Raw genomic sequence first — 55794 nt, 5'->3', positions numbered from 1 at the left:
GATCGTGGTGATCACCTTCTTGCCGCGGACCGCTCCGGTGATGCCGAGGTCACGCATGAGGCGTTCGACGGTGCAGCGGGCCACCGTGACCTTCTGGCGGTTCAGGTGCCGCCAGATCTTCCGGGCGCCGTAGACGCGGTAGTTGGCCTCGTACGCCTGAGTGATCAGGGTCTTCAGCTCGGCGTCGCGGACGGTGCGGGCCGCGGGTGCGGCCTGGCGTTTGTGGTGGGCGTAGTAGGTGGACGGTGCGATCTTGCAGTCGTGGTCGGTCAGGACCCGGCAGATCGGCTCGACGCCGCCGAAGCGGTCCTTGTGCTCGTCGATGAACGCTACGAGCGTGTGTGTGGCCGGTCGAGCTCGGCCGCGAAGAAAGACGCCGCAGCCTTCAGGATCTCGTTGGCCCGCTTCAGCTCGGCATTCTCCTTCTTCAGCGCCTTCATCGCCGCGGACTCCTCCGTGGTCGTCCCCGGACGCTGACCGGAGTCGATCTCGTCCCGCCTGACCCAGTTGCGCAGCGTCTCGGCGGAACCGATGCCGAGCTTTTGAGCCACCGCCCGCAACGCGGCCGACTCGTTCGGATAGTCGCCACGGACTTCGGCGACCATCCGGACCGCTCGTTTGCGCAGCTCAGCGGGGTAGGAGGAGGGACGTGCCATGACTCGATCCTTTCATGGAATCGAGTCTCCACCGAACCCGGAACGGTTCAAGGTGCCGCCATGCGCATCCGCTGGTCAACACGTACACCACAGCAGTGAACACGGCCCGCTCATCGCACGGGGCCGTGCCTCCGCCTTGCGGACGCGAGGCGAACGACGGAAGCAACGGAGCGACCAGCGCCCAGAGTTCGTCAGGAACCAATCGCTGCGACAGACCGATACCCATGGCAAGGCATCATGCCGCATCCGCACGCCACATGAGACAAGCTCTAAACCTGGAGCGGTTCACTTGAGGGCGGCTCGGGGATAGGGGGCCTCCTCAACCGCCGCTGGCTGCGATGTGGCTGCGCCGCGGCCAGTGTCACCTCCGGCTCTGTGGCCGTTGGGTGGGCATGGCCAGTGCTGTCTCCAGCGCGCTGCGGGTGCTCAGGGTATGCGGGTGCTCGTCGCCCAGGATGCGGACGCGGTCATCGAGGGTTCGGCGCAGCAGGTCTATCGCTTCGGCCTGCTCACCTGCACTGGTCAAAGCGAGAGCGAGGTTGTGGCGACTGGCAAGGGTGTCCGGGTGCTCGGGGCTCAGGATGCGGGTGCGGTCCGCCAGGGTCTGCCGGTGAATGCGTGCTGCTTGTGTGTGCTCGCCCATCCCGTCCAGCGCGAGACCGAGGCTGTCCCGGCTGGCCAGCGTGTGCGGATGCTCGTCTCCCAGAATGCGGGCGTGGTCGTTGAGCGCCTGCCGCAGCAGCGGTATCGCTTCCGTCTGCGCACCCGCCCTGGTCAGGGCGCTGGCGAGGTTGTGGCGGCTGAGCAGGGTGAGGTGGTGCTCGGGGCCCAAGACACGGATACGGTCCGCCAGGGTCTGCCGGTGAATGCGTGCTGCTTGTGTGTGCTCGCCCATCCCGTCCAGCGCGAGACCGAGGCTGTCCCGGCTGGCCAGGGTATCGGGGTGCTCGGGGCCCAGGACACGGGTACGGTCGTTGAGGGTCTGGCGCAGCAGACCCACCGCCTCGGCATGCTCACCCGTCCCGTCCAAAGCGCAGGCGAGGTCGTTGCGGCTGGTCAGGGTATCAGGGTGCTCGGGGCCCAGGATGCGGGCGCGGTCCTCCAGGGTCTGCCGGAGCAGGCGTATTGCCTCGGCCGGCTCTCCCATTCCGAACAAGGCATTGCCCAGGTCGTTGCGGCTGGTCAAGGTATCGGGGTGCTCGGGGCCCAGCATGCGGGTCTCGACCTCGAGGACCCGTTCGTGCAGCAGGTGCGCCGCACCGAAAGCGCCAGCCTTCTGCAGCACCTGCGCCAGGGTGTTGAGAGTGGTGCGGTGGTGCGTAGCGGAGTGCGGGTCCGCGTAGTGGGGCAGCAGCGGCAGATGGGGGGCGAGGAGCACGGCTGCAGGCCAACCAGCGCGCCCGCGCTGGTTGGCCTCGTGCACAGCCGTGGTCAGCCGCTCGGCAAGAGCCCGGTGCCACACGGCGAGATCGGAGGTCTCGGCCGTGAGGGCGACAGCGTTGATCTCTCGGATCAGGGGATGCAGCACCACCTGCGCCCCCTCACCGCTGCCCGACGCCGGGCCGGTGCTGCCGGGAGCGTGGGGCAGGCCGAGGAGACCGTAGCGGTGCAGGCCGGCGAACGCGGACTCCAGGGCCACCGCGGTGACGTCGTGTCCGGTGACGACGGACAGCAGGTCCGGGGTGATCAGGGACAGCGGGACGGGGGCCCCAGCCAGCAGGGCCAGCAGTCGCAACAAGGGGCGGGCCAAAGCGGTGCCCTCCCCGGCGAGCTGGTCCAAGGACACCTCCCAGGTGTGCCGCACCACGGCGCGGGCTACCTGCGGATGGGAGGCATTCGGGTGCACCGCTCCCAACAAGAACCGCAGTTCCTGTTCCAGGGCCTGGCGGTAGGCGGCAAAGGTGCGGTAGCGGCTGGTGGGGCCGGCCAGATAGGTGCCGGCCGCGTGCAAAGCCAGTGGCAGCCCGCCCAGTCGCGCCGCCAGCTCCCGGGCCTGCTCGGCGGTTCCGGCCCCGGGAGCAGCGTCCAGCAGGACCTGCCCCGCAGGTCGCACCGGCAGCGGCTCCAGTGGCAGCAGCCGTGCGCACGGACCCCAGGTCTGCTCGCTGCCATCCCGGCTGGTCACCACCAGCAAGCCCCGGCCGTGAGGACGGATCCAGCCGCGATAGTCGGCCACCGGCTCCCCTGCCGGGCCGATCTCGTGCGGCTCGTCGGCGTTGTCCACCACCAGCAGCCACCGCCGCACCCGGCCCAACTGTCGCCAGACCACATCCGGAAGGCTCGCCTGCCCCGCTCGCGCGGCCTCCAGCTCTGCCTCTGGCAGGCCGCAGGCCAGCGCCGCCTGCACCATCTGCTGCGCTAGCTCGGCACCGTCACGCCAGCGCACCCAGAACACTCGCCAGCCCGCCGCCTCGGCCTGCATGGCCAGTTGCGCGGCCACCGTTGTCTTGCCCATCCCGCCGACCGCGCACAGCACCGCGAACCGCCCTTGTGGCCGCCGAAGCATGTCTGCCAGCACGGCGAGTTCTCCCTCACGCCCCCGCACGTCCTGAACATGCGGGGGGCGTAACGAAGCCTGCTGGCCTTGGGCCAGTCGGCTCACCGGTGCCAGCCGCGCCGGGGGCCTTGGTGCGGCATCCAGATGCCGGCTCCACAGCAACAGCCCGATGCTGACCACCACCAGCACGGCGAACACCGGCCAGATCACCCACGCCTGCGCCGCCCAGCCAGGCACCGCGTCACTGGCGTAGTTGGTCACCGGCCCCAGCACAGCCGCCACCAACGCGGCCCCGCCCGTTACCGCCGACCCGGCCCACGCACCCCGTCTACGCCCCATGGTCTGCCACCCCCGTCCACCGTCACCAGGATGCTCCCGCCTTGCACGTCCGTGGAAGGGTGCGGGTGGTCACGACACGGGCGGCGGTGTTGCTCCGGTTCAGCGTCCGGATTGCCGATCCTGCTGCGGGGATTCGGCCGCCCTCGGTGTGCAGGGCGCAGTGCCAGGCGCCCCTCGTGCAGCCGCGCACCAGTAGACGATCACGCCGGATGTTGCGCATCGGAGTTGTCCGTCCGGGCCAGTTACCGTGCTCAGTCACATCCGCTTGTGACTGAGCGCCCTTACCTGGCACCGCTCGTCAACTACGGCACTCAGCTTTGAAACCGGCCCCGGTCAGGGTGGGACGCATCGAGCGGCGCCGCTGGTCGGCGCGGAGTTCGAAGTCGCCGTAGCTGTTGTCGACCGGGTTGACCGTGACGCCCGGGGCGACGATGGCGTCGAGGACGTGGAAGGCGACGGCCATTTCGATCAGGGTAAGGTCGGCCTTCTCCGCCAGGACGGCGAGGTGCTGGGCATCGTCGACGCGGCCGACCACGGCTGGACGGCACCGGCCACCTGGCTCCCGCTCGCAGCGGGCGCGGTGCTGCTGGCCTTGTTCGTCCGGGTGGAGCGGCGGGCCGCGCAGCCGATCGTGCCGCTGCGGCTGTTCGCGAGCCGCGAGCGGTCTGGCGCCTACGTCACCCGGATGCTCTACATGGGCGCGATGATCGGGTTCTTCTTCTTCACCGCGCAGTTCGTGCAGAGGGTCTACGGCTGGACGCCGCTGCAGGCCGGTATGGCCTTCCTGCCGATGACACTGGTCAACTTCGTCTTCGCGGTCCGCGTACCCCGGCTGCTGGAGGGGTTCGGCAGGCCCCGGGTATTCGCAGCGAGGGTCGTACTGACGACCGTGGGCATGGCCTGGCTGAGCCGCCTGGACCTGCACACCCCCTACCTGACCGGAGTGGCCCTGCCGATGGTGGTCATCGGCGCCGGCCAGGGCCTGGCGCTGGCCCCGATGACCTCCAGCCGCGTCGACGGCCCGCTCCGGTACTGCGCTGACGGGCTCCGCCGTCCTGCTCGGCCTGGCCGTCGTCGCCGTCCTCCCCCTGATCGTGCCCGCTCAGGCGTCCCGCAAGTAAAGGACTACGTGATGCAGACCCTCACCCTCAACAACGGCGTCGAGATGCCCGCCCTCGGCCTCGGTGTCTTCCAGACCCCGCCCGACGAGACGATCGCCGCAGTCACGGCCGCGCTGGAGCTGGGCTACCGGCACATCGACACCGCCGCCTACGGCAACGAACGCGAGGTCGGCCAGGCCCTGCGCGACTCCGGCATCCCGCGCGATGAGATCTTCGTCGAGACCAAGATCTGGATCAGCGACTACGGCTTTGAGGAGACCCTGCACGGCTTCGACAAGAGCGCCGCAAAGCTCGGCGTCGACCAGATCGACCTGCTGATCCTGCACCACGCGCTGCCGTCCGAATTCGACAAGACCCTTGATGCCTACCGCGCCCTGGAGAAGCTCCTGGCCGACGGCAAGGTCCGCGCGATCGGCGTCAGCAACTTCATGGTCGACTACCTGACCGTGCTGCTCGATGCGACGTCCGTCGTGCCAGCGGTCAACCAGTCGGGGGACCATCCCCACGGGTGCGGGGAGCAGGATCCGGCCCGCGGCGGCAGCCTTGTCGGTCAGGGTCCATCCCCGCGGGTGCGGGGAGCAGCGCGAGACCGGCGACGCCGGCGGCCTGCTGGAGGGTCCATCCCCGCGGGTGCGGGGAGCAGACTCGATGACCTGCCGTTTTACCGTTGTGTCGGCATGGTTTTGTCAAGGTTCATTGATTCCGGCAAATCGCACCAAAGTGGTTTTGCTGAGTGGTGTAACCGTTCATTGTGGCGTCCGGGTCTGCAACGGTGGCTGGGAAACGGCGGATTCCTCTAATCTTGCCTGCTGTTGCGCGGTGAGCCGGTATGAATCGTGCATGGATCGCGGGGGGATGGCCCGCTCTGGTCTGTTGCGTCGGCTGCGTGAGCCGGCCCGGTCAGTGTGGGCGAAGCATGATCGTGACAGCGACGGGTGGCTGCCGTTGTGGCGGCACATGGAGGACTCGGCCGCTGTGGCGGGCCTGTTGTGGGATCAGTGGCTGCCTGCGGGTGTGCGAGGTCTGATCGGCCGCTCGGTGCCCGGTGGGGATGCCGGTGCCCGGGCCTTGGCGGTGTGGCTGGCTGCCGTGCATGACATCGGCAAGGCGACGCCGGCGTTCGCCTGCCAGGTGCCCTCTTTGGCTGAGGTGATGCGTCAGCGGGGGCTGGCGATGCGCTCGGCTGAGGCGATGGGGCGGGATCGTCGGCTTGCCCCGCACGGGCTGGCGGGGCAGGTGCTGCTGGGGGAGTGGCTGGAGGAGCGCTATGGCTGGGCGCCGTCGCGGACGGGGCAGTTCACGGTCGCGGTCGGCGGTCATCACGGGGTGCCGCCTGAGCACGGGCAGATCAAGGCCCTCTATGAGCACGAGGAGCTGCTGCGGACACGGGGTGCGTCTGCTCGTGTCTGGCGTGAGGTGCAGACCGAGCTCCTGGACGCGTGCGCCGGGCACTTCGGTGCTGCCGGGCGGCTGCAGGCGTGGGGATCGGTGCGGCTGCCGCAGCCGGTGCAGGTGCTGCTGACGGCGCTGGTCATCGTCTCTGACTGGATTGCCAGCAATCCGGCGTTGTTCCCGTACTTTCCCGACGCAGCCGGATGCGACGGTGAGGAGCGGATCGCGCGGGCCTGGCGTGGGCTGGACCTGCCGCCTGCGTGGCTTGCGCGGGATGAGGGTCTTGGGGCGCAGGAGTTGCTGGCCGCGCGGTTCGGGCTGCCGGCGGGGGTGAAGGCGCGGCCGGTGCAGGAGGCTGCGGTGGCGCTGGCCCGGGAGATGCAGGCGCCCGGGCTGATCATCGTGGAGGCGCCGATGGGGGAGGGGAAGACGGAGGCCGCGCTCGCTGTGGCCGAGGTGTTCGCGGCGTGCTCGGGTGCGGGCGGCGTGTTCTTCGCTCTGCCGACGATGGCGACCGGCAATGCCATGTTTCCCCGTCTGCTGGCCTGGCTGGAGCGGTTGCCGGGGGTGGCGGGCAGTCGCCGGTCGGTGCATCTGGCGCATTCCAAGGCTGCGCTGAACGAGGAGTTCGCGGGCCTGATGGCCAGGGCGGGGGACGTCACCGCTGTCGGCGTCGACGAGGCGGGGTTCTTGTCGGGCAGGCAGCCGGATGTAGTGCGGCGTGCGGAAGCGGAGCTTGTCGCGCACACCTGGCTGCGGGGCCGTAAGAAGGCCATGCTGGCGTCGTTTGTGGCCGGGACCATCGACCAGCTGCTTTTCGCGGGGCTGAAGAGCAGGCACCTGGCTCTGCGTCATCTCGCGGTCGCGGGCAAGGTCGTCGTCATCGACGAGGCCCATGCCTACGACACCTACATGAGCGTGTATCTGGACCGGGTGCTGTCGTGGCTGGGTGCCTACCGGGTTCCGGTGATCGTGCTGTCTGCGACGTTGCCCGCCGGCCGCCGGCGTGAGCTGCTGGCCGCCTACGGCGCGGCCGGCAGTGCGCAGCCGCCGGGGGAGCAGGCGGCGGAAGTGCCGCAAGTGGCCTATCCGCTGATCACGGCTGTCGTTCCCGGCGGGGTGCCGGTGGAGCGGCGCCCCGGAGCCTCAGGCCGGGCGACGGATGTGCAGGTGGAGCCGCTCGGTGACGATCTGGGTCTGCTCGCCGACCGGCTGGAGGAAGAGACCCGTGGGGGCGGCTGCGTGCTGGTCGTACGCAATACCGTCGCCCGGGTGCTTGAGACCGCGCGGGTGCTGCGGGCGAGGTTCGGTGACGATGCGGTGACGGTGGCGCATTCGCGGTTCGTCGATCTGGACCGCGCGGCGAAGGACCGTGATCTGCTGATGCGGTTCGGGCCGCCGGACAGGGCGGTCGGCAGGCCGGTCGGCCGGCACATCGTGGTGGCCAGCCAGGTCGCCGAGCAGTCGCTGGATGTGGATTTCGACCTGCTCGTGAGTGATTTGTGCCCGGTGGACCTGCTGCTGCAGCGCATCGGCCGCTTGCACCGCCACCAGCGTGGTGCCCTGCAGAGTGCGCGGCCGGAACGGCTGCGCGTGGCCCGGTGTCTGCTCACGGGCGCCGAGTGGGGGGCGGGCCTGGCGGACGTGCCCGTGCCGGTGCGTGGCTCGGTGGCGGTGTACGGGCGGTACCTGCTGCTGCGGTCGGCCGCCGCGCTGCTTCCCCACCTCGCCCAGGACGGGCCGCCGGTGCGGCTGCCGGGTGACATCAGTGTCCTGGTGCAGCAGGCATACGGGCAGGATCCGCTCGGCCCGCCGTCCTGGGCCGGGGCGCTTGCCAAGGCGCGCGAGCGGTTCGACGCCCACCGGGAGGATCAGGCCGAGCGGGCCTCTGCTTTCCGTCTCGGGGAGGTCGGCAAGCCCGGCAGGGCGCTGTTCGGCTGGGTGGCGGCCGGGGTGGGGGATGCCGACGACAGCCGCGCTGGGGCGGCCCAGGTCCGTGACAGCCGTGAAAGCGTGGAAGTCGTCGTGGTGCAGCGCCGCAGGGACGGGACTCTGGCCACGCTGCCGTGGCTGGAGCCCGACAGCAAGGGCCGCCCGCGGGCGGGCCTGAGCCTGCCGCAGGACCAGGCGCCCGTGTCGTTCGCGGCCCGTGCGGCGGCGAGTTGCGGGCTGCGCCTGCCCGCGCAGCTGTCTTCTCCCGTCGTTGCGGACGAGGCGATCGCGCAGCTGGAGCAGTTGTATCTGCCGGCGTGGCAGGGCAAGGAGTGTCCCTGGCTCGCCGGCCAGCTGATTCTGGCGCTGGACGAGGACTGTCAGTGCTCTCTGGCAGGCTTCTCACTTCGCTACAGCCCCCTGGACGGCCTGGAGGTCACCCGTGACGACCGAGACTGACTTACGTGCACCCCAGGCGCCGGGGGTGACGTCGTTCGATCTGACCGACCGGCCCTGGATCGGCGTCCTTGGCACCGACGGCGTACAGCGCGAGCTGTCGCTGCGCCAGGTCTTTGCCCGGGCGGGCAGGCTGCGGCGCATGGTCGGGGACCTGCCGACCCAGGAGTTCGCCCTGATGCGGCTGCTGCTGGCCATCGTGCACGACGCCCTGGATGGCCCGGGGGACATCGACGACTGGGCCGATCTGCACGACGACCCGGACTGTTTCGCGCCCGTGCAGGACTACCTCGATGCCCATCGTGAGCGTTTCGACCTCCTCCACCCGCAGGCCCCGTTCTTCCAGACGGCGGGGCTGCGTACGGCGAAGGACGAGGTCTTCGGGCTGAACCGGATCGTGGCCGATGTGCCCAACGGTGAGGCGTTCTTCACGGCCCGCCGGCCGGACGGGCTGCGGCTGACGTTCGCCGAAGCCGCCCGCTGGGTCGTTCACGCGCATGCCTACGACACCTCCGGCATCAAGTCCGGCGCGGTCGGAGACGACCGGGTCAAGGGCGGCAAGGTGTATCCGCTGGGCACAAGCTGGGCCGGCGGGCTGGGAGGCGTCTTCGCCGAGGGCGACACGCTGCGCGAGACGCTGCTGCTGAACCTGATCCCGGCCGACACCGGCATGCTGGACATCGACCCCGGCGACCGGCCCGCCTGGCGGCGCGAACCGCCGGGCCCCGGCGGCAGCGAGCGCACCCCCACCGGGCCGCGGGATCTGTACACGTGGCAGTCCCGCCGCCTGCGCCTGCACCATGACGGCAACAGCGTCCACGGTGTCGTCCTCGGCTACGGTGACCCTCTGCCCTGGCGGAACATGTTCCACCGGGAGCCGATGACGGCCTGGCGGCGCAGCGAGGCCCAGGAGAAGAAGCTCCGCCTGCCGCAGGTCTACCTGCCCAGGGACCACGATCCGGCCCGAGCCGCCTGGCGGGGCATCGCTGCCCTGGTCGCGGACCGCGCCGAGAGCGGGCAGAGGGCGCAGGCGGCGCCGCATCTGCGGCCGGCTGTCCTGGAGTGGATCGCCCGTCTGGTCACCGAAGGGCACCTCCAGCGCGGCTACCTTGTGCGGGCCAGGGTCATCGGCGCGGCGTACGGGACGCAGCAGTCCGTGATCGACGAGATCGTCGACGACCACCTGCTGATGCCGGTCGTGCTGCTGCACCGCCAGGACCGAACCTACGGCCGGCAGGCCGTCGACGCCGCGGAGGACGCCGAGCTCGCCGTACGCGCCCTGGGTGACCTGGCCGCCGACCTGGCCACTGCGGCCGGCAGCGCCCCGGACGGCCCCAAGGACAGCGCCCGCCGTGCCGGCTTCGACGCTCTCGAGCAGCCCTACCGCACCTGGCTCGCCGAACTCGCCACCACACAGGACCCGTTCGCGCAGCGCAGCAGCTGGCAGCTCCAGGCACGGCAGGTGATCGGCCGGCTCGGCGACCGCCTCATCGAGACGGCCGGTGACGGCGCGTGGCAGGGCCGCACCGTCACCGGCAAAAACGGCACCGTGTGGCTCAGTGCCGGGCTGGCCGACACCTGGTTCCGCCGGCGCCTGGCCAAAGTGCTGCCGGGCCCCGACCACGGCAGCGGGCCCGACGGGCAGCGCGAGGCCGAGGCATGAGCGGCGGTCCGCACCGACCGGACCGCCGCGAACCCCCTTATGCAGGGCACCCGACACGGAGTACTCATGACCACCCTCAGCACGCCCGGGTCAGCGAAACAGTCGAGCAACGGCGTCACCGAACGGGTCGCCCGTCTTGCCGCCGCCCGCGTCTCCTCCTGGCAGGACGGCTACCTGCGCGACCAGCCGGCAGCCGTCGCCGCGCTCGCCCGGCTTCGACGCGGCGCGGGCCGCGACGCCGCCGCCCTCCCCGACCTGTGGGGCCTGGTCGACACCAGCCCGCTGCACACACCCGACCAAGGCACCCGCCCCCTCAGCGAGCAGCAGCTGGTGCGCGCGGAGAACGCCCTCTACACCGCCCTGACGCTGTGGGCGCTGCACCAGCAGTCCCGCGGCACGCGCATGCACCGCCCCCACAGCGCCGCACTGCCCGGCGGCCTCGGCTCCGCGATCCGCCGGCTGATGCCCGCCGGAGAGATCGACGACGCGGTCCGCAAACGCCTCGTGCGGGCCGGTACCGCGCCCGCCCTCACGACGCTCGCGCAGCGGCTGCGTGACATCGTCACCCTTCTGCGGGGCGCGGACATCTCCCTCGACTACGGGCTCCTCGCCGGGCAGCTGTACGCCTGGCAGTGGCCCGACGGCCCCGCCACCGTCCGCCGGGCATGGGGCCGCTCCTTTCACACCCTTCCCCGCACCGCCCCCGACCCGGACGGCTCCGGCAGCAACCCGCCCCTCGCCAAGGACGACAAGGACGCCTCGTGAACCGCTACTTCCTCGACGTGCACGCCCTGCAGACCGTCCCGCCCAGCAACATCAACAGGGACGACACCGGCGCCCCGAAGACCGCCGTCTACGGCGGCGTCCCCCGCGCCCGGGTCTCCAGCCAGGCATGGAAGCGGGCGATCCGCACCTACTTCCGCGACGAGCACCTCCTCGACCCGGCCGAGCTCGGCGTGCGCACCAAGAAGATCGTCGAACTCCTCGCCTCACGGATTACGGCGCTCGACCCCTCGCTGGGCGAGGAGGAAGCGCTGCGCCGGGCCGATGAGACCATCCGCGCCACCGGGCTCAAGACCGAGGTGCCCAAGCGCAAGGCCGACCAGGCCAAGGACGGCACACCTGCGCCGGCACCGGAAGCGAAGTACCTGGTCTTCCTCTCCGCCCGCCAGCTCGACGCCCTCGCCGCCCTCGCCGGCGAAGGCGCAGCCGACATCACCGGCTTCTTCAAGGACAAGAAGAACAAGGAACGTGCCCGCGGGGCAGCCGACACCCGGCACTCCGTCGACATCGCCCTGTTCGGGCGGATGGTCGCCGACATCGCCGACATCAACGTCGACGCCGCCGTCCAGGTCGCCCACGCTCTCAGCGTCCACCGCGCCGACACCGAATCCGACTACTACACCGCCGTCGACGACGAGAACCGCGACGAAGAGACCGGCGCCGGCATGATCGGCACGGTCGACTTCAACTCGGCCACCCTCTACCGCTACGCGGCCCTCGGGATCCACCAGCTCGCCGACAACCTCGGCCAGGGCCTGCGCGACGACGAGCCCCGCACCCAGCCCGTACGCCGCGCCGTCGAGGCGTTCGTGCACAGCTTCGTCGCGTCCCTGCCCACCGGCAAGATCAACACGTTCGGGCACCACACCCTGCCCGACGCGGTCCTCGTGACCCTCCGCTCCACCCGGCCCGTCAGCTACGTGGCGGCCTTCGAAGACCCCGTCCGCGCCGACGAAGGCGGCCACCTGCGCGCCGCCTGCGACCGGCTCACCGCCTATGTCCCCGACCTCGAACGCGCTTACGGCAGCCAGGGCGATCCCAGCTGGATCCTGCGCGTCGGCCCCCACACCCACGAACTTGCCGCCCTGGGAACCGAGACGGACAACCTCACCGCGCTCGTCGCAGCCGTCGGACAGGCCGTCGAAGAGCGGCTGGAGAAGCCGGAATGAGCCGCACCAGCGTCCTCGTCCTGCTCCTGGCGGGCCCCCTGCAGTCCTGGGGGGCCTCCTCCCGCTTCACCCGGCGCACCACCGAGTCCGCCCCGACCAAGAGCGCCGTCATCGGATTGCTCGCCGCCGCAGCCGGCATCGAACGCGACGACGACACCCGCCTTGCACCGCTCACCGTGCTGCGGTTCGGCGTCCGCATCGACCAGCCCGGCACCCGCATCCGCGACTTCCACACCGCCCACCACACAGACACCGGCAAAGCCATGCCCCTGTCGGAACGCTACTACCTCGCCGACGCCGTATTCGTCGCCGCCGTCGAAGGCGAACACGGCCTCCTCAGCAGCCTCCACCAGGCCGTGCGCGCCCCCGTCTACCCGCCCTTCCTCGGCCGCCGCTCCTGCCCGCCCGCCCGCCCCGTGGACCTCGCGCTCCATCAAGACGCCCGGCTCGAAGAAGTCCTGGCCCACGAGCCGTGGCAGGCCGCAGGCTGGTACCGGCGCCGCACACACAGCCGGCCGCCCGAGGCGCTGACCGTGCTGCGCGAAACCGGCCCCGACGAAAACCCTGCCGCCGCGGACACACTGCGCGACCAGCCCGTCAGCTTCGCCGCCGCGCACCGCCGCCACGCCCTGCGCCCCGTCCTCACCACATCCGTGCCCCGGCCGCCCGCCCCCGGCCACCGCACCGTCCGCCACGATCCGTTCGACACGCTGGCCGCCTACCCGGAGGACGAGAACACCTGATGTTCCTCACCCGTTTCCGCCTCAACACGGCCCGGCCCGGCACCCGCCGCCTGCTGTCCACCCCCCAGGCCCTGCACGCGGCCGTCATGGCCTCCTTCCCCCACATCCTGCCCGGCGACCGCCCGGCCCCCGACGCCCCCCGCGTGCTGTGGCGCCTGGACCACCATGCCCGCGCCGAAGTGATGCTGTACATCGTCAGCCCCGACCGACCCGACCTCACCCACCTTGTCGAACAGGCCGGCTGGCCCGCCGCCGCCACCCCCGACGACCCGGGCTGGCAGACCCGCCCCTACGGCCCCTTCTTGGAACAGCTCGCCGCAGGATCACGCTGGTCCTTCCGCCTCACCGCCAACCCCGTCCAAACCATCCGCCGCAAGGAAGGCGAACCCCGAAAACTCACCGCCCACCTCACCCCCGTCCACCAGATGGGCTGGCTCCTGGACACCGACCGCCAGCAACGCGCCGGCTTCCGCATCCTCGAAAAACCCACCACGCAGCGACTCCTGCCCTCCGGCACCACCCACCAGGGCCGCACCCACCACGGCGACCGCTACCAGCTCACTGTGAGCGACACACGCTCCCTGGCCTTCGACAGATCCCCTACCCCGGCGGCCCGGAACCGCACGGGCAAGGTCACCCTCGTCACGGCCACCTTCGACGGGCGCCTCGAAGTCACCGACCCCGATGCCCTGCGCCGCACCCTCACGCAGGGCATCGGCCGGGCCCGGGCCTACGGCTGCGGCCTGCTCACCCTCACTCCCCTCGACCCCGACCGCCCCCCAGTCTCATGACCGACGTCTCCCAGCGCGCGGCCCTCACCCCCAGACACCTCACCCGCACCGGCGAACGCCTCTCCTTCCTCTACCTCGAACGGTGCACCGTCCACCGCGACGCCAACGCCATCACCGCCACCGACGCTGAGGGCACCACCCACATTCCCTCCGCCACCATCGGCACCCTCCTGTTGGGCCCCGGCACCCGCATCACCCATCAGGCCATGAGTGTCCTCGGCGAAACCGGCGCCGCAGTCGCCTGGGTCGGCGAACACGCCGTGCGCTACTACGCTTCCGGCCGCGCCCTCACCCGCTCATCCGCCCTCATGGAAGCCCAGGCCCTGCAATGGGCCAACCCCCGCACCAGGCTCACCGTCGCCCGTCAGATGTACCGCCTGCGCTTCCCCGATGAAGACCCCGCCGGCCTCACCCGCCGCGAACTCCTCGGCCGCGAAGGCAAACGCGTCAAGGACTGCTACCGCACCCACGCCGCCCGCACCGGCATCACCTGGAAAGGCCGCCGCTACACCCCCGGCGACTTCACCAGCGGCGACACCGTCAACCAGGCCATCACCGCCGCCGCACAGTGCATGTACGGCATCGCCCACGCCGTAGTCACCTCACTCGGCTGCAGCCCCGCACTTGGCTTCGTCCACTCCGGCCACGAACTCTCCTTCGTCCTCGACATCGCCGACCTCTACAAAACAGACATCGGCATCCCCACCGCCTTCGACACCGCCGCACACAGCGACGAAGACATCGGCTCCCGCACCCGCCGCGCCCTACGCGACCGCATCAACGAAACCTCCCTCCTCGACCGGTGTGTCAACGACATCAAACGCCTTCTGCTCCCCGACAACACCACCCCAACCGCCACAGCAGACGACCGTGACCTGGTTACCCTTCAAAGCGACCACGGCCACCACCTTGCCTCCGGCATCAACCACGACGGCCCCGACCACGACTACCCGGACCACCTCTGGTGACCGTCATCGTCCTTACCAACTGCCCGCCCGGACTGCGCGGCTTCCTCACCCGCTGGATGCTCGAAATCTCAGCTGGCGTCTTCATCGGCAACCCCTCCGCCCGCATCCGCGACCTCCTCTGGGACGAGGTACGCACCTACGCAGGCCAAGGCCGCGCCCTTCTCGCTCACACCACCAACAACGAACAAGGCTTCACTTTCCGCACTCACGACCACGCATGGCACCCCACCGACCACGAAGGCGCCACCCTCATTCACCGGCCCGCCCCGCAAGCACCAGGCCCCGCTTCAGCACCCACACCAGCCGCCGACGACCCGCAGCAGCCTCCAACTGGCTGGAGCAGAACCTCCAAACGTCGGCGCTTCCGCAAAAACTGACCAAGAAGCCCGAAATGCCGCACTCGCGCAAATTGAAGGAACTGGCAAGAAACCTGGGCCGACCGCAGTGAAACCGCAGGTCAGTCAGACTGCTCCCCGCACCCGCGGGGATGGACCCTGGGTTCGCTGTTCAGGGTCCAGGGGGGCGCTCTGCTCCCCGCACCCGCGGGGATGGACCCGCGTTCCGGGCCGGCGACGCAGAGCCGGACGTCTGCTCCCCGCACCCGCGGGGATGGACCCTCCCACGAGGTGGCCGTCCTGGACTCGGGCGCCTGCTCCCCGCACCCGCGGGGATGGACCCACGAAGGCCCCCGCGGAGCAACGCCCGCGGGGCTGCTCCCCGCACCCGCGGGGATGGACCCGGCAAGCACGGCGACGAGTCGCAGGAGGCACACTGCTCCCCGCACCCGCGGGGATGGACCCTCAGCCCCGGTGCACTTCACGTAGCCGGAGCCCTGCTCCCCGCACCCGCGGGGATGGACCCCTCGGCGGGGCGACGACGTCGACGCAGACCGGCTGCTCCCCGCACCCGCGGGGATGGACCCGCGGCGACCTGGTGCAGTTCGCGGCTGCCGTCCTGCTCCCCGCACCCGCGGGGATGGACCCAGGACCGGCCCGAACGGGCGGTTGCTGCTGCACTGCTCCCCGCACCCGCGGGGATGGACCCGACGACGGGCTGGCGGAGGCATGAAGAGTTTCCTGCTCCCCGCACCCGCGGGGATGGACCCGGGTACGGGATCCCGGAGGGCGGCGGTGCCGGCCTGCTCCCCGCACCCGCGGGGATGGACCCGGAAGGGAGCGTGTTGAAGACGGAAATGACTACTGCTCCCCGCACCCGCGGGGATGGACCCCACAAGGGGGACCAGTGACCAGCCGCAGCAAACTGCTCCCCGCACCCGCGGGGATGGACCCGTCGACGAAATCACCGTCTACGCCGACCAGCTCTGCTCCCCGCACCCGCGGGGATGGACCCGCCCGGCACATGATCATCTGCACGGACGGGTCCTGCTCCCCGCACCCGCGGGGATGGACCCCCCTGCGGCTACTGGCAGCCGCGGATGTGTGACTGCTCCCCGCACCCGCGGGGATGGACCCACCACCGCCCCGCCGACGGCCAGCCCTCCCCACTGCTCCCCGCACCCGCGGGGATGGACCCCAGTCACCGATTTCCTTCACGGGAGGGACCCTCTGCTCCCCGCACCCGCGGGGATGGACCCGGGACCTTGCAGTCCTCGCCGTTCGGGGAGAGCTGCTCCCCGCACCCGCGGGGATGGACCCCGGGCGCGGCCGTCACGTTCATCGACGACTACCTGCTCCCCGTACCCGCGGGGATGGACCCAGGCCAGAGAGTGCCCTACAGGACGCCCCAGACTGCTCCCCGCACCCGCGGGGATGGACCCGAAATCCGCGGCCTACGGGAGTTCTGGGAATGCTGCTCCCCGCACCCGCGGGGATGGACCCGCGGTGTACGACTGCCACGGCTGGATCAAGTACTGCTCCCCGCACCCGCGGGGATGGACCCGGCGGTAGCGGGCGGGGGAGCGGCCGTGGGTCCTGCTCCCCGTACCCGCGGGGATGGACCCGGCCGCGAGCGCGACGAACGTCCCCGGGACCGCTGCTCCCCGCACCCGCGGGGATGGACCCTGCGCACCTACGTCCACCTCTTGGCCGACATCCTGCTCCCCGCACCCGCGGGGATGGACCCTCGGCGGTGACGGGGCCGCGGGTGCCGGCGGTCTGCTCCCCGCACCCGCGGGGATGGACCTCACCTTCGACAGACCCGGCTTCACAAGCCAGGCTGCTCCCCGCACCCGCGGGGATGGACCCCCGACCTCGACGAGTACGACGCATACGGCGAACTGCTCCCCGCACCCGCGGGGATGGACCCCTCGCGCGGATCGAGAACGTCGGCGGCGAGCTCTGCTCCCCGCACCCGCGGGGATGGACCCACGACGTTGTGCCCGACGATCGCGGCGCCGCCCTGCTCCCCGCACCCGCGGGGATGGACCCGGTCGGAGCCGTCGCTGCGCTACGACGACTTCCTGCTCCCCGCACCCGCGGGGATGGACCCTGGACGGCATCCTCACGGCGCCGACCGCGGAGCTGCTCCCCGCACCCGCGGGGATGGACCCCCACACAGAGGGAGCAGCATGGAACACCGGCCCTGCTCCCCGCACCCGCGGGGATGGACCCCGCACCGCCAAAGCGGAGGCAGGCGTCGAGTGCTGCTCCCCGCACCCGCGGGGATGGACCCCGCTCCACCTATGGCGGAGTGCTGTGGGTGGACTGCTCCCCGCGCCTGCGGGGATGGGCCCGGCTGGCGTGTCGCGAGGGCATACCGCAACTGCTGCTCGCGCCCGTGGGGATCTGGGTGTTGTTCTCTGGTGGTGATGGGTTAAGTGGGGTCTGTCGTCGTCTGCGGGGCGGTGATCAGGGTTATGTTTGCCGGTATGTGTGCCAGGTTCTTGTGGCGAGTGGCATGGGTTTGGGCCAGTCGTCGTGGCTCTGTTCGGCGATGGAGTCCCGTACGCGCTGCTGGGTCCGGACGAGGGCGTCGAGTCCTGCCCGTGGGCCGCACGCGCCAATTGCCGGGCGACGTGACCGCGGTCTGATCACGTTTCGCCCCGTGCCGGCTGTGTCATTCGCCGGGGCGTGGTTTGCGGTGTCTGCCTCGTCCGGCCTGGAGCGGCTGGGGCTGTGCTGCCGGGGCGGCTTCCGGTTCTTCGGGGCGGGGGTGCAGGATGCGTTGGGCTTCGGCGTAGTTGGCGGCGAATCCGTGCGGCTCCCAGGTGTGGCCGTTCCACCGTTGGATGGCGCGGGGGGCGTCGGGGTGGAGGTGCGCGCCTTGAGGGCCGGCGCTGGCCCGGGAGGCGAGTGGCACGGCGCGAAGGCGTCCGATCTTCGCGTCGCGGCGCTTCGCCCAGTGCGACAGCGGTTCGTCGTCCATCGAGATTCCCAGTGTTGCGGTGACCGATCTGGCGTGGACAGCGTAGTGGCCCGGTTGATCGTGCCGTGCCGGATCACGCAAGGTGCTGCCGCCAGCGCAGTGCCGGGTGGCCGTCGATCCAGTAGGTGTGGATCTCGCGTGTGATGTGCAGCCGCATCGTGGTGATGTCGGGGCGTCCGGCGTCCTGCCAGGCGGTCAGGGTCTGCTCGATGGTGTCCCACAGGGCGAGTGGGCCGCCCTGGCGGACGGTCCAGGTGTCCTTGTCCTGGGTGAACGCGGCGAACGATTCCCGGTCCGGGTCGAACAGGTACAGCAGCCGGTTGCCCTCCTGCGGGGTGGCGCGGGTGAAGCGCGCACCGGGTGCGGCGAGCTGTGCGAGGAAGGCCGGCATCCAGTCTTCCAGCAGGAGCGGCGACAGTGCGGTCCTGCGCTCGCTGTCGGCGTAGGCGGTGCGGGCGGCCAGGTCGCCGGTGATCGGCTTCTCGGCCTGGGAGCGTGCCTGCATGAAGGAGCTGGGGCCGAGGATCCGGCCCTCGGCGGTGCCGCCGTGGGCGACCGTGACTTTCGCGAGCCCGGTGCCGTAGTGCCAGGTGCCGCCGACGGTGGCGAGGATGATGCCGCCCGGCTTGGTCTGGCGCAGCCAGGTGTAGGGGATGCGGCGGACGGCGCAGGTGGCGATGACGCGGTCGTACGGTGCACGGCGGGGGTGGCCGAGGAGCCCGTCTCCGGTGAGGGTCCATGTGGAGAAGCCAGCTGTCTCCAGCGCGGCGTCCGCACGTGCCGCGACGTCCGGGTCCACTTCGATCGTGGTCACGTTGTCCTCGCCGAGGCGGTGGCACATCAGTGCGGTGGAGTAGCCGGTTCCGGTACCGATCTCCAGCACGTGCTGCCCGTCCTGCACCGCCAGCTTCTCGATCATGTCGACGACGGTGACGGGGGTCGTGGACGAGGAGGTCGGAGAGCCGTGCACCGGGCTGCTGGCCCGGTCGGCGGTGAGGTGCCCGTCGAGCTGGGTGGCCAGGGACTCCTCGCGGTAGGCGATCTGCACCCACTCGGCCGGGTCGGTGCCGGTGGCCGTGGCGGGACGCCACTGCCCGCCCTTCGTGGGCAGGAACACCCCGGGGTGCAGGAACAGTTCCCGGGGCACCGCCTCCACCGCGGCTCGCCACTGGTCGCTGACGAGGACGCCGAGCTGCGTCAGACGGCCGGCCAGGGCCCGTCGCTGGGGGGCGGTGTCCATCATGGGGCATCTCCGTGCGTCAGCAGTTGTGCGAAGGCGGCGGACATCGAAAGACCGGTGGCCTCTTCCAGCCACCCCCACTGCCCGTTCGGGTTCAGCTCCAGCCACCACAATCTGTCCGTCTTGTCGACCGCCAGGTCGAAGCTGCCCGAGACCAGTCCGAAGTGGTCCAGGATCGCCAGGAGCCCCCTCTCCACATGGCGGGGCAGGTCCACCACGCTGTAGGACAGTGCCAAGTAGTCCCTGCGCCAGTCCAGCATCCCGGACTCGATCCGCACCGCGAAGACTCGTCGGCCGACCACGAGTACGCGCATGTCGGCCACTTTGTCCACGACCGCTTGGAACAGGTGCGGTACGACCCGCACGCTTTCGTCGATCTCGGCTGCTGTCACCAGATCCGCCCACCCCGTCACAGGAACCCCGTCCCGCCGGTAGGGCGTCCACCGGAGCGTCTTGAAGATCACCCGATCGTGGGCCGCGATGAAATGCCTGGCCTCGGCCGGGTCGTTCGTCACCAGCGTCGGCGGGACGGCCATCCCGAGTCGCTGGACGACGGCGAGCTGGGCAGGCTTGTAGTCCGCAGCAGCGTTGCGCAGCGGGTGGTTGACCCACAGCGGCTCGTGCAGGGCATAGAGGATGCCGCCGAGTCCGTAGCGGACCTGCGCCGCCGCGAAGCGAGCGTCGTCCGCAAGGGCGATGACGGTTGCTCCTTCGGGAGTTGACGGGTTGGGGGTGATCACGGGGAGTCTCCTTCAACCGGGGTCGGGAGGGGCGGGTGTGGGCGGGGCGGCAGGGAGGTGGCCCGCCCCGCCGTGCTTGGCGGGCGCTGTTGGCCGGTGGGTGGTGGGCCGAGCGGGCGTGCCGGGCCGGCTGCTGGTGCGGTGGTGCCGGGGTGGATAAGCGGTCGACGGATCAGGGGTGTTGCCGCAGCATGCGGTCAGGTCCTGCGGCGAGGAGCGAAGTGATCACCCAGGGTGTGCGGGTCGAGAAGCGGTGTGAGGCGTGCGGGGGTGTGCTGGTGTGTGACGTGGGCCAGTTCATCGACCGCGGGCGCTTGTGGTGGGGGACGGAAGGGGCCTGCCGGTCCTGTGCCGGGGGATGGTGCGAACAGGGCAGCGGGGAGGAGACTCCGCGGGAGATCCGGCAGGCGCTGCTGGCCGAACACGGTTGGGCGCGTCTGCGGCTGACGGAGCCCGGGGTGGGCGGCGTGGCCGTGCTGCGTGCGCTTCGCCAGGTGCAGGGCCTGTCACTGGCGCAGGCGAGGGTGCGTGCGGACGAGCTGAAGACGTCCGGGCTGGTGGGAACGCTGGTGGAGATGGAGTTCGTTGCCGCCCGGCTTCGGCAGCACTCGGTGGGCGTAGCGATTGAGACGTCGCCCCGCTGACTGCCAGGAGCGCGGCTGCCGGATCCCCGACGAGTGTCGGCTGCGTGGGGCGGGCTCCTTCGGATCACTGGTGGGGGTGGACCTGCGTGAGATCGGCGTCCCTCCGCAGCGCGGCAGGACCTCGGCGATCCGCCAGCTCGTCCTCCAGGCCCCAGCCCCCGTCATCGCGAGGGCGCTCGGCTGTCACGACAAGACCGCCACCCGCCTGGTCACCGAGGCCGGTGGGACCTGGAGCCGATACGCCCCAGGCGTCCACCAGCGATGAAGCGCGGCTACTTACGCTGGGGCCACCGAGCCCCGTTTGTCCTCAACGTGGACGACGTAAAGCTCGGTGCCGTCCCTGTGACGCCTGGAACGTCCGAACAGCCCGACAGCGATCTGCGACTGATCCTGAGGCTCATCGGGGCTGGCATAGGTAAGGACGTCGTTGTGATGCCCGGTGACGTGCCATCCCTCCACGTCCTTGAGGTCGATCACCCCAGAGTCTGCTGCCGAAGATCCGGGATGCGCCGGGCCGAGCCCCGGGGAGGCGGTCCATGTCCTCCGCGAACAGCCCTCTGCGTGGGGCGGGCGCATCCAGTGGGGCAGTGCGGTCATGGCTTCGCCGTAGCGGTGCGTTGGGTCCGGAAGGCGGCGCGCGGCGGGGCTGTCCTACTCGGCCGGCAGACGGAGCATCGGTTCGAAGGCCGCGTCCTCCTCGCCCTCGACCGAAGGGAGGAAGCCGTCCGGGACGGTGCGGGCGGCCGTGGTGAGGAGGCGGGCCAGGACCTCGGGCTCGGTGGCCGGGGGGAGGCGGAGGGCGGCGAGGAGGCGGTCGCGGACCTCGGGGTGGTCCGGGTTGTCCTTGAGGTAGTCGGCGTTGAGTGCGGGGGGACGGAAGCCGGCCAGGGCGTCGTGCCAGGAGGGGAGGACGATGGCCAGGGTCAGGGCCTCGGCGAGGGACTCCGCGATGAGGGAAGCCTGGCCCTCGGAGTCGGTGTAGAGGACGGGGCGGACGCGGTCGGAGCCGGCCGGGCCGCAGAGGTAGTGGGTGCCTCCCGCGTTGCAGCCGGCCACGGGCTCCACCGGGAGACCGGCTGGCAGGGCGATCGACTCGATGGGGTCGGTCCGCGTGAGGTCGAACTCACCGTCGCAGGCGAGGTACGCCTCGACCTCGGGGTCGGCGGCGATCCGGCGGAGCAGGGCCTCGTCGGAGAGGGCGGCCGGGTTGAGGCCGCGGGCGGTTTCGGGGGTCAGGGGGTGGCCAGCGAGGACGTGGCGGACGGTGTCGAGGGGGACGGGCCGCCCGTAGTCCTCCTCGAAGTGCGCCTGGACGGCCTCGGGGGAGCGGTCGGTGAGGAGGCGGAAGAGGTGCCCGGAGCCGTCCGGGTCCGGGCTGCCCGAGGGGAACTCGATGCCCGAGCCGGTGCGCCAGGCGCTGCTGCCGGTCTCCCACCACAGGCAGGCGGTGACCCGCGGGGCGCCGAGGCCCTCGTCGACGAAGGCCGGATCGTCCAGGAGCGGGCGCAGCGCGGCGGGCACCTCGTCGATGACACCGGGCCAGACCTGTTCGTCGTCCGTGGCGTACGGGCTCATCTCCGACTCGTGGTCGAAGCCGCGGACGAGCACACCGGCCGGGGTGAAGAGGACGGAGAAGTCGTCACCCGAGCCGTTGTCCATCAGGGCCGCCTCCGTCCCAGGCCCCCAGGTGGTGGAGAAGGAGTAGCGGGAGAACCGCGGGTCGCGGCAGATCGCCTGGTCCAGCACGGCCAGCGCGCGCAGGTGCGCGCGGAGTTCGGCGGGGTCGGGGAGGAGGGCGGCGGTCGTGTGCACGGTGTCCATGGGCTCATGTAAGCAGCCGGCACTGACATCCGGGGCGGTGGTTCGGTCACACCCGCTCTCTCACTCAGGGAACGAAAAGCCCAGCTCACGCAGGCGGGGCAAGCACACTGCGAGGCATTGCTCCACGGACGCGGCATCGGTTCGCACAAGGACGTCCTCGCGCAACGGCGCTCCACTGGCGACGAAGGTCCAAGGCTTGCCCCTCTCTGCCATCCGCTCAGCGTCGGCCTTGAACAGCACCGTTACGCCTTGTTCAGCCAGTGCTTCCATAATCGCGACGACGTCCACCGGCCCTCTCCCCTCCCGAAGCGCTTCGAACGCGCCATCGGAGGAACATACTCACTCCGGGCCGGACCCTGGACACCGTCCGCATGACCCAAAGTGACCGATCGGGGCGCTCTGAGCTGGAATACGCGACACCTCAACATGCGAGCTCACCAGTCCTGAGGCCGGATTCCCGCGCGGCTGCCGTCCGCCTCGCCCGCCGGGCCCTCGCCGAGTACCCCGGCTGCGAGGCCCGTGCGCGGTGCCGCGTCGTCAGGGTCTGGGACGACACCGACGCCGTCTTCACCGGCTGGTGGGAGGACATAGACCTGGACGGGGAACCGGGATGACCCTGCGCACCTGGCGGCCCGACGGGCCCGGCTCGTTCCTCGCCCCGCAGGGCGTGACCGCCGTCCGCGACAGCACCGGCCGCCTCTGGCGTCGAGGCACGACCCGCTGGACCACGAACGGTTCGCGCTGGATCCGGTGGCGGGTCCTCGTCGCGGAACACGGCCCGCTCACCGAGGAACGCCGGCAGCCGGGGGCGTGAGAACAGCGAGAGGCCCCGCCCATCCGCCACGGGGGGAGCGGATGAGCGGGGCCGGCTGTGGGGGGCTGGTCAGGCAGACCAGGCGCGCACGATCAGTGTGCCCATGGAACCGGGCTCGGGAGCAGGCAGGAGCTGCGCGTCGATGTTGACGAAGCCGTGCCGCTTGAGGATGTCGGCCCACTGCGTCGCGGTGTACTGCCAGCGGTACACCGTGAGCTCCGCCTCGCGGCCCTCCAGCCACTTGCCGCCCATCTGCTGCGCCCCGTACTGGCCGGTGATCGGCTCGCGGTGGGAGAAGGCGAAGATGCCGCCGGGCGTGAGGCGCTTGGCGACCAGCGGGAAGAGGTCTTCGGGGTCGGTGAACCAGACGGCGCCCCACGTCGAGTAGACGGCGTCCCACTGGCGCAGGTCGTCTTCCAGGAAGGCGCATGCCTCGGCGTGCACGAACGTCAGTCCGGGGACGTCGGCCCAGAAGTCGCGGGCCCGCGCCACTTGCAGGGGGGAGAAGTCCACGCCGGTGATCTTGACGCCCTGGCGGGCGAGATAGGCCGCGTTCTCCCCCTCGGCCGGCCCGAGGTCGAGGGCCGTGGCAGGCGTGCCGAGCAGTTCCGCGCCGGGCCCGTGGCCGGGCACGCCGGTCCAGTCGAAGCGCTCCGCGGCCGGGCGGGGCTGGGGGCCTTCACCCCGGTGGGGCCGGTATTTGTCCCAGTACTCGACTGTGGTCAGGGGGGCGGCGCTGGACATGCGGTCCTCCGGTGGACGGGGATGGTTCCAGGGCCGCCAAGCTACTCCCGTCCCGCCTGTGCCGTACGTGAAAGCTGAAAACTGACATATATGGGCACAAAAGGTGCCCGGGGCCGTAAGGTGCGCGGCCCCGGGCAGGGTTGGCCTCAGCAGGCCGGCGGCGTCAGTGGCAGCTGGCGCCGGGGTGGCACGGCCCGCACTTCGCGAAGTCCGCCTCCCACAGCGGCCAGTCCACCGGGAAGCCGTTGTCGGCGATGATGTGCGCGGTGCGCTCGACGGAGCCGTCGTTCTTGAACGCGATCTCCGGGATGTGCTCCAGGAACTTCCCGCCGAAGTTCGCGGCGCAGAACTCCCGGTAGTTGCGGGTGTCCAGGATGAACACGTGGACGGCGATGTCCACGATCCGCCCGCAGCACATCTCCAGGCCCTGGCCCCACTTCTCCATGGCCGTGATCAGGTAGGACACGGCCGCCGAGAACAGGCGCTCCGCGTAGACCCGGTCGAAGGGGTAGTCCCGCATCAGCAGGGTGATCTCGCGGTCCCACACGTCCTGGTCGACGTAGTCCCGCGGGTCACGAGTGACCGTGTACTCCTCACGGTCCTTCGTGATGTTCGGTGTCGGTGTTGCCATGGTGCCCTCCGATTCTGTCGGAACGCTGTGGCGTACCTGCCGGCCGCCGGGTGGCGGCCGGACCGTCCCGCACCGGCCCGGTGCGGGAGTCGTACCCTGCGCCGCACCGTCAGGGCAGGCAGCGCGACGCAGGAGTCCGGGGGTGGGGCGCGGCAGACGAGTCCGGGATCTCCACCAGGGTGAGCAGCGAGCGGGGCCGTTCTGCAGGGCACTCGCCCGGGTGACGGGTGCCGTTGGGATGCCGGAGCAGGGTGCCGTCAGGCTACGGTTTTCCCCTCAGACGGGCGGGAGGCGAGTCGGGTGGCGGATCAGGGCGAGCCGTTCGCGCGGGACGGCCGGCCGGTGTGCGGCGTGTGCCCGTCCCTACGGCTTCCGGGCGGCATGTTCGACGTCGCCGAACGCCCCTCCCGCGACTGCCCTTTCGACCCGGCGACCGGCAACCGGTTCACCGCGCAGGGCGTGCCGGTGTGTGTGCATCCCGAGCGGGTCGGACTGCCGGCCGCCCGGTACGCCACCGACCGTCTTCCGCTGCCGTGGCAGACCCCGCCGCCCGTCGAGGCCGGCGAGGTTCCCGCGTGGGTGCGTACGGCGCTGGAGGCGGCACCGCCGGAGATGTGCGACGACGTGATCCAGCAGGCAACGGAGATTCTGCTCGCCTCGGATCCCGGCACGGACATCACGGCCGTGCTGCGCGCCGCGCTCAGCTAGGCCGCGACCGCAGCGAAGTCGATGCTGTGCTCCCGGCCGGAGCGCCCCAAGCCGATCATCTGGTACAGCCCGGCAAGGACGCCGCGGCGGCGGGTGACCTCGTTGTGGTCCAGCCAGTACCGCGCGGGCGGCTCGCCCCACGCCGCGCGGTAGCAGTCGTGGGTGTACCCGCCGATGCGGTAGTCCGTGTGCTCCTGGTCGGTCTGGTGGATGATGTGCGCCCCGACGCGTGCCGCGATCCGTGTGAGGAGCTGCGCCTGGGCGAGCATCGCGTGGGTCATCTCGTCCACGGGGACGGCGATGGCGATCTCCGCGGCCTGGTCGTCGTTCGTGGCCTCGTACACCGCGGCCTTGAGGGCGAGGGCCCGCAGGCCCTCCTCGAACAGCGGCTCCGCGTCCACCTCCAGGTTCCACTGCGCGACGATCGGGAATCCGGTGAAGCACTGCCAGTCCTCGGAGTACTCCAGGCTGGCCGCCCTAAAGGCGGAAAACTCCGGGTCGCTCTTGATGCTGTCCAGGACGCGCGTCGCGGCGCGGGCGACATCGTCCACGGCGGGCAGTTCGACAACAGACATGAGGCTTCCTCTTCTCGAAGGGGGATGGTGGCCTTGGTGCCTGTCCGACGGCCGGGGCTCGGTGGCACACCCGGCCGCCGGACAGGGGCTCAGTGCCGCGCCTCGGAGGCGCGGTGTCCCAGGGGGGAGTTGCGGACTGCGCCGTGCGCACAATCCAGGAGGGTGAGCAGCGCCCGGGACAGTGAGGCAAGGTCATGCAGGTGATCCGGGTGCCGGACCGTGCGGATGCTGAGGCAGAGGGCTTCGCCGGTGCGCCGGACCACCAGGCCGGCGGTCCGCCGGGTCTCCGGGCTCATCACGGCCGCCTGGCCTTCCAGGGCGGTCAGGAGCAGCTTCAGGTGGCCGCGCAGGAGTCCGGCGAGGTGGGCGTGCTGCTCCTGGCTGCCGAGGTCCGGGCGGCCCACCCGTGACTCGCCCAGCATGGTCCGGTAGGTGCGGCGGATCAGGGCCGTGTCCAACGGAACGGGGCAGCCCCTGTGCGACAGGGGTGCTGGGGCTGGGCTGGGTGCGGCCATGTCTCTCTCGCGGCGAGGAACGGGCAGGGAAAGGGCGGGCGCCGGCCGTGTACCGGGGAAGCCATGCGGGCACGGCCCGCGCCCGGGTCACTCGATCGTGCTGAGCACGGAGCCGAGGAGCGCTTCATGGGGCGCGGGGCCGGGCTGGAACTGGTCCAGGAGCTGGCGCAGCGCAGTAGGGGGGACGAGCCGGTCACCGCGGCAGGGCCGCAGCCAGTACGGCCCGGGCGGCTCCGTCGCCGACATGGGCGGCAGGGCGACGTGGTGCGGCCGGCCGAGGCACAGGGCATGGCGGTGGGGCGCCCATTGTTCGCTGGTGCCGGGAGGTACCAGCCAGATCAGCCAGGAACGGTGGGGGTCTTCGATGACCGGCCCGCACGCGTCGGCCGGTTCGTCTCCGGTGTGCTGGATGCCGTCCATGACCGTGACGGCGGCGTGGGCCTGCGGACCGCTCGCGGTGACGACGATGTCGAAGAAGCTTCCGCCGAGCGGGAGCTGGAGCACGTGCTGCTGCTGGAGCGCCATGAGGCTGCGTACGCGGGCGGCGAGGTCGCCCATGTCGCAGGCCACCTGCTGCGGTTGGATGGTCGCACTGGTGGCCGTGAAGCCGACGGGGGCCGGGGGCAGCAGGTCCCTGTCCCGGATCAGCTGGCGGCGGGGTAAGCGCCCGGTGAGGCTCACGACCGGTCTCCCTCGTCAAACGGGCGAACGACCGCCGTGACCCTCTTGCCGATCACGTTCCCGTCGTCGTCCAGTTTCGGTTTCCACGACAGGTGGGCGCCGTAGTGTTGCACCCACCACAGGCCGCTTTGCTGCGGGGCTGCGGCGATGGCCGTGCCGAAGGCGGGGAAGGCAGGATCGGCGTCGTCGACCTCGATGTGAAGCTCGTCCGTGTCCGGGAGAACCGTCAGCCGCAGTTCGACACAGCCGTCGTGGAACGGTGTGCCGTGGCGGGCGGCGTTGTCGACGAGTTTGCCGCTGATCTGTCCGGCGGCGTCGATGTCGCCGCTCCAGCAGACCGCTGTGAGGCGGGGGCGGACTCGGAGTCTGGCGTTGGGGCCGGAGGCCTCGTTGGCCAGCAGCTTGGAGGTCCAGCGGAAGCGGAAGGGCTCTGGGTCTGCCATCAGGGACAGCAGGGCGATTGTGGAGCTGACCGGGTGCGGCTGCAGGGCGGGTTGGGATGCAGTGGTGGATTCCTCAGGTAACGACGCTGCGGCAGTCTGCCCTGGGGCGGCGTCCTGCTGGGTTGAGGGCGGGTTCACGCGGACTTCCTGCTTTCTGTTCTGGAGGATGCGCTCTGTGCGAACTGGGCGAGAGGCACTGTCCGGCTCGTGTCTGGGACGAGGGTCTTGGCGGTCTGCGTACCAGGGCGGGAGGAACGGATCCGAAAGCGTTGGCGCGGTGAGGACGCAATCCTGCTGATCACGAGTTCGGTTGCGCCGAGCATGCTGGCCTGCGCCGAGTCTGCTGCTCTTTGCGTCAGTGCGGGCGCTGTCGCCCGGCGAATCACGCAGCTGATTTGGGGTCCGGCCCCACGTCTCCGCAGTGCTCGGCACGTCGGTGCCGGCGGTCTGGCATGCCTGGTCACGAGGTCATCCTTTGTAGGGGGGCGTCCGGGCCCTGTGTGGTGACCTCCCAGGACCAGGATTTCTCCGTGCTGCCCGAGGTAGGGGCACAGAGCGGCACGGCGGCTTGATGTATAGCCAACCGCTGGAGAGTGGAGCGGACCACGGCAGCCGTGCGGCATCCTTGATGCACCTTTGATGCATGGGGTGCACCGCACGAATAGAGCCCTGGTCAAGCGGGGAGGAAGCCGACGTGGATCTCGCTGAGCGGCGTAAAATGCTGGGCTACAGTCAGGAGACGTTCGCGCAAGCCCTCGGCGTGGACCGCACGACGGTCGGCCGGTGGGAGCGGGGCGAGACCCAGCCCACGCCTGAACTGCGCCCGAAGATCGCGGGCTTGCTGAACCTCAGTCTCGCCGAACTCGACGTACTGCTGGCCCCCTTACAAGTAGACACTCAGGAGCCCGCGGCGTCGCCCACCGCCGCTTCCGATGGTTCCGGGGGAATCGATATGATCCGACGCGAGTTCCTGCGCCTGCTGGCGGTGACCGGTGCACTCACGGCCCTCGCCCCAGACACCGAGGAAGTGGCGGACGCAGCCGACCGGGCGTCAGTCGAAGACTTCCACCTGATGAACTGCCACCTGTGGCAGGTCTACCAACTCGCACGGGCCAAACGCTCCGTGACCGCAGTCGTGCAGGACCAGCTGACCGCTCTGAACGAGACCCTCCGGTCAAGTCCCTCGCGGCACGCGGACGGCTTGTGCAAAGCGGCCGGCGACCTGTTCCAGCTCGCCGGAGAGCTGGCGTTCGACGAGAACCGGTACCTCGACGCTGCGGCGGCCTACACGCTGGCCGCATCCGCGAGCACACAGGCGCATGACTTCGACCTGTGGGCCTGCGCCCTGGTCCGGCACGCCTACGTCGACATGTACGCACACCGCTATCAGGAAGCAACCGAGACCCTGGACGTCGCCCAGCGCGTCGCCGCACGCGGGGACGGCGCACTGTCGACTCGGTACTGGGTGGCCTCGGTGCAAGCCGAGGCGTACGCCAACCTCCGGAACCTGGACGCCTGCGAACGCGCCATGGACGAGGCGCAGAAAGTGACGCAGCTATCGGGCCCGGTCCACAACGCCGGCTGGCTGCGCTTCGACGGTTCGCGGCTGACCGAGGAGCGCGGCGCGCGCTACGTCCAACTTGGCCGGCTCGACCTTGCCGAAGCCGCCCTGAAGAGCGCACTCGACTCGACCGCACTGCGACGAGGCATGTCGTTCCGCCGCCGTGGTGCCGTGCTGGCCGACCTCGCGATGGTCGGTGCCAAGCGCGGGGACGCCGAACAAGTCGTGCACTACGGCAAGGAAGCACTGCGGGCGGCGAAGGCATCAGGCTCGGGGTACGTCGCCCGTAGACTCCAGACGCTGCGCGCGGATCTTGCCGTAATGGGCCAGGACCGGCACGTGGCGGAGTTGAACGCCGAGATCGCTGTTCTGTGCGCGACCTGACGGAAGGATTGGCATGACCGCCGATGGCGCCCGACTGTTCCGTGAAGCGTGGATCGCCGGGGTGAGGAAGTACTACCCCGGTGAGCCCAAGCCGAGCTACATCACCCCCTGGGAGGACACCCCGGACTGGGAGCGGGAAGCGGCCGGCGCCGTGTACAGGCAGGTCCGCCAGTTCATCGAAGAGAGCGCCCGCAACGCCTCCCGGCTCACACGCGAGCAGCGTGGCCGCTTCGTCGCAACCTGCTGGATCGGGCAGATGTACAAGCACTTCGGTGACCCCAAGCCCGGGTACGTCGCCGACTGGCCGGAACTCCCGCAGTGGCAGCAGGAGACGGACGCCGACATCTTCGATGCCATTGCCGACTCCCTGGCTTGACCGGAACACAGATACGCCCTCCTCCAATGCACGGCAGCGGGCTGTATGCGAGTCTGGGGTCACTACTGAGCCCAGTGGCTGACCGTGGTGGATGCGCTGTGCAGGCCGGTGACCGAGTAGACCGGCGCCCACGCCTGCCCGGCCCACCCCGGGTCGGCAGGGCGGCAGGACGTCGAAGCCGAAGTCACCCTCGCCGCCGATGGTTGGTGCGCAGGGTGAGGGTGAGGTGCTGCCGGCCGAGGCGGATCTCCGCGACACGGTCGCCGTCGGCGAGGTGGGAGCCATATCTCCACCGCCACACCGGCCCTGCTGCTCCCGCACCCGCGGGGATGGACCCGTGTAGTTGTCGGGGGGGCTTCGTCATGCCCTGCTGCTCCCCGCACCCGCGGGGATGGACCCACGTTGACCATCGGGTTCGCCTCGACCCGGAACTGCTCCCCGCATCCGTGGGGATGGATCCACCCCTTCGGCTCGAAGGGTCCAGAGCACCGTCTGCTCCCCGCACCCGCTGGGTATCTGCATTGCGGGCGAAAGTGGGCTGCCTTCGCCGTACGTCTTCCCGTCAGTGGTTTCCATACATTGCGAGGCTCGCTTTGCTACGTTTGTCGGACTCGATGAACCTTGACAAAAAGTGGCCTGAAGGGCAGTAAACCTGCAGGTCACTGAGGCTGCTCCCCGCACGCGCGGGGATGGACCCTGCATGGCCCCTCCCTCCGGGGGTCGGGACCGCTGCTCCCCGCACGCGCGGGGATGGACCCGGGGCGGAGCTACATCTCCCGGTGCTCCGTCCCTGCTCCCCGCACGCGCGGGGATGGACCCCCGCGGCCGCCGGTCGCCGTTCGCCCCGAGAACTGCTCCCCGCACGCGCGGGGATGGACCCGCCAGCAGTGAGATCGGAAACGGGGGAAGCCACTGCTCCCCGCACGCGCGGGGATGGACCCGAACTGCCGCGCAGCAGCACGGGCGGGGTCGCCTGCTCCCCGCACGCGCGGGGATGGACCCGCCGAGCCGAGTTGCGTCTGGACGTCGGCGACCTGCTCCCCGCACGCGCGGGGATGGACCCGAGATCGAAGCGCTCCCCCCGGGCCTGAACCTCTGCTCCCCGCACGCGCGGGGATGGACCCAAGACGGAACTCAAGATGGCGCTGGACGCCATCTGCTCCCCGCACGCGCGGGGATGGACCCCCCTGGTTGTGCAGGCGGTCGCCCTGCGCGAGCTGCTCCCCGCACGCGCGGGGATGGACCCTGGACGATGCGTCTCCCCCTGAACCTCCCACGCTGCTCCCCGCACGCGCGGGGATGGACCCCCGCGCGGGACGAAGGCGCGGCTGCACCAGAACTGCTCCCCGCACGCGCGGGGATGGACCCTGGCGCCGCCACGTTCTGCCTGATTCGGACATCTGCTCCCCGCACGCGCGGGGATGGACCCTGGGCAAGATCGTGTATTTCGCCCTGGGTACGCTGCTCCCCGCACGCGCGGGGATGGACCCTGCTCAGCGTTGACTTCATTGAGGCGTGGGGGCTGCTCCCCGCACGCGCGGGGATGGACCCTGGACGGGGACCTGGAGCATCCAGGAGAAGGACTGCTCCCCGCACGCGCGGGGATGGACCCACGGGCGGTGAATATCAGGTGCTGCTGGACGGCTGCTCCCCGCACGCGCGGGGATGGACCCAGGCGTGATCTTCGTCAGGTACAGGTGAGGGTCTGCTCCCCGCACGCGCAAGGATGGACCCGGGCCTCCTGCGCGATGCCGGTCAGGTCGAGCCTGCTCCCCGCACGCGCGGGGATGGACCCGCCCGCAAACGCGCGTTGTCCCGTCGTTCCCTCTGCTCCCCGCACGCGCGGGGATGGACCCCGCTCATTCACTCGAACGTGTGTTTTATTGCGCTGCTCCCCGCACGCGCGGGGATGGACCCTCCGCGCTGACGTGGCCGGCGGCCGAGGTGCACTGCTCCCCGCACGCGCGGGGATGGACCCGCGCCGCGTGCTCCAGGTCGGGGGAGGGGTTCCTGCTCCCCGCACGCGCGGGGATGGACCCCTGTGGGGTGCAGCTCTGCCCCCGTCCCCGAACTGCTCCCCGCACGCGCGGGGATGGACCCCTCCCGCCCCAGCCCAGGCGCGGGGCGAACCGCTGCTCCCCGCACGCGCGGGGATGGACCCGAGCTTTTCCAGGACAGCATCATCAGCCTGGACTGCTCCCCGCACGCGCGGGGATGGACCCGCGGATTCACGTCCGCCCACTGGCCGGCCGCACTGCTCCCCGCACGCGCGGGGATGGACCCCTCCAGCCGGTACCGACGTCCCGACGTCGTTGCTGCTCCCCGCACGCGCGGGGATGGACCCTTCCGGGCCATCACGGACCGGCTCGACAAGGACTGCTCCCCGCACGCGCGGGGATGGACCCGCGGGGACGTCGGAGCGGCGGCGTAGCGCTCCCTGCTCCCCGCACGCGCGGGGATGGACCCCCCGGTCAGACGCCCCGGAGGGCGTTTCGGCTCTGCTCCCCGCACGCGCGGGGATGGACCCGCTCGACGGCGTTGCGCAGCACGCGGACGGTGCTGCTCCCCGCACGCGCGGGGATGGACCTGTTCCGGACCCGGACGACGACCCGGCGCCGCCCTGCTCCCCGCACGCGCGGGGATGGACCCGCCGCCGAGGGCGTACCGGCCGCGGGACTCGTCTGCTCCCCGCACGCGCGGGGATGGACCCTCATTCTTCGGGGCGTGGACCTCGTACACCCCGCTGCTCCCCGCACGCGCGGGGATGGACCCTCCCCGAGCGCGGCCTGGACCGCGGAGCCCGACTGCTCCCCGCACGCGCGGGGATGGACCCCGGTCCAACGCCGACGCCGGCGCCGTGATGTTCTGCTCCCCGCACGCGCGGGGATGGACCTCGACCTGCCGCGCACCTCCCAGGACCAGGCCACTGCTCCCCGCACGCGCGGGGATGGACCCAACTGGGTGCGCGGCAAGGCGCACCCAAGGCCCTGCTCCCCGCACGCGCGGGGATGGACCCGGGTCTCACAGGATGTGCGGAGCGACCTGTCGCTGCTCCCTGCACGCGCGGGGACGGACCCGCCACCCCCACCGGCCGCCACCCCTGCCCGCTGCTCCCCGCTCGGGCGGGGATGGGCCCCAGTGAGCCTCCGCCGACTTGAAGTCGCAGGTCAAAGGGCTGATGTGACCGGTTCTCGGCGTGCTCATGCCGGTCACGGGCGACTGTCTGAGCGGTAGATCGTCGGTCTGGTTTCGGCGGAGGCGGCTGCGGGTCGATCAGCTCGTTTCAGTACGGTTCCTCCATGGAGGAACAGCGTCATCAGGATGGGGTCGGTGTCCAGCTGGGCGGCGGGCAGGCTGACGTGCCCGACGCCATCATGGTCGAGCGGACCGAGCCGGAGATGGCCGTGTTTGCGTGTGCTGCCTGTGGCGCTGTGCTGACGGAGCCGCTGAAACGTCTGCCAGCGGTGCCTGAGGCTCCCGACTACGCCTGGTGGGAGGCGGAGGAGATGGGACCATCGCCGGCCACAGTGCCGTCCGGCTGCTACGCAATCGAGACGCAACCGTACGGCCCGCCTCTGGTCATTGCCGAGGCACCCGGTCCGGTGATGCCGCGGCACGGAACTCACTACAACATCGACGGGCAGCCACTGGTCTCGCAGGGGCCACGAGGCAATATCGTCATGAACCCGGATGACTGCCGCGGGTTGACGACGCGGCACGCCTCCGCCGCATGCTGCGGCGCGACTCCCGACGGGGGACTGAACCAGGTCTGCGCCTGCGGGACACTGGTCGCGACCCTCTGCTCTGACTGCTGCCTACCGTATGAGCTGCACCTCTCACCCGACCACGTGCGGGCCGTGTCATCCCCCGATCCGACTCAAGCCTGACTGAGTCCGCGCGCCGCGAATTAGAGGTCGTTTTCTCCCGTTGTTTCATCCCGGAATCTGGTGTTTGGTCTTTGGTGTCGGGTCGCGCCACCCGCCCCTGGCCTGCTGTTTCACCCTTCCGGGGCAGGGTGAGGGGTCCACCGCGTCTGGTCGGCGGCGAGAGAGGCACTGTCGGGGATGGTGCCGGTGAAGTGCCGCTCGCCGGGCTCGTCGTCTTCCGCGTGGGTGTCGGTCCATTCCCGGGCGGTGTTCTCGGCGCCGAGGGCGTGCAGGAGGGCGGCGAGGGCGTCGGTTTCGGCGCAGCCGAGGCGGGGGGCGACGTCGGCGGTGACGGTGCCGGTGAATGCGCGGGTGAACGCGCCGGCGACGTCGCCGGGGATGCGGACGCTGCCGGTCGTCCCCCGGAGGGCCGCGCTACCCGGCGCGGCGCCCGGGTCGGGGGTGCGGGCGTGGGTGAACGCGGCGAGGACGGCGACGGTGGTCTGGCCCGGACGGCGGGGTGTGTCGAGCTGCATCCAGTCTCCCCAGGGTCCGATGACGGCGCTGACGGGCTCGGCGGCCGGGTCCGCGTCGGTGTGCGGGGTGATCAGGGTCTGGTGGGTCTGTTCGTCGGCGTGTGCGCCGGGGAGCGCGGCGGTCACTGCATGGGTGACGGTACGCCGCGCGGCGGTCTCCTCCTGCGGCTGGGGCGGCCGGGCGGGCGCGGTGGTCCGGGAGATCTTCAGCAGCTCCGGCGCGTGGGGGTCGGGCTGGTAGAGCAGCAGTGTGCCGTGCACGCCGCCGACCAGCAGGCGCCCCATGCGGTCCGGGTAGGCCGGTGACCGGAGCGGTGCGCCAGTGCGCGCCCAGCGCCCTCGCGACGGTCTCGGCGAAGGCATGGAACCGCTCCGGCGTGCTCAGTTCGTGCGGCATGGAGGCTGCTCCTTCGGAAGCTGGCGGTCGGGGCGGGGGCCGTGCGGCGGGGTGGGCGGTGCGCCGCCGGTCCGGGTGCGGCGCTCGGTGTCGTGGCGGTGGTCCGCGGCGGTGTAGCCGGTGTCGCACCACGGCTCGCAGAACTGCCTCGGAGGCGCTGCGCAGGTCTCGCACCGCTCCTCGAAGTCCCCTGCCTGGAACGGAAGGAAGGCCATCGGGTGTCCTGGATCTGCTCGCTGACCTGCCGGGCGGACAGTACCGGGGTGGTGGCGGGTTCGGTGCAGCCAGCCTGCCGGATCTGCGCCGGGCTGGAGGGGGAGGTCTGGGAGTGGGTGGCGGGGCTGGTCTTCCAGGTGTGGCCGTGCGGGTCGGTGACGGTGTGGGTGAGGAACTGCGGGGGTGTCCTGGCGGCCGTTGTCGCGCCGGGCGAGGCATGCCTTGGTGAGGGCGCGGCCGGGCTGGGTGCAGCGGGCCGGGGTGATGTGGGCGGAGCTGGCCAAGGCGTGCTCCTGTTCTGCGGCGTGCGGCGTGCGGCGTGCGGCGGCTGGAGTGCGGGCGGGCGGGGGCCCGGCGGTGCCGCTGTGAGGGGTGCGGGAGGGGGTGGAGTGGGGGAGTGCCCCCTCCCGCACTATCTGTAATAGTTTTGATTTCTGTGGTGTGAACCCGCCCTTGACCTGTGGTGATACGGCCGGTTCGGTCTCGGTGGGGGAGGCTGTCCGGACCGGTGGTCAGGGCGGTGGGCGGGCGGTGGTCGCGGTAGTCGTCAGACCTTCACCTATCTGCCGGGCAGCGTGTCCAGGCGCGCTTTTGGTGCCCAGTCGCCGGTGATGTGGGCTGGCAGGTGCTTGATGCCGTCCGCGTCGGTCTGGGCTGCCCGGGCGGTCAGTTCGCTGCCCAGGGCGCGCCGTCATGCTTGGGGGATGGGGGGCTGGTCCAGGTCCTTGGCCGGGGCGACGGTGTAGGCATGACCGGGGTCAAGGCGGGTGCCGTCTGGCGGGCGGTCTCCGGCTTTGTCCACGGCTGCTACTGGCCCGACCTGCGGGTCGACCCTCCTGTGAAGCCCGGCTGTGCCGCTTTCGGCTCCATGGCTCTGGAAGAGGCTGGGCGTGAGGCTCGTAGGATGGCTGCATGTCCAAGCCGTTACGGATGAGCCGCCGCAGGTGGGTTGTTGCCGCGTGGGCGGTGCTGTGCGTGGCCGGGTTCGCTGCCACTGCCGCACTTGACGCCTTTCCGGCGCCTGGCGCGCATTCCGAGGAGCCTGTCAGCGTCGAGTGCGCCGAGTACATCAGGAACGTCGAGAAGCAGTTGGCCGAGGCTGAGAGGGAAGGCAACGACGACGGCGTGGTGGCCTTCACCCGAGTCCGGGTCGGCGCGGACGACTGCAGCGATGAAGTCGTCGACCACTTCAGGGACGGCCGGTGAGCCGTCGTACCGGGCTCGCTGTGACAGCGGGGCTGCTCATAGTGGGGCTGCTCTGTGCCGGTGTCGTGGCGGTCATCGCCGTGAGCGTCGCGACGGAGCCACACCCGCAGCCCGTTCCGCCGGTGGTGTACTCCTCCTGCCTGGCGGCCGACACCGAGCCGGTGCCTGTGGGCGACGACCCGTGCGACGGCCGTTGAAGAACTGCCGAGTGGCTGTTTTCCGCATGGGGGCGGCTGAGGCTCCTGCCCGCCCGTGTCTGTTCGGCCAGCGCCCGCAGCCGGGAGGCCGCCAGCGCCGCCCCCCGGGGGCCCCGGGGGCGGCGCTGGCGGCCGGGGTCGAGGCAGTGTGGGCGGGTCTCGCCGAAGTCGAGGCGCTCGTCGGCCCCCGCAGGTGCGGGGTTTCCGGCGGACGATGCCGGCGGCGGTGTGGACGCCGCATGCGCAGCAGAAGCCGGCGTCACGCTCCTCCTGGTTGTCCCGCATGGGGCTCACCGCGGCGTTCCCGTGGTCCCGGCAACGTGGGCACGCCTACGGCGGAAACGCCAGGTTCATGGCGGGGGCATCGGCCAGCGGGAGTGCCCGCGTCTGCGGGGGCGTGCGCTCCCTGGTCACCGGGTTGATCCGGTACACGTTGATGGTGAGCCCGGGGTGCGCCTTCGCGCCGTCAGTGTCGGTGATGCTCCGTTGAGGGGAGTTGCGCGGCGTCGGTGCGGGTGGCCCTTTGCGCTCTCTGCGCGGCCCGGCCGCGGCCGTCCTGGGCGAGGAGGACGGGTACGGCTGACGTTTAGAACTCGGTCGGAATTCTTTGCCGATGGGTCTGTTCCTCGAGGCCGGGTAGTGAAGGGCACCTAGTCAAGGAGCACAGATGGAGATCGACCACCTTGTCGGAACCCTCTCCCGGATTTTCCCAGAGGAGGAGCAACCCGCCCCGCAGGGCGGTCACCACGTGGTGATGCTGAGGGGGAGGGGCCGCCCCCTGCCGGAACGGGCGGACATGACGGTGCCGAACCTCGTGGACATCATGGACGTTGGCAAGGACGCTGTACTTCTGAGGTCGGTGGATGACGGGGTCGAGCGGATCCCGCAGCCGTCACTCAGCGCCGCAGTAGCGGCTGTGCGTACCTTCCAGGAGCACAGAGAACGAAAGTCTCTCTTTCGTGATCTGGAACTCGCCCTGTACATCCGTACGGCCGCGTGTCTGCAGCCCGTTGAGCCACGCGTGATGGATGTGCTCGCGCTGAAGTCGCTCGCATTGCCGGTAAGCGACCGTTGGCGGGAGGCGGTGTCCACCGCCCTTGTCGGTGGCTGGGTTGATCCCCTGGAACAGCACGGGCGGCTGCCTGTGAGCGCGCTCGCTACCCTGCGGGCGGAAGCGCGCGCTCTCCACCGCCAGTTGGTGCCGGTGTGGCGACGGCGCACGCGGCACGGCCGAGTGCTGTCCCTGGATGCCCACCTCGGGGGCGAACTGTCGCTGTACGACTTGGTCGCCGCCGATGTCGACCTGCTGCATCGGGTGGCAGGCGGGGTCTATGAGGACGAGCGGCTCAACGCCGTCCTCCGAGGGCTCGACCCGGCTGAGCGGCAGGTGGTGTTCGCATACGCGGCGGCCGACGGGACAACGTGGATAGAAGCTGCGACCGCGGCAGGGGCTACCGACCCGGACGCCTTCGGCGAACGGGTCCGCCGCAAAGCCAAACGCCTGGCTGCCGAACAGCGCCGCCGCTCCGAACTGGCTGTCCGCGATTCGTGACCAGGGTATGCCCGAAAGCCTTCAAGATCTATTGCCGGTGGGCCCTCTCCCCGGGGCCGAGAGGTGAACAACCAGCGCATCAGAGCTCGTCACCTCCGAGGCTCTCAGCTCAAGGTGGCGAGCAGGACCTCCCGAAGGGACATCCGTGACCACTGTGTACCCCGGCAGGCACCAGGGCCGGCCCGCTGGCCAGTTGCCGATCCTGGCCACCTCATTCGACGACTTCCTCGCTCAGGCGGAGCACGAACTCCGCTGCCGCCGACGCGAGGTCCGCGCCCTGCGCCAGCGTGCCCGGCGCCAGCGCCGCCGCGAACTCAGCCCCTTGAGGCGGGCCGCCTGCTTCGTCGGCAAGGCATTGCCGGTGGCCCTCTCCGTCGCCGGGGCCGGCGCCTTCCTCGTCGGCACGATCCTGGTGATCCTCGGCAACTTCGACGCCGCCGACGGCTCCTTCGCGCTCTCGGCCGCCGCGTGGGGGGCCACCACGGCCGTCTGCGCCCCCCACGGTTCCCACCGCAGCCATCCGCTCGATGGCCCGCATGCTGCCGTCGTCACTGCCGACTCCTGCTGACGAAGCTCGAACGAATGGCCGCAGCCGTACCCGTCGACCCATGGTGACCCAGTTTCGACAGCAGGCGCAGGATCGAGCTGCGCGCACGGTGATTCTCAACCGGTCGGAGCCGCAGTACCGGGCACCGGGACGCGCACACGGTGCCGGGGGCGCCGGGAATGCGGCTGGGCGCGCAGGGAGTCGGCCTGCGCCCGGGCATGGCGGGCCCGGACGGGGGTGAAGAGGACCAGAACTGACTGGTCGTTTCAGCATGAGGTTCGCTGGCGGAGGAGGCATATGAGAGTGCAGGCCAACTGGAGTAAGCCCTGGTGGAGATCCGCGCGTCGCTCGTAGCGGATTCGAAGTCGATTGAACTGGTGCAACCGGGCGAAGGCGCGCTCACCATCCAACGTGACTTGCCCGGTCCGGAGCCGTGGGCGACGCCACGTCGGGCGATCGAGGGCGTGATGCCGCGCTTCCACAGCAGGCGGCGGTACTTGTCGAAGTCGTAGCCCCGGTCGGCGTACAACCGTCGGCGCTTGCTGCGGAGGCGTCCCCGCAGTCCCCGGATTGGCGGGACCGCGTCCAGCAGGGGAAGAAGCCGGGTGATGCGGGTGCCGGTTACCGCTGGTGAGCGTGACGGCGCAAGGGGTTCCGTGGAGGTCGGCGATCAGGTGCTGCTTGGAGTCAGACGGGGCACGGTCGACCAGCGAGAGGCCGGGCGTGATCCCCCTAGTCAGTGCGTGAGCAGACGGCCCGGGGCCATGCAACGCCCCGGGGTCGCTGCTCGCACAGGACAGCGAATGCCTGGATCTCCCCTGGCCGTCCATGCATCCTCAAGGAGCGGCATCGCTGTCCGCTGCGGGGTCCGCAGTGATGAGGCGAGCGCCGGGCTGATGCCTCCGTTTCCCCGGGCCCTTGAGGCTTCTGCCAAGAGCGGCGTTTCCCGGCGCCTGCGTGGTCACCGCGAAACTCGCGGGGCCAGGGCGGACGTTGATCGTCACGGCACGAGCCCTCTCCAGGGTCGACCTCTTGTTCATCCGCGAGCCCGTGAGTGCGGAGCAACCCGCTTCCACAGGCTCAGGAACAAGATCAGCACGCCCCCTGACACGCCCGTTAAGCTCGGAGATCTCCTCGCATCCGACCGGTGCGCCTGGCGCGTTACGGGTTCAACATGACGTAGCCCTCGATGCGCTGGAGGACGTACCCCGCTGAGACGGCGGCGTCGATGCTGGCTTGGGTGGCCACGGTCGCATTGTCCTGGCGACCCTCGTGCCAGTACAGGTACAGCGGTACTCTGCCGGGTCCTGGGGTGGGGTGGATCCACCCCTGGGTGCGGATATAGGTGTAGCCTGCGGCCTGCGCCGCTTCGATGCTGATGATGCTGGCGACGCCGGCGTTGTCCTCCCGGCCTGGGTGCCAGTACAACAGGAGCGGCACGGTGCCGGATTCCGGGTCGACGTAGATCCAGGGCTCGGACCGGATGAACTGGTAGCCGCCTGCGGCGCTTTGGTTGTCGACGGGCGTGGCGGCGGTGAAGTTGTCCCCTCGCTGCCACATCCACCACAGCTTCAGCTGGTATTTGCCTCCGTCCGCATGCGCGGGCGTGCCACCGCTTGGGCCGGCCAGCACTACCACCGCGACCAACGCGACGGCTACCAGCACACGGAGGGGACGTAAGCCTGGACGTGCCTTCCCGGACATCGCCATGCTTGATTGTCTCCGGCCGCGAGGCTTGTCCGCAGTGAAATCAGGCAATTCGACTGGACATGCCTGGTCGAAACGGCGCGTGCCTTGTATGCGGCCTGGCAGCAGGCCGCTGGGCAGCCGGGCTGCTGGCTGCTGTCGCGCGGCTGGAGACCGCGCCGGTCGACGGTCTGGCTGCGGTCGGGGTGCGGTACCGGCCATCCGCGCGGAGGAGTACGCGGTTGCCGGCCCGGACGAGATCGAGGGCCCGCGCCAGACCGACCCCGAACTGCCTGTCCCGGACTGGACCCGCGCCGCCGCGGAACCGCCGATCGACGACGGCCTGAAGGCTGTCCCGTAACTGATGCTTGCCACAGGCGCTGAGCCTTTCCCTGTGCTGGGTTCCATGAGCGTGGGGACGTTGTCAGCGGGTGAAGGCGCACTGACTGCATGATCACCTCTTCATCCACCGCAGACGATGCCTCTGGCCCTTCCCCTGTCTGGGTGGAGTCGATGGGCGGTCCTCTGATCGTTGTCCCCGTCTCCGCCCTGGCCTCCTGGGGCGGTGGGACGGCAGGAAGTGGTCTCATGGCGACAGACGCCGCCGCTCCGGACGACTACGACCGGGCCTGCGCGGTGGACGATCTGGCCGGTTTGATCCCCATCGACGAGAACGGTGCGCAGGCGCTGGTGCTGGCGGACGAGCCGGCGACCAGCTGCTATCTGCCTCAGCACCGAGCGTTCCTGCGGTGGTTTGCCGCGGAATCTGAGGCCGGGCTGAGCGCTGCGGCAGATACTGTCCTCGCAGACCCGGCCACGGTGTGGGAGGAGTGCGGCACCTGGGTCTCGGACGGTCCGGCGGTGCTCATGGACGCCGTCGAAGAGGGTTGCGAGCTGGGCATTGCGTACCCCGACGGAGGGTTGCCTGCCGAGGGAGCGGTCCCGCTGCCCGCCGGCCGCTGGAAGGTCCGCGCCACGCAGATCTGGGTGGGCGAGAAGAACTGGGTCGGCCTGGTCCAGCTTCTGCCTGGCGAATCCTGCCCCGGAACGGGACGCGGACGGCAGGGCCTGCGCCCTGATACGCCCTGCGCGAGGACTCGGTGCAGCACGTCAGTGCCTTCGCCTTCGCCCGCTTGCCGCTGCTGGTCCATTTCGGCTCTCGCCTCGACGACACATTCCACGTCTCCATCTACCAGCGGCATCGCAGCACTGAATCCTGGTGCTGGCCGAGCACTGCGGAAACGACCGTACGCTTCACCACCGATTCTCCCCTCACTCCTTCGCCCAACGCGCCGGAGGGAGTGCTGCTACTGAACATCTCCGCCTCCACCCAGGCAGAAGAACTCCCCGGATCGCTCACCACGCTGCCCCGCTGGACGATCAGCCCGCAAAACCTCACCCCGTCTGTTGACGTCATCAACTCGCTCTCCGCACTCGACGAGTTCACCTCAGCGCTCCGGCTGCTCCTGTCCGAACTGGAAGCCAGCAACAAGAATCTGCAGCGGCTGCACGTACTGGCTGCCGTGCCCGTTTCTGCGGCGGTGGCCCTCGGCCGCGTGCACGATGCCAACGTCCACCCCGGCCTCGTCGTCTACGACCGCACTGACGGCCGATACAGTGCGGCGTTGGAAATCTCGTGGATCCGGGCAGAGACGGGATCGGTGGCCCTCTCCAACAGCGGTCCGCGCCAATCCTCGCCGGGGGCGGCCCTGACAGCACAGGTCTCCAACGAGTTCGATGTCTGGGCTCCCCGACCTCACCGCCCTGATCACCGACAGCGACACCCCGCCGGTCCCGCGCCGCATCTTCACACTGCTGACCGAGCACCACGAGGACCGCATGCCAGGGGTGACCCTGCTCGGTGATGCTGCCAGCCTCAGGAAACCGAACGGTGAAGCGCCGAGCTCGGTGCCAGGGCTTCCGCGCACCCGACGATGATGGCTTCTACTTGATCATGCTGGATGACGACGTGCCCAACAGCATGCTCACCCTGATGATCGCAGCCCGGCAGGATTCGTGGCGCCCGCTACGGCGCACCTGCAGGCTCTCCTCACCCGTCATTCCTTCTCCCCGGTGATCAAAAGCTGCGAGGGTAAGCCTACGACTCGGAGCCGAGGAAGAGGAGACACCTGCCTTGATCATCCTCGACGCGAACATCCTCAAGTCGACGTCGCTGCGCGGGTCGGGCACCGGCCACGCGTCGGCGGCGGGGAAGGAATCGAAGGCCAGGGCTATCGTGCTCACCTGTCCCCGGAAGCTCCTGCGCTGCGCGAGGCTTCCGGCGAAGTGTCTCGCCGAGGACGAGACCAGCGCGGAAGCCGGTGTGCGACATGCCCTCGGTACCTCCACCGTACTCCCGTGCGCCCCGACCGTCGGGAAGGGGACGGAACCGCCGTACCCGCCTCGGCGTTCTCGTCCACCGTCGGTACCGAAGGGGGGCGCGGCCGCGGGAGTACGGTTGAAGACACCGAGGGCGTCGCGCGCCGACTCCGACACCGGTGCCGCTCTCGGCGACCGACGACGCCGGGCCGGGTCCGTCCGTGCCCGAAGCAGGGCTTGCCTCATGACCGTGAACGTGTCGGCTGCGCCGACGACCACAGAACTTCTCGGGCGTCCCGCCGGTTCGCACCCGCCCGCGACGCGGAAGCCCGGCCCGAGGCCGGAACGGGGTTCCTCGCCCCGGGAAGGGCAACGCGTCCGCCCGTTGACCCGGCGTCAGATCGAGGACCATATGCAGGAACTGGGCGATCTGTACGCGGAGACGTCCGGCGGCGGCCCCTGGGCGTGGAACCAAGCCCGCAGCGCCTTCCTGCGGCGGCTTGCGGCCGACGCACGGCGACCGGGATTCGAGCTGCTGATCGCGGAGACCACCACGCTGACCGGTTGCGCCTACGGTTTCCCCGTAGGCGGCGACGGCCCCTGGTGGGAGGGCTTCGACGGATACCTTCCCGGGCGGCTGCTCCGGCTGGCCGCCTCCGGGCGACTCTTCGTGATCTCCGGGATCCACGTTCCCTCCCGGGTAAGCAGGCAGAACCAGGACCGTGCCTGGAACCTCGCCCGGCGCCTGCAGAAACGGCTGCTCACCGACCACGGTGCCGCCGTCGCCATCACGCTGGTGAAGCGCTCCGACCACAGGACCGCCGAGGCGCTGCGGTCCTGGGGATGGCGGTACATCGAAGGCGACACACCGCGGGCGGCCCCGCTCGGCCCGATCCGCGTCCTGGTCCTCGACACCTGAGCCCCCGGCCCCCGCCTCACCGCGGTCACCGCCTTCAGGGCGACGGCAGACGCAGGGCGAGGAGGGCCACGTCGTCGGTGCTGCCGGGCGGCATACGAGCGGGCAGTTGGTCGCACAGCGTGTCCAGCGGTTCGTGGGCGAGAGCGAGGGCGTGGCGGCGCAGACGGGCGAGGCCGGTGTCCAGGTCGCTGCCGGGGATCTCGATCAGGCCGTCGGTGTAGAGCAGCAGGGTGGAACCCGGCGGCAGGGACTGCGCGGCGCTCGGCCGGCTGCCGCCGGTGCCCGGAGGGGCGCCGAGGAGGAGTCCCTGTCCGGCTTCGAGGTACTGCGCCTGTCCGTCCTGGGTCAGCAGGAGGGGCGGCGGATGTCCCGCGTTGGTCCACCGCAGCGTCCACGGGCCGGTGTGCGGGTCGCCTTCGAGCAGGGCGAGGACGAGGGTGGCCATGGGGACGGTGGTGATGGCGGGCATGGCGTCGTCGAGGTGGTCGACGACGGCACCGGGTGGACCGGTGTGGTCCCAGGCCAGTGAACGCAGGATGCCGTGCAGTTGCGCCATTCCGGCCGCCGCGGTCAGGTCGTGGCCCAAGACATCACCGATGACCAGCGCGAGCGCGCCGTCCTTCCGCTCGAACGCGTCGTACCAGTCGCCGCCCACCTGGGAACCGGCCGGGGCGGGCTGGTAGCGGGCGGCCAGCCGCAGGCGGCCGGGCTGAGGCGGTGGGGCGAGCAGGTTGCGCTGCATGGCCTCGGCGACGGCGCGCTGACGGCCGAACCGCCGTGCGTTGTCGATGACCAGGCCGACCCGGCGGCCGATGTCGCTCACGACGTCCAGGTCGTCGCTGTCGAACGGGTGCTCCGGGTCCGTGCGTACCACCGTCAGGGCGCCGGTGATCTGTCCTCGGGGGCCGAGCGGCACCGTGATGGCCGACGTCGAGCCCACCGTCCGCAGGAAGTCGTCATGGACGGCGGCCAGGGGAGAGGCAGGCGGTGCGGACGGATCGGCCTCCCGCTGCAGTACGGGATCAGCGCCGTTGAGCACCTGGACGAGCGGTGAGTGATCTCCCTCCCCTGCCTCGGTAAGGCGCTGACGTCCGCCCTCCAGTCCGGCCTCCCGGCCCGCGGGACCGGTCACCGCCACCCGGTGGACCTGCCCGGAACCGACCAGGAGATCCACCGCCGCCCAGTCGGCGACGCGGGGAACCAACAGGCGGCCCAGCCGGACGAGAGCCTCATCGATCTCCAGGGTCTGACCGAGCACGTCGGTGATCTCCGCGACCAGCGTCAGCCGCTCGGTGAGGTCCTCCAGAGCACGCGTGTAGGCTGCACGCTCCCGACGCGCGCTGCGCTCGCCGGCGGTGTCGGTGAACAGCACGGCCATGCCGATGAAGGCGCCCTCGTCTGTCACGGGAGAAGCGGACCAGGACATCGCGATCAGGCGACCGTCACCGCGCAGACAGACGTCACCCTCCCCGTGTGCCTCGGACCTCTCGGCCATGGCCCGCAGCAGCGGGCACTGCTCCCGGGGGACCCTGCCACCGTGCGCATCCCGGTGCAGCAGGTCGTGTGCGTCCTCCCCACGCATCGCCGGGGCGGCGCGGCCGAACAGCCGCTCGGCCGCCGGATTGACCGCGAGGATCCGTCCAACGGGATCCACCACGACCAGGGTCGTGCCCAGTTGCCCGACGACCAGCTGCCAGAAGCCCCTCTCGGCCGCCTGGCTCCCCTCGTCTCCCGCACCGCTCACCATGCCACCGCCTCCGTCAGGGAAACCCTCGCCGAAGCCCGCAGGCGCATCGGGGGACCGACACACCAGTGGATCGATATTCCCCCGACTCGACGGATCAGCTCGGCGACATCGCGTGGCCGTTCCCCCCCGGCGCCAGACGCTGCGACCACCCTGCTGAGGCGCGGGCTCAGGTTGCCGGAACGACTCCCCTCGTGAAAGCGGCTTCTGCTTGAGCGGGTGAGGGTGACGGGAATCGAACTCGCCCTCCAGCTTGAGAAGTACCGCTTGGGCAGGTCAGGGGCCCTGACCTGCGCCTACGCGGTCCGGGGCCAGAGGGCGACAGCCTGGATCGCACCGCCTCTGGCCGCGTCGGATCGAATCTGTCTGCAACTCGCCCGGAATCGTTGCCTCAGGGACGACGGTTCCGGGGAGGGAGGCATGGGACCGATCCCCGTTGTCCCTACGGCCTGTCGGGCTTGTTCGAGGAGTACGTTACCGAGGATATTTCGACACCCCGCGCCCGACCTGGCGCAGGGCGAAGGTGTGCCGGGTAATGATCGTCACCGACAACGGACGGGCACGAGCTGTGTCCGGCCGCGTCCGGGACGAACCCACGCACCACGGGTCAGCGACCGGGCCGACGCCACCCTGCGGCACCTCGCCCGCTACTGGGAAACGTTCCGGCGGAAGGACGACCCGAAGCGGTCCCCGGCCATCGCCGCCCTCGAGGCCGTTCTGCACGAGGGGCGCCCGGCCCGCATCCACGTCACCTACGACGGACCCGCCACCGTCGACGGTCGCCTCATCCCCGGCGCCCGCGAGCAGTTCTCCACCATCATCCTCGCCCGGGTCAGCGCCGGGATGTGGCAGCGGCTCGCCCCGATAGTCGACCTCGCCCCCAGAGCAGCCCGCTCCCGGGCCGTGTCCATGTCGTCCGGGACGGCGACGCCCACCCCGCTCAGGTGCCGCTGGTGACCGGTGTCTTCATGCGGGAGCTGGGGATGCCCCAGGCGGAGGCAGCCCAGGTGATGGGGGCGGCGACGGCGACGGTGGGCGTCCATGCCCACCGGGCAATCAAGGCACTGCGGGTGGCGCTGGTCGGTGTAGGGATGGCCTTGGTCTCGTGGGCTACCGGGAGCATCGCCATGGGCGAGCGGGAGATTGTCCCGGCATCGGGGGCCGAAAGCACACCGGCCGTGTATGCCGTGACGATGAGCTTGCTCATCATGATCGGTTTGGTCAGTGTCATGCTGGGATGGGCGCTGATCAGGCCCGGCTGGTTCCGTCTGAGCTTATGGGATTTGCTCTTTCCTGGAGGTTTTGCGGATCCGGGCGCCCTTGGCGCTCGGCCAGGTCAACGCCAGCGCGACAATGCCCGCTTCAGCCGTCGCCACTACGGCTCCCGGCCGCACGGGCGGGTGCCGTAGCGGCGGCCGTGCAGATGGAAGAACTTCGGGCCGCTGTTGCGGGTGTTCAGGGTGCGGATGCTGCCCGGTTCTAGGACGGTGTGGGGGTGGTGGCCGTCGGCGGCGCTGGCGGGGTGGTCAGCCATGGGGTACTCCTTGCCGATGTTGGAGGGGGCTTCCAGGGTGGGGGCCTGGTAGACGTCGCGTTGGGCGGTCGGGCCGTCGTCCGGGCACGGGATCACGGTCCGGGACAGTGCGCTGGTGTCCATGGGGTGCAGTCTCCGGTCGCGTGGGCGCCAGCCGCAGGTGCGAGGCCGGGGTGCGGCGGCGGACGTGGCGATCAGGACGGTGCCGCGCGTGCAGCCCTCCAGTGCGAGGATGCGTTGGTGGTGTCTGATGCCGAGTGGGCCGGGATTCGGAGGGGTCTGCGCTTCGGGCAGGTTCTTGAGGGCAGGGTGGTGGGGGTTCCTCGGCCGGGTGCGATCGGGGTCTTCGTTGATGTCGGTCTGGGTGTCGGGGGTTTCGTCGACGTGCTGTTGCTTCCGGAGCGGAGTGCTGACTGGCCGGTGGTAGGCACGGTCGCTGATTTCGAGGTCTGGTGGGCTGACAGCCGTCGGCAGATTCGGCTCAAGCCGTCCGAGGCTCGGTATCTGCGCAGCGACTTCACAGTCTTCGTGGAGCGTTTCCGTCCGACGTGGTCGTCCGAGGTCGGTCGGCCTGTTCGTGATCCTGGGCCCCCGGCTCTCGATGGGGTGCGGTCCGTGCTGCGTTCTGATGGTCCGTCGGCCGGTCCTGCGTGAGCTGGGGTGAGGCACCGGCTGTTGTGTGGCGGGGGCTGGTGGTGTGCCGTGAACAGGGCCGGGTGGTGTGGGTGCGGGAGCCGTCGGCGGTGGCGGCGGGGCGGTCAGCCAGGGGACTGTTCCTCGTCGGTGTCGGGGGTGGGGGAGGCACCGGTGTTTGGTAGGCGTCGCGATGGACGGCCGGGGTGTCGCCTGGGCACGGGATCACAGCCCGGGTCAGGGCGGTGGTGTTCATGGGGTGGAGCCACCGGTCGCGTATGGGTCCAGCCGCGGGCGCGGGCCCGGGGCTGGGCGGCGGAGGTGGCGATGAGCACGGTGTGGCGGGTGCAGCCTTCCAGTGCGAGGACCGGCAGCGGGAACAGGGCGCCGAAGGTGCGCCGGTCGAGGACGGCGCCGGGCACGTGCTGATGCACAGCTCGGCTTGGGCCTGGACGTGTGCGGCATCGGAGCGTTCGCCGATGGCGTGGAGGGTGTGGGTGCCCTTGCCGAGGGCCTGGACCAGACCGTCGATGGCGTGCACGGCGGGCACGGCCTTCGTGCCGGACCGGGCGGGCCGGGGTGCCACGATGCCCGCGGCAGTTCTCTTCCGCCCGCCGGCTGCGGGTGCGGTACGAGAGAGCGCAGACGGTTGCGCTCCCCGAGCGTCAGCCGGTGCATCATGGCGGCGTCTGCGAGTCGGCCGCAGCCGGCCCACCCGCCCGGACGGTGCCCGGAGCGCTGTGAGCGCCGCTGGGCGGGCAGAAAGTCGGCTTCGGCCTGAGCGGGCGGGCAGGTGTTCGTCGGTGTCGGTGTCGGTGTCGGTGTCGGTGGTGCGGGTCGGGCCGCTGTGTGACAGGGGCGGTGCGTGGCGGGGGGCCGTGGAGGCCGGCCGGCACCACCGGTGGCGGCTGCACTGGGTGCGGGCGGGTGGTGGTTGGGGGCTGGTCTGTGAGGGTGCCGGGGCGGGGGTCGGGTGGCCGTGGCGGCTGGTCGGGTGGGGTGGTGGGGTGGGGGTTATTTTTCGAGGGTGATGTCGGTGAAGGAGATGGCGAAGGCGTCCGGGTCGTCGTCTTCGTCGAGGTGGTAGCTGGCGCTGGCCCAGGCGTCGGTGAGGCGGATGCGTGGCGTGTGGGGGTCGGCGGGGTTGCCGGCGATGAGGACGACGTCCTGGTGGGTGGCGGTGTTCTCGACGGCTTCGATCCAGGCGGTGGTGGCCGGGTGGCGGGTATCGCCGCGGGTGAGGATGACGTCGCCGTAGAGGGGGACGGGGGCGTGGGGGTCGGCGGTGACGAAGGTGTCGATGTCGATTTCGGTGCCGACGACGGTGAGTTTGGTGACGGAGTGGAGTGGTTCGGTCCGGTCATTGCCGAGGTCGAGATGGTAGGTGGTCATGTGGGGGGCTCCTGGGGGGTGGGCGGTTCAGTACAGCTCGGGTGAGGTGCGGACGGGCATCTTGACCTTGAAGACCTTGCCGTCGTCGAGGAAGTAGATGACGCGGGCATTGTCGCCGGGGGTGATCAGGCGGGTCGGCTTCTCGAACATGAGGTGGTAGAAGCCCGGTGTCATGGCGAGTTCGCCCTCGGCGGGGATGGTGAGGGTGGTGAAGTCGACCTTCTCCATCCTCGTACTCTCGGAGTCGGTCACGGTCTTGTATGCCGTGATCGACTTGTAGTCAGGGCTGATGACCTTGGTGATCGTGTAGCGCCTCTGGGCGGAGTTCTTGAACGTGATGTAGCCCGCGGCGGGCAGGGCGTTCGGCAGCCAGCGGACCCAGACGGAGTTCCTCACGGCCGTGATGTCGGTGGTGACCGGTGTCTTCATGCGAGGGTCTTCCTTCCCTGGGGCGTGCCTCGCCCCTTCATGGACCAGCACACGGTGCGGCCGGGCACTGTGCAATGCGGCGGGCGGTGAAGTCATCCGATCTGGGGGCAGCACTTGCTCCTTGCAGTGGCGTGGCCTGGCCTGCATGTTTCTCGCCCGGCTTCGGGCCGCTGACGGTCCGGAGCGGTCAGCGCGTAGCAGGCGCGCCGGAGACCGGCCGGGATTCCCGGACGGCGCGTGCCCGGCCACGGGCTCCGGCCGGGCGGGCGGTGGCCTGGGGATGGTCGGTGACGGTGTCGCGGTACAGGGTGAGGCTGCGGTAGCCGGTGCGGCCGTGTGCGGGGCGGGGCAGGGCGTGGTCGGGGGTGGTGTCGCCGGGTCCGGGGCCGGCGCTCAGGAGGGCCGCTCGGAGTGGCGTTCAAGCGGGCGCTGCGGTCAACGGTTGTGGCGGTCTCTGCCGACGATGCTGGCGGCTGCTGGGCGTGCGGCCGGGGCGGGTGTCGGTGGGAGTCGCTGCGCTGGCCCGGTGGGACGGGTCTGGGTCCGTGTCTCTGTGTGTCAGGAGTTGTGACAGCCGAGGTCGAGGATGTCGGCAAGGAGACGCTCGTGGAGCGGGCTGAGCTTCACACTGCGGTCACGTCCGTGGAACGGGTGCGGGGCAGATCGGGGAAGGCGTCCTCCCAGACCTCCCGAGGTAGGGGCTGACCAGGCGGCGCAGAACAGGTCACTGTTCGCTCAGCAGCCGGTGGTGCAGGAAGGTCGCCAGATCCTCGCGCAGGCCCTCGGCGAGGACGGTCCGGTAGAGCGTCATGCGGGACTTCGGGCGGTCCAGGCTGGAGCTCGCCCGTCCGGACCAGACGATGGCGCTTGAGCGGCGATGCTCTGCCATCGATGGCACACCGCGACAACTGTGAGGACCTCAGACCGAGGCGCCTCGTCGGCGGCCTGTCTCCCTCGGCGAGCGGCACGCAGAAGCGGCCGTACGAGTCCTCTGGAGCGACTGACCCCGCCTCCGTACGCCCAGGGCGCCCCGCCTTGCCCGAATCCTTCCCAACTCCGGATGTTGCCGGAGCCCAGACCTTGGCCGGGGCCTGCGGGCTGTGTGGGCGGGCCATGCGTTGTCTTGGGGCGGAGGAGGGCTGCATGTTGTGTGTGGCCCGGGAAGGCCCTGGGGGCGCTCTGCTGCGCTGCGGGCGTGCTGCAGGGCCTCGGGCCGGCGCGCCGTCCTGGCGCGCTGCGGGGTGGCTTCAGTTCCCCGTGGGTGGCCGTTTCCTGTGTGCAGCGTGAGGTCAGCCTCGGCGGTGTTCGCCCCACCAGGGCAGGATCGGAGGCAGGTCGCTGAGCCCGCGGGCCGGCCGCTTGGGCATGGGCGACTCCCCGTCGTCCCCGTCCCAGCGGCGCGCGTATTGGTCCGGGAGGCTGCCCCATCCCCGGTAGGGAACGGGGCGGTCGGGGCTCTGGCCGAGCTCGTCGAGGGGATCGATACGCCGCTCGGCAACCGTGCACAGGTGCGCCCAGTCATCACCCATGTCGAAGACATAGGCGAACTGTTCGCCGGCCTGCAGCCTGCTCAGCTTCGTCGTATGGCCGTCCACGGTGTCCTGCGGGGCCTCGCCGTCCCACCAGTGAAGCGGGCTGACATGTGTGCCCTCGGACAACGTGAACAGATGTAGGTGGGCCAGGTCCCAGCGCCCGAAGGCGAGATCGATGGCCGAGGCGAGCTGGGCGAAGGAGTGTGACCGCGCGGCCGCGAACACCCGCCCGGGGCGCGGCCACAGGTCCGCACCGTGCCCGGAGACCAGCTCAACCCGGATCGACAGCCACGTACGTGCCACGTCCACAACCCCCTGTACACCAGATCCGCGAGTCGGCATCGAGGCTACTGAGTGTGGCTACCGCCCGGGGAATCGAGCTGGCCGTTCGCGGGGGAACCTTACTGGCCTTCGTCAGGGGTGGACTGGTCCCGGTGGCGGGTGCCGGCGGGGTCGGTGTCGGTGCAGGTGTCTGTGGAGGTTTGGAGGGCGAGGGCCTGGCAGGCATCCCGCTGGACGGCCGGCCCGTCGTCCGGGCACGGGATCAGGGCCGGGGGCAGGGCGGTGGCGTCCATGGGGTGCAGTCTCCGGTCGCGTGGGCGCCAGCCGCAGGTGCGGGGGCGGGGTGCGGCGGGGGACGTGGCTACCGGGGCGCTGCCGTGCATGGCTCGCTGAGGGTGAACATGATGGCGTCGACCGCGCTCCTGAGGGGGTGGTGGGTGGGGCGTTCGGGGGCGGTTGTGCGGGGGCTGCCGGTTTCTGTGTGGGGGAGAGGATGTGTTCGTGGTGTCTGATGCCGAGTGGGTTGGGATGCGGAGGGGTCTGCGCTTCGGGCAGGTTCTTGAGGGCAGGGTGGTGGGGGTTCCTCGGCCGGGTGCGATCGGGGTCTTCGTTGATGTCGGTCTGGGTGTCGGGGGTTTCGTCGACGTGCTGTTGCTTCCGGAGCGGAGTGCTGACTGGCCGGTGGTAGGCACGGTCGCTGATTTCGAGGTCTGGTGGGCTGACAGCCGTCGGCAGATTCGGCTCAAGCCGTCCGAGGCTCGGTATCTGCGCAGCGACTTCACAGACTTCGTGGAGCGTTTCCGTCCGACGTGGTCGTCCGAGGTCGGTCGGTCCGATGGTGATCCTGGGTCTCTGGCTCTCGATGGGGTGTGGTCCGTGCTGCGTTCTGATGGGCCTGCCGGTCCTGCGTGAGCTGGGGGGAGGCGCCGGCGGTTGTGGCGGGCGGGGGGCGCTGTGGTTACCCGTGACAGGGCCGCGTGGTGTGGGTGCGGGAGCCGTCGGCGGTGACGGAGGGGCGGTCAGCCATGGCGGTACTCTGCGTCGCCGTCTGTGCTGGCCGGGTGGGACGGGTCTGGGTCCGTGTCTCTGTGTGTGTCAGGGGTTGTCGGGGGGCTGGGCTGGCTTTTTGATTCCTACGGCCAATGTTGCGGCTCCGACTCCGGCTGTGATCAGTGCTGCGACTGAGGTGATGATCGCGGGGAGGTCGCTTCCGGTCCCGCCTGCGGCGTCGTTCGTGGCTCTGATTATCTGGACTGTTTCGGTGACGGTTACGGTCGCAGCCGCGGGGAGAGGCGGCTCGGGCGGGTGGTTGCTTTCCTCGCCGGTGGTGGTGGGAGAGCCGGCTTCGTCGCTCTCGGTGGGGCTGCTGCTCGGCATGTCCGTCCGGCTGCTGGTGGCAGCGCCGTCCTTGGTCCCGGTCGGGGTGCTGCTCGCTGTGACTGTGGGATTGGTGGTCGGGGTGGTGGGCGGCAGTGTCGTGCTGTCCGGTCGATCGTTGCTGAGGGCGTTGAAGACGACCGCGGCGAGCAGGGCGATGCCCAGGCACATCAGGGCGGCTCCGGTCCGTACCAGGCGTGATCGTCGTGTCTGGCCGTGTTTGGGGTTGTCCCGCGATGGCCGGCGCGCGGGTTCGCGGTGCGTCACTCTTCCAGGGTGCGACGCCATCTCGGGCCGTGCGAGACGACACGGCGTCGGGGTGGCGTGGACATGCAGGGCTGTGGCTGCTCGGGCCTTGCTGGCGTGCTGCGGCCGGGGACAGGCGGAGCGGTCCCGGTGCGGCGGGAAGAACATGAGGAGCCCTTGTGTGCCGCCCGTGCGCACGGGGTCGGCGGGCGTGGGGACGGTTAGGGCCGGACGGGCTTCGGGTCCGTTGTCTCCTTGAAGAATCTGGCTGGGGTCTGCCCGCGCCCCACGGTAGGGGACGCTGGGTGCCTTAGTCCTCGTCGGTGTCGGGGGGTGGGGGAAGCACTGGTGCTTGGTAGGCGTCGGGCTGGAGGGCCGGGCCGTCGTGCGGGCACGGGATCAGGGCCTGGGTCAGGGCGGTGGTGTTCATGGGGTGGAGCCACCGGTCGCGTATGGTCCAGCCGCATGCACGGGGCTGAGGTGCTGCGGCGGATGTGGCCACCAGCACGGTGTGGCGGGTGCAGCCTTCCAGCGCGAACACAAGCAGTGCGAAGAGTGCGTCGAGGGCGTGCTGGTCGAGGATGGCGAGGTCGGTCGGGCAGGCGCCGATGCACAGGTCGGCCTCGGCCTGCGCGAACGCTGTGTCGTTGTGTTCGCCGATGGCGTGGAGGGTGTGGGTGCCCTCGCCGAGGGCCTGGATGAGGGCGCTGACCGCGTGAACGGTGCGGTGGACGGCGGCCAGAATGTCCGTGTCGGGCTGGGCATGCCAGGGGTCCGGGATGCTCACGGCAGTTCCTTTCTCCGCCCCCGCCCCCGCCCCTGCCGGTGCAGCGGTGCAGCGGTGCGGTGGTGCGGTACCCGGCAAGAGTGGGTGGTGGGGCGGTGGGCGGTCAGTACAGACGGCCGATCAGGTCGGCGGTGGTCTGCCCGGTGGTGGTGGGGAGGTGGGTGCTGTTGCCGGTGGTGTCGTTGCGCAGGTACAGGGTCCCGGCCTCGCAGATGCCGAGGGTGAACAGGATTCGGTCGGGGGGCTCAGGTGCCCGGTCACGCCCCAGGGCTGCGCAGGCTACGCGGGCGATGTCGTACGGGTTGTGGGGGAAGGTCTTGGGCTGCTCGCTGTAGGTCCCGGGCATAAGGGATTGCTCCTTCGCGTGAGCGGGGGGGGTGCCCCTATGTCTTTGGCCAAGGGAAACGAGGGTGCGTCGGGGTAGGGGAGCCGGGCAGCATGGCGGGGTGGCTGATCTGCTGTGGGATGACGTGAGTTCTTTCTTCGACCCGGACTCGATGGGGGCGCTGCCGGACGTGCGTGTTCCGGATGTCTCCGTGGAGGGCTGGCAGGCGGTCCTTGATCTTGTCGCGGAGAAGGGCTGGAAGTGCCAGTACTCGGAGGGAGGGACGGTGCTTCCGGTGCCCCGGGCGGAGGTCGTGCTGTCCCGCCCGGTGGATGCCGAGTGTCCGAACCTGCGGGTCTGGCCGACTGCTGATGTGCTGGCGATCTTCCGCTTCCTTGACGATGAGGTCGTCGACTTCGACGTCGATCTGCGGGAGTTGCAGGGGCAGGAACGACTCGATGTGTTGTGCGGCTTTCTCCGGGAGATCGGGCGGCGGTTGGGCAGACCGGTGCTGATGGACGGGGAGGGTGCCTATGGCCATCCGATCCTCGGCTTCGATGTCGAGACTGATCGAGTCGTCCTTCTCATGGAGCCGTAGGTCAAGCGGCTGAGCCCGATTGCTGAGGTTCGTAGAAGGTGCCGTCGCGGAGCATGGCGAAGAGGACGTCGGCTCGGCGTCTGGCGAGGCAGAGCAGGGCCTGGGTGCGGTGTTTGCCCTGGGCGATCTTCTTGTCGTAGTAGGCCCGCGAGACTGGGTCACCCAGGGCGGCGAACGCAGAGAGAAAGAAGGCTCGTTTGAGCTGCTTGTTTCCCCTCCGGGAAGGCTGTTCTCCGCGGATCGAGGACCCCGAGTTCCGGGTCGCCGGGGCGAGACCCGCGTAGGCGGCGAGGTGGCCGGCCGTTGGGAAGGTGCTGCCGTCGCCGACCTCGATCAGGATGCGGGCTCCGGTCCTGACATCGACTCCTGGCATCGAGGTCAGGACCTTGGAAAGAGGGTGGGCCTCCAGTAGTTCCTCGATCCGCCCGGCCAAGAGCTTGCGCTGGTCGAGGACGGCCGTCAGGGATGTGGCGAGACTCGGAACGATCAGCGCGGCCGCTTCAGTTCCTGGTACCGTCACGGTCTGCTCGTCCAGGGCGGCGAGGATCTCCTCGACCAGCCGCTCGGCCATCCTTGGCGCCTTCGGCCGCAGCAGCGTGACCAGCCGCCGTCGGCCGGCCTTGCGTATCTGGGCCGGCGACCCGAACCGTTCCAGCAGGGTGAGGACGGCTGGATGCTGCAACCGCGGTCCCAGGACCCGTTCCAGCGACGGATGGATCTGGGTGAGCAGGCCGTGCAGCCGGTTGGCGACCCGGGTCGCTTCCCCGGCCAGGTCGTCGTCGAAGCCGACGATCATCTCCAGTTCGGCGATCGTCTCGTCCTCGCCGTCGATCGCCCGCAGCGTGTGGGGCATCGCGCGGGCGGCGTCGGCGATGATGAACGCGTCCCTGGCGTCCGTCTTGGCCTCGCCCGGGTAGAGGTCGGCGATCCGCCGCATCGTCAGCCCGGGCAGATAGGCGACCGGGCAGCCCATGGGACCTGTCCCCATGTCCCTGGCGACCGCCAGCGGCAGGGCGCCGATCGAGGCCGGCTGGTCGACGACGACCAGCACCGTTCCGTGCTTGGCCTTCAGCTTGGCGAACAGTTCGCGGAGCTTGGGTTCGGTGTTGGGCAGGCGCTTGTCGAAGGCTTTCTTGCCGGCCGGGGTGAGGCGGTGGCGTGGTGTTCGCCCTTGCCGACGTCCAGGCCGAGGAAGACGTCGATGTCGCCGGTGTCGATCACGTGCAGGCCCCTCCATCACGCTTTCGTCCGGCCTTGCCTGGGCACCGAGCTGCCACATCCACGTTACGGAGAGCTCTTCCGGTTCGGGTGAAGCCGGTGCTCAAGCCCCTCATCAGCGGTCCGTCGATGCCTCCGGACCCGGTGACACCACCCCCCGGATCATCAACAACAGGAGGGGGAAGTCATGCCGGACCCGAAGGCCGGAGGCCCCATTGCGGAGCCGCGAAAACGGTAACGGGGGAGGCACCGGTGTTTGGTAGGCGTCGCGATGGACGGCCGGGGTGTCGCCTGGGCATGGGATCACAGCCCGGGTCAGGGCGCTGGTGTTCATGGGGTGGAGCCACCGGTTGCGTAGGGTCCAGCCGCGGGCGCGGCGAGAGCGAGGCGGCGCTGCGACACGTACGCCGCCTCGCTGGCCCGTAGGAGGGACCCTTCCGCGGGTCGGCCTGAACCGTTCCGGGTTCGGTAGGGACTCGATCATTTGAGAGGATCGAGTCATGGCACGTCCTTCCCAGTACCCGCTTGAGCTGCGCCGTCGTGCG

Annotated in this window: 53 protein-coding genes, 4 pseudogenes and 2 CRISPR repeat arrays (1 of these 59 only partly in view); of the genes and pseudogenes, 26 read left to right on the top strand and 31 right to left on the bottom strand. The window is 70.5% G+C overall.

From position 1 onward, the window contains the following. The 4 genes from ACIQGV_RS37270 to ACIQGV_RS37255 form a co-directional block, all read right to left on the bottom strand. Positions 1-656 (bottom strand): IS3 family transposase gene (locus ACIQGV_RS37270; RefSeq protein WP_402503341.1). Its coding sequence is split into 2 segments (ribosomal slippage): positions 1-374 and positions 374-656, totalling 1254 coding nucleotides; it reaches 597 nt to the left of the window's first position; the frame shifts between segments, so codons are not numbered across the junction. Continuing rightward, positions 628-882 carry a transposase gene (locus tag ACIQGV_RS37265; protein WP_402503338.1) on the bottom strand — a complete coding sequence of 85 codons (255 nt, stop codon included), beginning with the start codon at positions 880-882 and terminating at the stop codon, positions 628-630. Before ACIQGV_RS37265 ends, ACIQGV_RS37270 begins: the two co-directional genes overlap by 29 nt. A 135-nt stretch (positions 883-1017) precedes the next feature. After that, positions 1018-3414, bottom strand: coding sequence for an FxSxx-COOH system tetratricopeptide repeat protein (gene fxsT / locus ACIQGV_RS37260; protein ID WP_402503336.1), 2397 nt, complete (start codon positions 3412-3414; stop codon positions 1018-1020). Between the two features lie 376 nt (positions 3415-3790). Continuing rightward, positions 3791-3955, bottom strand: a complete 165-nt coding sequence (locus ACIQGV_RS37255) for a hypothetical protein (protein ID WP_402503333.1) — start codon at positions 3953-3955, stop codon at positions 3791-3793. A 1498-nt stretch (positions 3956-5453) separates the two neighbouring features. Between ACIQGV_RS37255 and cas3 the strand changes: the two genes are divergently transcribed. The 8 genes from cas3 to cas2e all read left to right on the top strand — a co-directional run bounded on the left by cas3 (position 5454) and on the right by cas2e (position 14887). Then, complete coding sequence (gene cas3 / locus ACIQGV_RS37250; protein ID WP_402503330.1) at positions 5454-8396, top strand: CRISPR-associated helicase Cas3'; 2943 nt, start codon at positions 5454-5456, stop codon at positions 8394-8396. Continuing rightward, the gene (gene casA / locus ACIQGV_RS37245) at positions 8380-10056 is read left to right on the top strand and encodes a type I-E CRISPR-associated protein Cse1/CasA (RefSeq protein WP_402503327.1); all 1677 of its coding nucleotides are present in this window, start codon (positions 8380-8382) and stop codon (positions 10054-10056) included. The genes cas3 and casA overlap by 17 nt, the downstream gene beginning before the upstream one ends. A gap of 66 nt (positions 10057-10122) precedes the next feature. Next, on the top strand, positions 10123-10821 hold the full coding sequence (gene casB, locus ACIQGV_RS37240) for a type I-E CRISPR-associated protein Cse2/CasB (RefSeq protein WP_402503323.1): 699 nt from the start codon (positions 10123-10125) through the stop codon (positions 10819-10821). Then, on the top strand, positions 10818-12008 hold the full coding sequence (gene cas7e, locus ACIQGV_RS37235; protein WP_402503320.1) for a type I-E CRISPR-associated protein Cas7/Cse4/CasC: 1191 nt from the start codon (positions 10818-10820) through the stop codon (positions 12006-12008). Before casB ends, cas7e begins: the two co-directional genes overlap by 4 nt. Then, entirely contained in the window at positions 12005-12751 is a 747-nt protein-coding gene (gene cas5e, locus ACIQGV_RS37230; RefSeq protein ID WP_402503317.1) for a type I-E CRISPR-associated protein Cas5/CasD, read from the top strand. Before cas7e ends, cas5e begins: the two co-directional genes overlap by 4 nt. Beyond that, positions 12751-13542, top strand: coding sequence for a type I-E CRISPR-associated protein Cas6/Cse3/CasE (gene cas6e / locus ACIQGV_RS37225; RefSeq protein ID WP_402503315.1), 792 nt, complete (start codon positions 12751-12753; stop codon positions 13540-13542). Before cas5e ends, cas6e begins: the two co-directional genes overlap by 1 nt. Further along, complete coding sequence (gene cas1e / locus ACIQGV_RS37220) at positions 13539-14510, top strand: type I-E CRISPR-associated endonuclease Cas1e (protein WP_402503312.1); 972 nt, start codon at positions 13539-13541, stop codon at positions 14508-14510. The genes cas6e and cas1e overlap by 4 nt, the downstream gene beginning before the upstream one ends. After that, positions 14507-14887 carry a type I-E CRISPR-associated endoribonuclease Cas2e gene (gene cas2e, locus ACIQGV_RS37215; RefSeq protein WP_402503310.1) on the top strand — a complete coding sequence of 127 codons (381 nt, stop codon included), beginning with the start codon at positions 14507-14509 and terminating at the stop codon, positions 14885-14887. The genes cas1e and cas2e overlap by 4 nt, the downstream gene beginning before the upstream one ends. Before the next feature lie 89 nt (positions 14888-14976). Next, a CRISPR array of direct repeats spans positions 14977-17202; the repeat unit is 29 nt; unit sequence CTGCTCCCCGCACCCGCGGGGATGGACCC. A 323-nt stretch (positions 17203-17525) separates the two neighbouring features. Here cas2e and ACIQGV_RS37210 read toward each other — a convergent pair. The 3 genes and pseudogenes from ACIQGV_RS37210 to ACIQGV_RS37200 form a co-directional block, all read right to left on the bottom strand. Continuing rightward, positions 17526-17834 (bottom strand): DUF6087 family protein, encoded by a 309-nt coding sequence (locus ACIQGV_RS37210; RefSeq protein ID WP_402503307.1) that lies wholly within the window; start codon positions 17832-17834, stop codon positions 17526-17528. A gap of 73 nt (positions 17835-17907) precedes the next feature. After that, positions 17908-19077 (bottom strand): ATP-grasp peptide maturase system methyltransferase, encoded by a 1170-nt coding sequence (tgmC, locus tag ACIQGV_RS37205; RefSeq protein WP_402503305.1) that lies wholly within the window; start codon positions 19075-19077, stop codon positions 17908-17910. Next, positions 19074-19763: pseudogene (locus tag ACIQGV_RS37200) on the bottom strand (ATP-grasp ribosomal peptide maturase); the annotation flags it as partial. The pseudogene ACIQGV_RS37200 and the gene tgmC, both read right to left, overlap by 4 nt. Positions 19764-20035: 272 nt before the next feature. Between ACIQGV_RS37200 and ACIQGV_RS37195 the strand changes: the two are divergent. Next, positions 20036-20458 carry a hypothetical protein gene (locus ACIQGV_RS37195; protein ID WP_402503302.1) on the top strand — a complete coding sequence of 141 codons (423 nt, stop codon included), beginning with the start codon at positions 20036-20038 and terminating at the stop codon, positions 20456-20458. A 76-nt stretch (positions 20459-20534) separates the two neighbouring features. Continuing rightward, positions 20535-20723 carry a hypothetical protein gene (locus ACIQGV_RS37190; protein ID WP_402503299.1) on the top strand — a complete coding sequence of 63 codons (189 nt, stop codon included), beginning with the start codon at positions 20535-20537 and terminating at the stop codon, positions 20721-20723. 386 nt (positions 20724-21109) lie between these two features. On the opposite strand, the gene ACIQGV_RS37185 is transcribed toward ACIQGV_RS37190, so the two are convergent. After that, positions 21110-22279 (bottom strand): hypothetical protein, encoded by a 1170-nt coding sequence (locus ACIQGV_RS37185; protein WP_402503297.1) that lies wholly within the window; start codon positions 22277-22279, stop codon positions 21110-21112. 60 nt (positions 22280-22339) lie between these two features. Further along, the gene (locus tag ACIQGV_RS37180; protein ID WP_032755250.1) at positions 22340-22567 is read right to left on the bottom strand and encodes a hypothetical protein; all 228 of its coding nucleotides are present in this window, start codon (positions 22565-22567) and stop codon (positions 22340-22342) included. A 322-nt stretch (positions 22568-22889) separates the two neighbouring features. On the opposite strand from ACIQGV_RS37180, the gene ACIQGV_RS37175 reads away from it, so the two are divergent. Then, entirely contained in the window at positions 22890-23093 is a 204-nt protein-coding gene (locus ACIQGV_RS37175) for a hypothetical protein (protein ID WP_402503295.1), read from the top strand. A 69-nt stretch (positions 23094-23162) separates the two neighbouring features. Here the strand turns inward: ACIQGV_RS37175 and ACIQGV_RS37170 are convergent, their stop codons facing one another. Then, the gene (locus ACIQGV_RS37170) at positions 23163-23837 is read right to left on the bottom strand and encodes a class I SAM-dependent methyltransferase (protein WP_402503293.1); all 675 of its coding nucleotides are present in this window, start codon (positions 23835-23837) and stop codon (positions 23163-23165) included. Between the two features lie 163 nt (positions 23838-24000). Continuing rightward, positions 24001-24468, bottom strand: a complete 468-nt coding sequence (locus ACIQGV_RS37165; RefSeq protein WP_402503291.1) for a hypothetical protein — start codon at positions 24466-24468, stop codon at positions 24001-24003. A gap of 300 nt (positions 24469-24768) precedes the next feature. Between ACIQGV_RS37165 and ACIQGV_RS37160 the strand changes: the two genes are divergently transcribed. Next, positions 24769-25176 carry a hypothetical protein gene (locus ACIQGV_RS37160; RefSeq protein WP_402503287.1) on the top strand — a complete coding sequence of 136 codons (408 nt, stop codon included), beginning with the start codon at positions 24769-24771 and terminating at the stop codon, positions 25174-25176. Here the strand turns inward: ACIQGV_RS37160 and ACIQGV_RS37155 are convergent. The 4 genes from ACIQGV_RS37155 to ACIQGV_RS37140 all read right to left on the bottom strand — a co-directional run bounded on the left by ACIQGV_RS37155 (position 25173) and on the right by ACIQGV_RS37140 (position 27528). After that, the gene (locus ACIQGV_RS37155) at positions 25173-25751 is read right to left on the bottom strand and encodes a hypothetical protein (protein ID WP_402503285.1); all 579 of its coding nucleotides are present in this window, start codon (positions 25749-25751) and stop codon (positions 25173-25175) included. The genes ACIQGV_RS37160 and ACIQGV_RS37155 overlap by 4 nt on opposite strands. A gap of 89 nt (positions 25752-25840) precedes the next feature. Continuing rightward, positions 25841-26209: a hypothetical protein gene (locus ACIQGV_RS37150; protein WP_402503283.1), complete on the bottom strand. Its 369-nt coding sequence runs from the start codon at positions 26207-26209 to the stop codon at positions 25841-25843. 144 nt (positions 26210-26353) lie between these two features. After that, on the bottom strand, positions 26354-26947 hold the full coding sequence (locus tag ACIQGV_RS37145; RefSeq protein WP_402503280.1) for a hypothetical protein: 594 nt from the start codon (positions 26945-26947) through the stop codon (positions 26354-26356). Further along, positions 26944-27528 (bottom strand): hypothetical protein, encoded by a 585-nt coding sequence (locus ACIQGV_RS37140; RefSeq protein ID WP_402503277.1) that lies wholly within the window; start codon positions 27526-27528, stop codon positions 26944-26946. Before ACIQGV_RS37140 ends, ACIQGV_RS37145 begins: the two co-directional genes overlap by 4 nt. A gap of 556 nt (positions 27529-28084) precedes the next feature. Between ACIQGV_RS37140 and ACIQGV_RS37135 the strand changes: the two genes are divergently transcribed. After that, positions 28085-29335: a helix-turn-helix transcriptional regulator gene (locus tag ACIQGV_RS37135; protein ID WP_402503274.1), complete on the top strand. Its 1251-nt coding sequence runs from the start codon at positions 28085-28087 to the stop codon at positions 29333-29335. 13 nt (positions 29336-29348) lie between these two features. Next, positions 29349-29711 carry a hypothetical protein gene (locus ACIQGV_RS37130; RefSeq protein WP_402503272.1) on the top strand — a complete coding sequence of 121 codons (363 nt, stop codon included), beginning with the start codon at positions 29349-29351 and terminating at the stop codon, positions 29709-29711. Between the two features lie 184 nt (positions 29712-29895). Here ACIQGV_RS37130 and ACIQGV_RS37125 read toward each other — a convergent pair whose 3' ends face one another. Continuing rightward, complete coding sequence (locus ACIQGV_RS37125) at positions 29896-30075, bottom strand: hypothetical protein (protein ID WP_402503270.1); 180 nt, start codon at positions 30073-30075, stop codon at positions 29896-29898. 304 nt (positions 30076-30379) lie between these two features. Continuing rightward, positions 30380-32847: direct repeats of the CRISPR family, unit length 29 nt; unit sequence CTGCTCCCCGCACGCGCGGGGATGGACCC. A gap of 163 nt (positions 32848-33010) precedes the next feature. On the opposite strand from ACIQGV_RS37125, the gene ACIQGV_RS37120 reads away from it, so the two are divergent. Further along, entirely contained in the window at positions 33011-33598 is a 588-nt protein-coding gene (locus ACIQGV_RS37120; protein WP_402503268.1) for a hypothetical protein, read from the top strand. Positions 33599-33708: 110 nt separating this feature from the next. On the opposite strand, the gene ACIQGV_RS37115 is transcribed toward ACIQGV_RS37120, so the two are convergent. Continuing rightward, positions 33709-34398 (bottom strand): hypothetical protein, encoded by a 690-nt coding sequence (locus ACIQGV_RS37115; RefSeq protein WP_402503265.1) that lies wholly within the window; start codon positions 34396-34398, stop codon positions 33709-33711. Between the two features lie 96 nt (positions 34399-34494). Continuing rightward, positions 34495-34725: a hypothetical protein gene (locus ACIQGV_RS37110; protein ID WP_402503263.1), complete on the bottom strand. Its 231-nt coding sequence runs from the start codon at positions 34723-34725 to the stop codon at positions 34495-34497. A gap of 913 nt (positions 34726-35638) precedes the next feature. Here ACIQGV_RS37110 and ACIQGV_RS37105 point away from each other — a divergent pair. The 4 genes from ACIQGV_RS37105 to ACIQGV_RS37090 all read left to right on the top strand — a co-directional run bounded on the left by ACIQGV_RS37105 (position 35639) and on the right by ACIQGV_RS37090 (position 38249). Continuing rightward, on the top strand, positions 35639-35932 hold the full coding sequence (locus ACIQGV_RS37105) for a hypothetical protein (RefSeq protein WP_402503261.1): 294 nt from the start codon (positions 35639-35641) through the stop codon (positions 35930-35932). Further along, positions 35929-36129, top strand: coding sequence for a hypothetical protein (locus ACIQGV_RS37100; RefSeq protein WP_402503259.1), 201 nt, complete (start codon positions 35929-35931; stop codon positions 36127-36129). The genes ACIQGV_RS37105 and ACIQGV_RS37100 overlap by 4 nt, the downstream gene beginning before the upstream one ends. 667 nt (positions 36130-36796) lie before the next feature. Further along, positions 36797-37681, top strand: a complete 885-nt coding sequence (locus ACIQGV_RS37095; protein ID WP_402503257.1) for a hypothetical protein — start codon at positions 36797-36799, stop codon at positions 37679-37681. 145 nt (positions 37682-37826) lie between these two features. Further along, positions 37827-38249 (top strand): hypothetical protein, encoded by a 423-nt coding sequence (locus tag ACIQGV_RS37090; protein WP_402503255.1) that lies wholly within the window; start codon positions 37827-37829, stop codon positions 38247-38249. Positions 38250-38494: 245 nt separating this feature from the next. Here the strand turns inward: ACIQGV_RS37090 and ACIQGV_RS37085 are convergent. Both ACIQGV_RS37085 and ACIQGV_RS37080 read right to left on the bottom strand, forming a co-directional pair. Continuing rightward, positions 38495-38986, bottom strand: a pseudogene (locus ACIQGV_RS37085) (transposase); the annotation flags it as partial. Positions 38987-39389: 403 nt separating this feature from the next. Further along, the gene (locus ACIQGV_RS37080) at positions 39390-39893 is read right to left on the bottom strand and encodes a hypothetical protein (RefSeq protein WP_402503252.1); all 504 of its coding nucleotides are present in this window, start codon (positions 39891-39893) and stop codon (positions 39390-39392) included. 43 nt (positions 39894-39936) lie between these two features. Here ACIQGV_RS37080 and ACIQGV_RS37075 point away from each other — a divergent pair, with 43 nt between their 5' ends. The 4 genes and pseudogenes from ACIQGV_RS37075 (at position 39937) to ACIQGV_RS37060 (ending at position 43152) form a co-directional block, all read left to right on the top strand. After that, the gene (locus ACIQGV_RS37075; protein WP_402503250.1) at positions 39937-40275 is read left to right on the top strand and encodes a DUF5954 family protein; all 339 of its coding nucleotides are present in this window, start codon (positions 39937-39939) and stop codon (positions 40273-40275) included. 89 nt (positions 40276-40364) lie between these two features. After that, positions 40365-40898: pseudogene (locus tag ACIQGV_RS37070) on the top strand (Imm21 family immunity protein); the annotation flags it as partial. A gap of 116 nt (positions 40899-41014) precedes the next feature. After that, complete coding sequence (locus tag ACIQGV_RS37065; RefSeq protein WP_402503248.1) at positions 41015-41779, top strand: SAVED domain-containing protein; 765 nt, start codon at positions 41015-41017, stop codon at positions 41777-41779. A gap of 839 nt (positions 41780-42618) precedes the next feature. After that, positions 42619-43152: a hypothetical protein gene (locus tag ACIQGV_RS37060; RefSeq protein ID WP_402503246.1), complete on the top strand. Its 534-nt coding sequence runs from the start codon at positions 42619-42621 to the stop codon at positions 43150-43152. Between the two features lie 34 nt (positions 43153-43186). Here ACIQGV_RS37060 and ACIQGV_RS37055 read toward each other — a convergent pair whose 3' ends face one another. After that, a complete protein-coding gene (locus tag ACIQGV_RS37055; protein ID WP_402503244.1) occupies positions 43187-44899 on the bottom strand; it encodes a SpoIIE family protein phosphatase in 1713 nt (570 codons plus the stop codon). Between the two features lie 522 nt (positions 44900-45421). On the opposite strand from ACIQGV_RS37055, the gene ACIQGV_RS37050 reads away from it, so the two are divergent. After that, positions 45422-45853, top strand: coding sequence for a hypothetical protein (locus ACIQGV_RS37050; RefSeq protein WP_402503241.1), 432 nt, complete (start codon positions 45422-45424; stop codon positions 45851-45853). Further along, positions 45850-46305 (top strand): hypothetical protein, encoded by a 456-nt coding sequence (locus tag ACIQGV_RS37045; protein ID WP_402503238.1) that lies wholly within the window; start codon positions 45850-45852, stop codon positions 46303-46305. Before ACIQGV_RS37050 ends, ACIQGV_RS37045 begins: the two co-directional genes overlap by 4 nt. Here ACIQGV_RS37045 and ACIQGV_RS37040 read toward each other — a convergent pair. The 9 genes from ACIQGV_RS37040 to ACIQGV_RS37000 form a co-directional block, all read right to left on the bottom strand. Next, on the bottom strand, positions 46272-46553 hold the full coding sequence (locus tag ACIQGV_RS37040) for a hypothetical protein (protein ID WP_402503236.1): 282 nt from the start codon (positions 46551-46553) through the stop codon (positions 46272-46274). The genes ACIQGV_RS37045 and ACIQGV_RS37040 overlap by 34 nt on opposite strands. A 1524-nt stretch (positions 46554-48077) precedes the next feature. Beyond that, entirely contained in the window at positions 48078-48455 is a 378-nt protein-coding gene (locus ACIQGV_RS37035; protein ID WP_402503233.1) for a hypothetical protein, read from the bottom strand. Positions 48456-48482: 27 nt separating this feature from the next. Continuing rightward, the gene (locus tag ACIQGV_RS37030) at positions 48483-48884 is read right to left on the bottom strand and encodes a copper chaperone PCu(A)C (protein ID WP_402503231.1); all 402 of its coding nucleotides are present in this window, start codon (positions 48882-48884) and stop codon (positions 48483-48485) included. 724 nt (positions 48885-49608) lie between these two features. Continuing rightward, on the bottom strand, positions 49609-49773 hold the full coding sequence (locus ACIQGV_RS37025; protein WP_402503228.1) for a hypothetical protein: 165 nt from the start codon (positions 49771-49773) through the stop codon (positions 49609-49611). A gap of 400 nt (positions 49774-50173) precedes the next feature. Further along, positions 50174-50719 (bottom strand): hypothetical protein, encoded by a 546-nt coding sequence (locus ACIQGV_RS37020; RefSeq protein WP_402503226.1) that lies wholly within the window; start codon positions 50717-50719, stop codon positions 50174-50176. Between the two features lie 98 nt (positions 50720-50817). Further along, positions 50818-50991 (bottom strand): hypothetical protein, encoded by a 174-nt coding sequence (locus tag ACIQGV_RS37015; protein WP_402503224.1) that lies wholly within the window; start codon positions 50989-50991, stop codon positions 50818-50820. A gap of 802 nt (positions 50992-51793) precedes the next feature. Next, positions 51794-52246 (bottom strand): hypothetical protein, encoded by a 453-nt coding sequence (locus ACIQGV_RS37010; protein ID WP_402503222.1) that lies wholly within the window; start codon positions 52244-52246, stop codon positions 51794-51796. A gap of 385 nt (positions 52247-52631) precedes the next feature. Then, positions 52632-53108, bottom strand: a complete 477-nt coding sequence (locus ACIQGV_RS37005) for a hypothetical protein (RefSeq protein ID WP_402503219.1) — start codon at positions 53106-53108, stop codon at positions 52632-52634. A gap of 103 nt (positions 53109-53211) precedes the next feature. Beyond that, positions 53212-53454 (bottom strand): hypothetical protein, encoded by a 243-nt coding sequence (locus ACIQGV_RS37000; RefSeq protein ID WP_402503217.1) that lies wholly within the window; start codon positions 53452-53454, stop codon positions 53212-53214. Between the two features lie 100 nt (positions 53455-53554). On the opposite strand from ACIQGV_RS37000, the gene ACIQGV_RS36995 reads away from it, so the two are divergent. Then, positions 53555-54031 (top strand): hypothetical protein, encoded by a 477-nt coding sequence (locus ACIQGV_RS36995; RefSeq protein ID WP_402503215.1) that lies wholly within the window; start codon positions 53555-53557, stop codon positions 54029-54031. Position 54032: 1 nt separating this feature from the next. On the opposite strand, the pseudogene ACIQGV_RS36990 reads toward ACIQGV_RS36995, so the two are convergent. Next, positions 54033-55252: pseudogene (locus ACIQGV_RS36990) on the bottom strand (IS110 family transposase). Positions 55253-55794: the final 542 nt, after the last annotated feature.

It is taken from the genome of Streptomyces sp. NPDC093094, from assembly GCF_044754345.1.
GTDB lineage: Bacteria > Actinomycetota > Actinomycetes > Streptomycetales > Streptomycetaceae > Streptomyces.
The sequence above is the reverse complement of the archived record's forward strand: the minus strand, read 5'-3'. Positions and strand labels throughout refer to the sequence as shown.

Coding starts and splice junctions, on each gene's coding strand:
- ACIQGV_RS37265 (WP_402503338.1), bottom strand. CDS start 882: ATGGGTATCGGTCTGTCGCAGCGATTGGTTCCTGACGAACTCTGGGCG.
- ACIQGV_RS37095 (WP_402503257.1), top strand. CDS start 36,797: ATGGAGATCGACCACCTTGTCGGAACCCTCTCCCGGATTTTCCCAGAG.
- casB (WP_402503323.1), top strand. CDS start 10,123: ATGACCACCCTCAGCACGCCCGGGTCAGCGAAACAGTCGAGCAACGGC.
- ACIQGV_RS37170 (WP_402503293.1), bottom strand. CDS start 23,837: ATGTCCAGCGCCGCCCCCCTGACCACAGTCGAGTACTGGGACAAATAC.
- ACIQGV_RS37025 (WP_402503228.1), bottom strand. CDS start 49,773: ATGGCAGAGCATCGCCGCTCAAGCGCCATCGTCTGGTCCGGACGGGCG.
- ACIQGV_RS37210 (WP_402503307.1), bottom strand. CDS start 17,834: ATGGACGACGAACCGCTGTCGCACTGGGCGAAGCGCCGCGACGCGAAG.
- ACIQGV_RS37110 (WP_402503263.1), bottom strand. CDS start 34,725: ATGGCCTTCCTTCCGTTCCAGGCAGGGGACTTCGAGGAGCGGTGCGAG.
- ACIQGV_RS37000 (WP_402503217.1), bottom strand. CDS start 53,454: ATGCCCGGGACCTACAGCGAGCAGCCCAAGACCTTCCCCCACAACCCG.
- cas3 (WP_402503330.1), top strand. CDS start 5,454: ATGGATCGCGGGGGGATGGCCCGCTCTGGTCTGTTGCGTCGGCTGCGT.
- ACIQGV_RS37175 (WP_402503295.1), top strand. CDS start 22,890: ATGACCCTGCGCACCTGGCGGCCCGACGGGCCCGGCTCGTTCCTCGCC.
- ACIQGV_RS37075 (WP_402503250.1), top strand. CDS start 39,937: ATGCTTGATTGTCTCCGGCCGCGAGGCTTGTCCGCAGTGAAATCAGGC.
- ACIQGV_RS37185 (WP_402503297.1), bottom strand. CDS start 22,279: ATGGACACCGTGCACACGACCGCCGCCCTCCTCCCCGACCCCGCCGAA.
- tgmC (WP_402503305.1), bottom strand. CDS start 19,077: ATGATGGACACCGCCCCCCAGCGACGGGCCCTGGCCGGCCGTCTGACG.
- cas6e (WP_402503315.1), top strand. CDS start 12,751: ATGTTCCTCACCCGTTTCCGCCTCAACACGGCCCGGCCCGGCACCCGC.
- ACIQGV_RS37115 (WP_402503265.1), bottom strand. CDS start 34,398: ATGGGGCGCCTGCTGGTCGGCGGCGTGCACGGCACACTGCTGCTCTAC.
- ACIQGV_RS37055 (WP_402503244.1), bottom strand. CDS start 44,899: ATGGTGAGCGGTGCGGGAGACGAGGGGAGCCAGGCGGCCGAGAGGGGC.
- cas1e (WP_402503312.1), top strand. CDS start 13,539: ATGACCGACGTCTCCCAGCGCGCGGCCCTCACCCCCAGACACCTCACC.
- ACIQGV_RS37155 (WP_402503285.1), bottom strand. CDS start 25,751: ATGTCTGTTGTCGAACTGCCCGCCGTGGACGATGTCGCCCGCGCCGCG.
- ACIQGV_RS37015 (WP_402503224.1), bottom strand. CDS start 50,991: ATGGACGCCACCGCCCTGCCCCCGGCCCTGATCCCGTGCCCGGACGAC.
- ACIQGV_RS37165 (WP_402503291.1), bottom strand. CDS start 24,468: ATGGCAACACCGACACCGAACATCACGAAGGACCGTGAGGAGTACACG.
- ACIQGV_RS37255 (WP_402503333.1), bottom strand. CDS start 3,955: ATGGCCGTCGCCTTCCACGTCCTCGACGCCATCGTCGCCCCGGGCGTC.
- cas5e (WP_402503317.1), top strand. CDS start 12,005: ATGAGCCGCACCAGCGTCCTCGTCCTGCTCCTGGCGGGCCCCCTGCAG.
- ACIQGV_RS37130 (WP_402503272.1), top strand. CDS start 29,349: ATGACCGCCGATGGCGCCCGACTGTTCCGTGAAGCGTGGATCGCCGGG.
- ACIQGV_RS37035 (WP_402503233.1), bottom strand. CDS start 48,455: ATGACCACCTACCATCTCGACCTCGGCAATGACCGGACCGAACCACTC.
- ACIQGV_RS37105 (WP_402503261.1), top strand. CDS start 35,639: ATGTCCAAGCCGTTACGGATGAGCCGCCGCAGGTGGGTTGTTGCCGCG.
- ACIQGV_RS37125 (WP_402503270.1), bottom strand. CDS start 30,075: ATGACGAAGCCCCCCCGACAACTACACGGGTCCATCCCCGCGGGTGCG.
- ACIQGV_RS37040 (WP_402503236.1), bottom strand. CDS start 46,553: ATGGACACCAGCGCACTGTCCCGGACCGTGATCCCGTGCCCGGACGAC.
- ACIQGV_RS37120 (WP_402503268.1), top strand. CDS start 33,011: ATGGAGGAACAGCGTCATCAGGATGGGGTCGGTGTCCAGCTGGGCGGC.
- ACIQGV_RS37030 (WP_402503231.1), bottom strand. CDS start 48,884: ATGAAGACACCGGTCACCACCGACATCACGGCCGTGAGGAACTCCGTC.
- ACIQGV_RS37010 (WP_402503222.1), bottom strand. CDS start 52,246: ATGTGCCTGGGCATCGCCCTGCTCGCCGCGGTCGTCTTCAACGCCCTC.